General features: G+C 67.0%; 57 protein-coding genes and 1 pseudogene (1 of these 58 running past the window's edge). 36 read left to right on the top strand and 22 right to left on the bottom strand.

The annotated features are described in order from the left end of the window. Positions 1–11: the beginning of an isocitrate/isopropylmalate dehydrogenase family protein gene (locus ACWDTP_RS06080; RefSeq protein ID WP_450017589.1), read on the bottom strand. 1,093 nt of this gene lie to the left of the window's left edge; only the first 11 of its 1,104 coding nucleotides appear in the window; it begins with the start codon at positions 9–11; its stop codon lies beyond the left edge, outside the window. Positions 12–216: 205 nt separating this feature from the next. On the opposite strand from ACWDTP_RS06080, the gene ACWDTP_RS06075 reads away from it, so the two are divergent. The 6 genes from ACWDTP_RS06075 to ACWDTP_RS06050 are packed head-to-tail and all read left to right on the top strand — an operon-like array spanning position 217 to position 6,241. Next, positions 217–1,023: an IclR family transcriptional regulator gene (locus tag ACWDTP_RS06075; RefSeq protein WP_450017587.1), complete on the top strand. Its 807-nt coding sequence runs from the start codon at positions 217–219 to the stop codon at positions 1,021–1,023. Then, positions 1,020–2,732, top strand: coding sequence for an IlvD/Edd family dehydratase (locus tag ACWDTP_RS06070; protein ID WP_450017585.1), 1,713 nt, complete (start codon positions 1,020–1,022; stop codon positions 2,730–2,732). Before ACWDTP_RS06075 ends, ACWDTP_RS06070 begins: the two co-directional genes overlap by 4 nt. Next, positions 2,719–3,456 (top strand): SDR family oxidoreductase, encoded by a 738-nt coding sequence (locus ACWDTP_RS06065; RefSeq protein ID WP_450017584.1) that lies wholly within the window; start codon positions 2,719–2,721, stop codon positions 3,454–3,456. The genes ACWDTP_RS06070 and ACWDTP_RS06065 overlap by 14 nt, the downstream gene beginning before the upstream one ends. 24 nt (positions 3,457–3,480) lie before the next feature. Beyond that, positions 3,481–4,422, top strand: coding sequence for an acetaldehyde dehydrogenase (acetylating) (locus tag ACWDTP_RS06060; protein WP_450017582.1), 942 nt, complete (start codon positions 3,481–3,483; stop codon positions 4,420–4,422). After that, positions 4,422–5,432, top strand: a complete 1,011-nt coding sequence (gene dmpG / locus ACWDTP_RS06055; protein ID WP_450017581.1) for a 4-hydroxy-2-oxovalerate aldolase — start codon at positions 4,422–4,424, stop codon at positions 5,430–5,432. The genes ACWDTP_RS06060 and dmpG overlap by 1 nt, the downstream gene beginning before the upstream one ends. Further along, positions 5,429–6,241 carry an SDR family NAD(P)-dependent oxidoreductase gene (locus ACWDTP_RS06050; protein ID WP_450017579.1) on the top strand — a complete coding sequence of 271 codons (813 nt, stop codon included), beginning with the start codon at positions 5,429–5,431 and terminating at the stop codon, positions 6,239–6,241. The genes dmpG and ACWDTP_RS06050 overlap by 4 nt, the downstream gene beginning before the upstream one ends. 81 nt (positions 6,242–6,322) lie before the next feature. Here ACWDTP_RS06050 and ACWDTP_RS06045 read toward each other — a convergent pair whose 3' ends face one another. Genes ACWDTP_RS06045 through ACWDTP_RS06030 form a run of 4 tightly spaced genes read right to left on the bottom strand, consistent with a single transcriptional unit; the run spans position 6,323 to position 9,543 of the window. Next, positions 6,323–6,631 carry a hypothetical protein gene (locus ACWDTP_RS06045; RefSeq protein WP_450017577.1) on the bottom strand — a complete coding sequence of 103 codons (309 nt, stop codon included), beginning with the start codon at positions 6,629–6,631 and terminating at the stop codon, positions 6,323–6,325. Between the two features lie 28 nt (positions 6,632–6,659). Next, on the bottom strand, positions 6,660–7,604 hold the full coding sequence (locus ACWDTP_RS06040) for a VWA domain-containing protein (RefSeq protein WP_450017575.1): 945 nt from the start codon (positions 7,602–7,604) through the stop codon (positions 6,660–6,662). Further along, entirely contained in the window at positions 7,601–8,530 is a 930-nt protein-coding gene (locus ACWDTP_RS06035; protein WP_450017573.1) for a DUF58 domain-containing protein, read from the bottom strand. The genes ACWDTP_RS06040 and ACWDTP_RS06035 overlap by 4 nt, the downstream gene beginning before the upstream one ends. Continuing rightward, the gene (locus ACWDTP_RS06030; protein ID WP_450017571.1) at positions 8,527–9,543 is read right to left on the bottom strand and encodes an AAA family ATPase; all 1,017 of its coding nucleotides are present in this window, start codon (positions 9,541–9,543) and stop codon (positions 8,527–8,529) included. Before ACWDTP_RS06030 ends, ACWDTP_RS06035 begins: the two co-directional genes overlap by 4 nt. Positions 9,544–9,649: 106 nt before the next feature. Here ACWDTP_RS06030 and ACWDTP_RS06025 point away from each other — a divergent pair, with 106 nt between their 5' ends. The 8 genes from ACWDTP_RS06025 to rnhA all read left to right on the top strand — a co-directional run bounded on the left by ACWDTP_RS06025 (position 9,650) and on the right by rnhA (position 16,688). Further along, a complete protein-coding gene (locus ACWDTP_RS06025) occupies positions 9,650–10,372 on the top strand; it encodes a response regulator transcription factor (RefSeq protein WP_450017569.1) in 723 nt (240 codons plus the stop codon). Then, complete coding sequence (locus tag ACWDTP_RS06020; protein WP_450017567.1) at positions 10,369–11,631, top strand: sensor histidine kinase; 1,263 nt, start codon at positions 10,369–10,371, stop codon at positions 11,629–11,631. The genes ACWDTP_RS06025 and ACWDTP_RS06020 overlap by 4 nt, the downstream gene beginning before the upstream one ends. A 20-nt stretch (positions 11,632–11,651) precedes the next feature. Then, on the top strand, positions 11,652–12,245 hold the full coding sequence (locus tag ACWDTP_RS06015; protein ID WP_450017565.1) for a (2Fe-2S)-binding protein: 594 nt from the start codon (positions 11,652–11,654) through the stop codon (positions 12,243–12,245). 4 nt (positions 12,246–12,249) lie between these two features. Continuing rightward, positions 12,250–13,224, top strand: a complete 975-nt coding sequence (locus ACWDTP_RS06010; protein ID WP_450017564.1) for an FAD binding domain-containing protein — start codon at positions 12,250–12,252, stop codon at positions 13,222–13,224. Continuing rightward, a complete protein-coding gene (locus ACWDTP_RS06005; RefSeq protein ID WP_450017563.1) occupies positions 13,221–15,392 on the top strand; it encodes a xanthine dehydrogenase family protein molybdopterin-binding subunit in 2,172 nt (723 codons plus the stop codon). Before ACWDTP_RS06010 ends, ACWDTP_RS06005 begins: the two co-directional genes overlap by 4 nt. 63 nt (positions 15,393–15,455) lie before the next feature. Further along, entirely contained in the window at positions 15,456–15,749 is a 294-nt protein-coding gene (locus ACWDTP_RS06000) for a putative quinol monooxygenase (RefSeq protein WP_450017561.1), read from the top strand. Positions 15,750–15,793: 44 nt separating this feature from the next. Continuing rightward, on the top strand, positions 15,794–16,102 hold the full coding sequence (locus ACWDTP_RS05995; RefSeq protein WP_450017560.1) for a DUF222 domain-containing protein: 309 nt from the start codon (positions 15,794–15,796) through the stop codon (positions 16,100–16,102). A 115-nt stretch (positions 16,103–16,217) separates the two neighbouring features. Further along, on the top strand, positions 16,218–16,688 hold the full coding sequence (gene rnhA / locus ACWDTP_RS05990) for a ribonuclease HI (protein WP_450017619.1): 471 nt from the start codon (positions 16,218–16,220) through the stop codon (positions 16,686–16,688). Between the two features lies 1 nt (position 16,689). Here the strand turns inward: rnhA and ACWDTP_RS05985 are convergent, their stop codons facing one another. The 3 genes from ACWDTP_RS05985 to ACWDTP_RS05975 all read right to left on the bottom strand — a co-directional run bounded on the left by ACWDTP_RS05985 (position 16,690) and on the right by ACWDTP_RS05975 (position 19,039). Further along, positions 16,690–17,091: a hypothetical protein gene (locus ACWDTP_RS05985; RefSeq protein WP_450017558.1), complete on the bottom strand. Its 402-nt coding sequence runs from the start codon at positions 17,089–17,091 to the stop codon at positions 16,690–16,692. 60 nt (positions 17,092–17,151) lie between these two features. After that, the gene (locus tag ACWDTP_RS05980) at positions 17,152–17,700 is read right to left on the bottom strand and encodes a winged helix-turn-helix transcriptional regulator (RefSeq protein ID WP_450017556.1); all 549 of its coding nucleotides are present in this window, start codon (positions 17,698–17,700) and stop codon (positions 17,152–17,154) included. Positions 17,701–17,767: 67 nt separating this feature from the next. Continuing rightward, positions 17,768–19,039, bottom strand: coding sequence for an ATP-binding protein (locus tag ACWDTP_RS05975; RefSeq protein WP_450017554.1), 1,272 nt, complete (start codon positions 19,037–19,039; stop codon positions 17,768–17,770). 256 nt (positions 19,040–19,295) lie between these two features. On the opposite strand from ACWDTP_RS05975, the gene ACWDTP_RS05970 reads away from it, so the two are divergent. From ACWDTP_RS05970 to ACWDTP_RS05960, 3 genes are read left to right on the top strand one after another with little or no spacing between them, the layout of a single operon-like run. Continuing rightward, positions 19,296–20,288 carry a zinc-dependent alcohol dehydrogenase gene (locus ACWDTP_RS05970; RefSeq protein ID WP_450017552.1) on the top strand — a complete coding sequence of 331 codons (993 nt, stop codon included), beginning with the start codon at positions 19,296–19,298 and terminating at the stop codon, positions 20,286–20,288. Positions 20,289–20,328: 40 nt separating this feature from the next. Next, positions 20,329–21,660 (top strand): MFS transporter, encoded by a 1,332-nt coding sequence (locus ACWDTP_RS05965; protein ID WP_450017550.1) that lies wholly within the window; start codon positions 20,329–20,331, stop codon positions 21,658–21,660. Further along, a complete protein-coding gene (locus ACWDTP_RS05960; protein WP_450017548.1) occupies positions 21,657–22,922 on the top strand; it encodes an MFS transporter in 1,266 nt (421 codons plus the stop codon). Before ACWDTP_RS05965 ends, ACWDTP_RS05960 begins: the two co-directional genes overlap by 4 nt. Here the strand turns inward: ACWDTP_RS05960 and ACWDTP_RS05955 are convergent. Continuing rightward, the gene (locus tag ACWDTP_RS05955) at positions 22,916–23,698 is read right to left on the bottom strand and encodes a GntR family transcriptional regulator (protein WP_450017546.1); all 783 of its coding nucleotides are present in this window, start codon (positions 23,696–23,698) and stop codon (positions 22,916–22,918) included. The genes ACWDTP_RS05960 and ACWDTP_RS05955 overlap by 7 nt on opposite strands. A gap of 284 nt (positions 23,699–23,982) precedes the next feature. Between ACWDTP_RS05955 and ACWDTP_RS05950 the strand changes: the two genes are divergently transcribed. Both ACWDTP_RS05950 and ACWDTP_RS05945 read left to right on the top strand, forming a co-directional pair. After that, on the top strand, positions 23,983–24,765 hold the full coding sequence (locus ACWDTP_RS05950; RefSeq protein WP_450017544.1) for a class I fructose-bisphosphate aldolase: 783 nt from the start codon (positions 23,983–23,985) through the stop codon (positions 24,763–24,765). Positions 24,766–24,790: 25 nt separating this feature from the next. Beyond that, positions 24,791–26,152, top strand: coding sequence for an FGGY family carbohydrate kinase (locus tag ACWDTP_RS05945; RefSeq protein ID WP_450017542.1), 1,362 nt, complete (start codon positions 24,791–24,793; stop codon positions 26,150–26,152). 5 nt (positions 26,153–26,157) lie between these two features. On the opposite strand, the gene ACWDTP_RS05940 is transcribed toward ACWDTP_RS05945, so the two are convergent. From ACWDTP_RS05940 to ACWDTP_RS05895, 10 genes are all read right to left on the bottom strand, one after another. Then, the gene (locus tag ACWDTP_RS05940; RefSeq protein ID WP_450017540.1) at positions 26,158–27,759 is read right to left on the bottom strand and encodes a DUF222 domain-containing protein; all 1,602 of its coding nucleotides are present in this window, start codon (positions 27,757–27,759) and stop codon (positions 26,158–26,160) included. Between the two features lie 124 nt (positions 27,760–27,883). Further along, the gene (locus tag ACWDTP_RS05935) at positions 27,884–28,681 is read right to left on the bottom strand and encodes an ABC transporter permease (RefSeq protein WP_450017538.1); all 798 of its coding nucleotides are present in this window, start codon (positions 28,679–28,681) and stop codon (positions 27,884–27,886) included. Beyond that, entirely contained in the window at positions 28,678–29,541 is an 864-nt protein-coding gene (locus tag ACWDTP_RS05930) for an ABC transporter permease (RefSeq protein WP_450017536.1), read from the bottom strand. The genes ACWDTP_RS05935 and ACWDTP_RS05930 overlap by 4 nt, the downstream gene beginning before the upstream one ends. Further along, complete coding sequence (locus ACWDTP_RS05925) at positions 29,538–30,329, bottom strand: ABC transporter ATP-binding protein (RefSeq protein WP_450017534.1); 792 nt, start codon at positions 30,327–30,329, stop codon at positions 29,538–29,540. The genes ACWDTP_RS05930 and ACWDTP_RS05925 overlap by 4 nt, the downstream gene beginning before the upstream one ends. 3 nt (positions 30,330–30,332) lie before the next feature. Next, the gene (locus tag ACWDTP_RS05920) at positions 30,333–31,364 is read right to left on the bottom strand and encodes an ABC transporter substrate-binding protein (protein ID WP_450017532.1); all 1,032 of its coding nucleotides are present in this window, start codon (positions 31,362–31,364) and stop codon (positions 30,333–30,335) included. 10 nt (positions 31,365–31,374) lie between these two features. Then, the gene (locus tag ACWDTP_RS05915; protein WP_450017531.1) at positions 31,375–31,905 is read right to left on the bottom strand and encodes a LeuD/DmdB family oxidoreductase small subunit; all 531 of its coding nucleotides are present in this window, start codon (positions 31,903–31,905) and stop codon (positions 31,375–31,377) included. Beyond that, the gene (locus ACWDTP_RS05910) at positions 31,905–33,146 is read right to left on the bottom strand and encodes an aconitase/3-isopropylmalate dehydratase large subunit family protein (RefSeq protein ID WP_450017529.1); all 1,242 of its coding nucleotides are present in this window, start codon (positions 33,144–33,146) and stop codon (positions 31,905–31,907) included. The genes ACWDTP_RS05915 and ACWDTP_RS05910 overlap by 1 nt, the downstream gene beginning before the upstream one ends. A 2-nt stretch (positions 33,147–33,148) precedes the next feature. After that, a complete protein-coding gene (locus tag ACWDTP_RS05905; RefSeq protein WP_450017527.1) occupies positions 33,149–34,015 on the bottom strand; it encodes an isocitrate lyase/PEP mutase family protein in 867 nt (288 codons plus the stop codon). 11 nt (positions 34,016–34,026) lie between these two features. Beyond that, on the bottom strand, positions 34,027–34,821 hold the full coding sequence (locus ACWDTP_RS05900; protein ID WP_450017525.1) for an IclR family transcriptional regulator: 795 nt from the start codon (positions 34,819–34,821) through the stop codon (positions 34,027–34,029). Between the two features lie 298 nt (positions 34,822–35,119). Further along, positions 35,120–35,926, bottom strand: a complete 807-nt coding sequence (locus ACWDTP_RS05895) for an IclR family transcriptional regulator (protein WP_450017523.1) — start codon at positions 35,924–35,926, stop codon at positions 35,120–35,122. Here ACWDTP_RS05895 and ACWDTP_RS05890 point away from each other — a divergent pair. From ACWDTP_RS05890 to ACWDTP_RS05855, 8 genes are all read left to right on the top strand, one after another. After that, complete coding sequence (locus ACWDTP_RS05890; protein ID WP_450017521.1) at positions 35,920–36,549, top strand: ABC transporter ATP-binding protein; 630 nt, start codon at positions 35,920–35,922, stop codon at positions 36,547–36,549. The two genes, ACWDTP_RS05895 and ACWDTP_RS05890, sit on opposite strands and share 7 nt — an antisense overlap. Beyond that, complete coding sequence (locus ACWDTP_RS05885; RefSeq protein WP_450017519.1) at positions 36,546–37,613, top strand: oligopeptide/dipeptide ABC transporter ATP-binding protein; 1,068 nt, start codon at positions 36,546–36,548, stop codon at positions 37,611–37,613. Before ACWDTP_RS05890 ends, ACWDTP_RS05885 begins: the two co-directional genes overlap by 4 nt. Next, positions 37,594–38,427 (top strand): RraA family protein, encoded by an 834-nt coding sequence (locus ACWDTP_RS05880; protein ID WP_450017517.1) that lies wholly within the window; start codon positions 37,594–37,596, stop codon positions 38,425–38,427. The genes ACWDTP_RS05885 and ACWDTP_RS05880 overlap by 20 nt, the downstream gene beginning before the upstream one ends. Positions 38,428–38,457: 30 nt before the next feature. Beyond that, the gene (locus ACWDTP_RS05875; protein ID WP_450017515.1) at positions 38,458–39,744 is read left to right on the top strand and encodes a mandelate racemase/muconate lactonizing enzyme family protein; all 1,287 of its coding nucleotides are present in this window, start codon (positions 38,458–38,460) and stop codon (positions 39,742–39,744) included. A gap of 83 nt (positions 39,745–39,827) precedes the next feature. Then, entirely contained in the window at positions 39,828–41,084 is a 1,257-nt protein-coding gene (locus ACWDTP_RS05870) for an HNH endonuclease signature motif containing protein (protein ID WP_450017513.1), read from the top strand. Next, positions 41,005–41,253: a LuxR C-terminal-related transcriptional regulator gene (locus ACWDTP_RS05865; protein ID WP_450017617.1), complete on the top strand. Its 249-nt coding sequence runs from the start codon at positions 41,005–41,007 to the stop codon at positions 41,251–41,253. The genes ACWDTP_RS05870 and ACWDTP_RS05865 overlap by 80 nt, the downstream gene beginning before the upstream one ends. Before the next feature lie 199 nt (positions 41,254–41,452). Next, positions 41,453–42,106 carry a DJ-1/PfpI family protein gene (locus ACWDTP_RS05860; protein WP_450017615.1) on the top strand — a complete coding sequence of 218 codons (654 nt, stop codon included), beginning with the start codon at positions 41,453–41,455 and terminating at the stop codon, positions 42,104–42,106. Between the two features lie 2 nt (positions 42,107–42,108). Beyond that, positions 42,109–42,420: a hypothetical protein gene (locus ACWDTP_RS05855; protein ID WP_450017511.1), complete on the top strand. Its 312-nt coding sequence runs from the start codon at positions 42,109–42,111 to the stop codon at positions 42,418–42,420. Between the two features lie 40 nt (positions 42,421–42,460). On the opposite strand, the gene ACWDTP_RS05850 is transcribed toward ACWDTP_RS05855, so the two are convergent. Then, the gene (locus ACWDTP_RS05850) at positions 42,461–43,483 is read right to left on the bottom strand and encodes a GlxA family transcriptional regulator (RefSeq protein ID WP_450017509.1); all 1,023 of its coding nucleotides are present in this window, start codon (positions 43,481–43,483) and stop codon (positions 42,461–42,463) included. Positions 43,484–43,771: 288 nt separating this feature from the next. On the opposite strand from ACWDTP_RS05850, the pseudogene ACWDTP_RS05845 reads away from it, so the two are divergent. Next, positions 43,772–44,301: pseudogene (locus tag ACWDTP_RS05845) on the top strand (haloalkane dehalogenase); the annotation flags it as partial. An 85-nt stretch (positions 44,302–44,386) separates the two neighbouring features. On the opposite strand, the gene ACWDTP_RS05840 reads toward ACWDTP_RS05845, so the two are convergent. Beyond that, a complete protein-coding gene (locus ACWDTP_RS05840; RefSeq protein ID WP_450017507.1) occupies positions 44,387–46,651 on the bottom strand; it encodes an ATP-dependent DNA ligase in 2,265 nt (754 codons plus the stop codon). 213 nt (positions 46,652–46,864) lie between these two features. Here ACWDTP_RS05840 and ACWDTP_RS05835 point away from each other — a divergent pair, with 213 nt between their 5' ends. The 6 genes from ACWDTP_RS05835 to ACWDTP_RS05810 all read left to right on the top strand — a co-directional run bounded on the left by ACWDTP_RS05835 (position 46,865) and on the right by ACWDTP_RS05810 (position 52,871). Beyond that, the gene (locus ACWDTP_RS05835) at positions 46,865–48,076 is read left to right on the top strand and encodes an ABC transporter substrate-binding protein (RefSeq protein WP_450017505.1); all 1,212 of its coding nucleotides are present in this window, start codon (positions 46,865–46,867) and stop codon (positions 48,074–48,076) included. Positions 48,077–48,140: 64 nt separating this feature from the next. Beyond that, positions 48,141–48,998, top strand: coding sequence for a branched-chain amino acid ABC transporter permease (locus ACWDTP_RS05830; RefSeq protein ID WP_450017503.1), 858 nt, complete (start codon positions 48,141–48,143; stop codon positions 48,996–48,998). Next, positions 48,995–50,788 carry a branched-chain amino acid ABC transporter ATP-binding protein/permease gene (locus tag ACWDTP_RS05825; protein WP_450017501.1) on the top strand — a complete coding sequence of 598 codons (1,794 nt, stop codon included), beginning with the start codon at positions 48,995–48,997 and terminating at the stop codon, positions 50,786–50,788. Before ACWDTP_RS05830 ends, ACWDTP_RS05825 begins: the two co-directional genes overlap by 4 nt. Before the next feature lie 5 nt (positions 50,789–50,793). Beyond that, positions 50,794–51,510: an ABC transporter ATP-binding protein gene (locus ACWDTP_RS05820; RefSeq protein ID WP_450017499.1), complete on the top strand. Its 717-nt coding sequence runs from the start codon at positions 50,794–50,796 to the stop codon at positions 51,508–51,510. Positions 51,511–51,546: 36 nt separating this feature from the next. Then, entirely contained in the window at positions 51,547–51,768 is a 222-nt protein-coding gene (locus tag ACWDTP_RS05815) for a tautomerase family protein (RefSeq protein WP_450017497.1), read from the top strand. After that, entirely contained in the window at positions 51,765–52,871 is a 1,107-nt protein-coding gene (locus tag ACWDTP_RS05810; RefSeq protein ID WP_450017495.1) for a mandelate racemase/muconate lactonizing enzyme family protein, read from the top strand. The genes ACWDTP_RS05815 and ACWDTP_RS05810 overlap by 4 nt, the downstream gene beginning before the upstream one ends. A gap of 13 nt (positions 52,872–52,884) precedes the next feature. Here ACWDTP_RS05810 and ACWDTP_RS05805 read toward each other — a convergent pair whose 3' ends face one another. After that, positions 52,885–53,568 carry a GntR family transcriptional regulator gene (locus ACWDTP_RS05805; protein ID WP_450017493.1) on the bottom strand — a complete coding sequence of 228 codons (684 nt, stop codon included), beginning with the start codon at positions 53,566–53,568 and terminating at the stop codon, positions 52,885–52,887. Between the two features lie 226 nt (positions 53,569–53,794). Here ACWDTP_RS05805 and ACWDTP_RS05800 point away from each other — a divergent pair, with 226 nt between their 5' ends. Together ACWDTP_RS05800 and ACWDTP_RS05795 are read left to right on the top strand one after the other, a co-directional pair. Further along, the gene (locus ACWDTP_RS05800; RefSeq protein ID WP_450017489.1) at positions 53,795–55,462 is read left to right on the top strand and encodes a thiamine pyrophosphate-binding protein; all 1,668 of its coding nucleotides are present in this window, start codon (positions 53,795–53,797) and stop codon (positions 55,460–55,462) included. After that, a complete protein-coding gene (locus ACWDTP_RS05795) occupies positions 55,462–56,370 on the top strand; it encodes a CaiB/BaiF CoA transferase family protein (protein ID WP_450017487.1) in 909 nt (302 codons plus the stop codon). Before ACWDTP_RS05800 ends, ACWDTP_RS05795 begins: the two co-directional genes overlap by 1 nt. Positions 56,371–56,390 lie beyond the last annotated feature (20 nt).

Here is a 56,390-nt window from a genome sequence, read left to right as displayed (position 1 = left end):
TCGTAGGTCACCGATACTTCCCAATCTGAGTGGCTTTGATTCGCATATCGAACCCATAGTTCGATGGGCAACACGATAAAGTGATCCGCATCTCAGCGTCAAGCGGTCCGTTTCGCGGATCCCACGCTGTGGTTGCGCCGTTGACACAGCTTCCGTCGAACACCTACCGTCTGTATTGCGAATTGTTGATTCGCATATCGACAAGAAGGGGGTCCCGTGACCGAAGGTTCCAGCCCGGAGGCGACCGGCAGCCCGGCCCGCCGGGATCGCGAGGTGGCGTCGGTGTCGAACGCCATGCGCCTGATCGAGGCCCTCGGCCGCGTCGACTCCTCCGGCATCACCGAACTGGCCCGCGAACTCGACCTGTCCAAACCGGCGGTCGACCGGCTGCTCAGCACCCTGATGAGCGCCGGCTACGTCGAGCACGTCGCCGAGAGCCGCAAGTACCGGCTGACCATGAAGCTCGTCGCGGTCGCGAACTCGATCAAGGACCGCACCGGCCTGATCGACCTCGCCCGGCCGAAACTGCTGGAGCTCGCCGAGCAGTTCCACGAGACCGTCAACCTCGGCACCCTCTACCGCGGTGCGATCGTCTACGCCGACAGCATCGCGTCGCGGCAGATGTTCCGCATCGAGCCGATGCCCGGCTCCGAACACCCCGCCTACTGCACCGCCATGGGCAAGGTGGTGCTGGCGAATTCCCCCGCCGACGAGCTCGAGCAGTATCTGCGCGAGTTCCGGGCCGTGCCGTACACCCGGTTCACCGCGACCACCGCAGGCGAGCTGCGCGACCGGGTCGAGGCCGCCCGTGCCGACGGCTACGCGGTCGACGACGGCGAGCTGGTCGAGGAGGTCTGCTGCATCGCCGCCCCGGTGCTCGGCTCCAACGGCTATGCGGTGGCGGCTATTTCGATCACCACCATTCGCAGCACCTTCACCCGGTCCCGCGATCAGATGGCCAAGGCCGTGGTCGAGGCCGCACGCCAGGTCAGCGAGGCGATCGCATTGGCCGAGTCGCGATGAGCCGGTCACAGCAATGGTTCGGCGGTGCCGACAAGACCGGGTTCTTCCATCGTTCCGGAATCAAGGCGATGGGCGTGCCGAACCGGATGTTCGACGGCAGGCCGGTGATCGGGATCTGCAACACCTGGTCACAGCTCACCCCGTGTAACGCCCACTTCCGGGAGTTGGCCGAACATGTCGCGCGCGGCGTGTACGAGGCGGGCGGGTTCCCGCTGGAGTTCCCGGTGACCTCGATGGGCGAAACCCTGATGCGCCCGTCCACCATGCTCTACCGCAACCTGGTCAGCATGGACGTCGAGGAAACGTTGCGGGCCAACCCCCTTGACGGTGTCGTCCTGCTCTGCGGGTGCGACAAGACCACACCCGCGCTGCTGATGGGCGCCGCCAGCGTCGACCTGCCGACCATGGTGCTGTCCGGTGGCCCGACCCTGCCGGGGCGCCGCCGCGGGGTGGCGCTGCCGTCGGGCACCGGCACCTACGCGATGTACGACGAGGTGCGTGCGGGCACCATGACCGCCGACGAGTTCGTCGACGCGGAGGCCTGCATGTGGCGGTCCAACGGGCACTGCAACACCATGGGCACCGCATCGACGATGGCCTCGCTGGTGGAGGCGATGGGCCTCGGCCTGCCCGGCAACGCCGCCATCCCGGCCGTCGACGCCAGGCGCAAGGTGCTGGCCCAGGACGCCGGTGTGCGCGCGGTCGACCTGGTCCGGGAGAACGTGGCCATGTCCGACATCCTGACCAGGGAGGCGTTCGAGAACGCGATCCGGGTCAACGCCGCGATCGGCGGGTCGACCAACGCCGTCGTGCACCTGCTGGCCCTGGCCGGGCGCATCGAGGTTCCGTTGTCGCTGGACGATTTCGACAGCGTCGCGGCGGGGATCCCGCTGCTCGTGGACCTGGTGCCGTCCGGCAAGTACCTGATGGACGAGTTCTTCGACGCCGGTGCACTCGCCCTGGTGATCAACGAACTCGGTGATCTGCTGCACCGCGACGCGCTGACCGTCACCGGTAAATCCCTCGGCGCCAACACCGAAGGCGTCACCTCGTGGGGGTCCCCGGCGATCCGGACCCGCGATAATCCGCTGCAGCGTGACGCCGGTATCGCGGTGCTGCACGGCAACCTGGCCCCCGACGGCGCCATCATCAAACCGTCGGCCGCCACCGCGGAACTGCTGGTCCACCGCGGTGCGGCCGTGGTCTTCGAGGATATCGACGATCTGCGGGCCCGCATCGACGATCCCGACCTGGTGGTGGACGCCGACTCGGTCCTGGTACTCAAAGGGGCTGGGCCACGCGGATATCCGGGCATGCCCGAGATGGGCAACCTGCCGATCCCGGCCAAGCTGCTGCGGCAGGGCGTCACCGATATGGTCCGGATCTCCGACGCCCGGATGAGCGGCACCGCGTTCGGCGCCGTCGTCCTGCACGTCGCGCCGGAGTCCGCGGCGGGCGGGCCGCTGGCCCTGGTCGAGGACGGCGACCTGATCGAACTCGATGTGCCCGCGCGGCGGCTGCACCTGGAGGTGCCTGCCGAGGAACTCGACCGGCGGCGCGAGATCGCGGCGCTCAGCGGCCGGGACAAACAGACCGAGGGCGGCTACCTGCAGATGTATCTCCAACACGTGACCCAGGCCGACACCGGAGCCGATTTCGACTTCCTGCGCGGCAGAAGAGGATCGGAGGTTCCGCGTGCCAGTCACTGAGGCACCGGTGGCGGTGGTCACCGGCGGCGGGAGCGGGATCGGACGGGCGGCCGGGGTGGCCCTGGCCCGGGCCGGCCACCGGGTGGTGTTCTGCGGCCGCACCGCGGCGACCCTGGCCGAGAGCGTGGAGGCCGCCGGTTCCGGTGCGGCCGTCGAACTCGACGTCACCGACGAATCGGCCGTCGACGCGTTCTTCACCGGCCTTGGCCGGCTCGACGTGCTGGTCAATTCGGCCGGGGTGTTCGGGGACCAGCGGCCGGTCACCGAAACCTCGCTGGACGAATGGTCGCAGACCATGAGCGTCAACGTGACCGGCACGTTCCTGTGTGCCCGGAGCGCGATGCGGCTGATGACCGCCCAGCGGCCGCGCGGTGGCCGGATCATCAACATCGGCTCGGTGTCGGCGCAGGTACCCCGGCCACAGGCGATTCCCTATACAGCAAGCAAATTCGCCATCTCCGGGCTGACCAGGGCGCTGGCCCTGGAGGGCCGTGACCTCGACGTGGCGGTCGGCCAGATCGATATCGGGAACGCGGCGACGGCCATGACGTCGGGGTTCGGCGCCGGATCGCTGCAGGCCGACGGCAGCGTCGCGGCCGAGGCCAGATTCGATGTCGCGCACGTCGGTTCGACGATCGCACACATCGCCGGTCTGCCCACCGACGTCAGCGTTCCGTTCCTCACCATCATGGCCACCCGGATGCCCATGCTCGGGCGTGGCTGAGTCGCTACGAAGGAGTTTCGCTCAATGACAACGAAGATCGCCATCATCGGCTCCGGAAACATCGGTACCGACCTGCTGATCAAATGCCTGCGCGGTTACCCGGGGCTGGAACCGGTGGCGATGGTCGGCATCGACCCCGAGTCCGACGGCCTGCAGCGGGCACGCCGGCTCGGGGTCGCCACCACCGACAAGGGGGTCAACGGCTTGCTCGAGATGCCCGAATTCGCCGAGGTCGGCCTCGTTCTCGACGCCACCTCGGCCAAGGCTCATATCGCCAACGCCGCCGCGCTCGATCCGTTCGGCAAGCAGATCCTCGATCTGACCCCGGCCGCGATCGGCCCCTACGTGATCCCGGTGGTCAACCTCGACCAGCATCTCGGCGTCAAGAACCTCAACCTGGTGACCTGCGGCGGGCAGGCCACCATCCCGATCGTGCACGCGATCTCCCGGATCACCCCGGTGCCGTATGCCGAGATCGTCGCCTCGATCGCGTCGCGGTCGGCGGGGCCGGGCACCAGGGCCAACGTCGACGAGTTCACCGAGACCACCTCCAAGGCGATCGAAGAGGTCGGTGGCGCGCGCCGGGGTAAGGCGGTGATCATCCTCAACCCGGCCGAACCGCCGATGCTGATGCGCGACACCGTGATCGCCATCGTCGAGGAGGACAAACGCGACGAGATCGCGGCCTCGGTGCGGGAGATGGTGGCCGAGGTGGCCGGGTACGTCCCCGGCTACCGGCTCAAACAGGATGTGCAGTTCACCCCGATCCCCGCCGACGAGCCGCTGCGCACCCTGATCGACGCCACCCCGAAAGACCGGTGGAAGGTCTCGGTGTTCCTCGAGGTGGAGGGTGCGGCCCACTACCTGCCTGCCTATGCGGGCAACCTCGACATCATGACCTCGGCCGCACTCGAAGTGGCCGAACGCCTTTCCCAGGACGCCGACACACTGAACGGAGTTGCGTGATGAGCACCAGGATCTTCGTGCAGGATGTCACCCTGCGCGACGGCATGCATGCGATCCGACACCGGATCGGGATCGAGCCGCTGGTCAAGATCGCCGCGGCGCTCGACGCGGCCGGTGTCGACGCGATCGAGGTGGCCCACGGTGACGGGCTCGCGGCCTCGACCCTCACCTACGGTCCGGCCAGCCACACCGACGACGAGTGGATCGCCGAAGTGGCGGCCGTGGTCTACAAAGCCCGGCTGACCACGCTGCTGATCCCCGGCATCGGGACCGTCGGAGATCTGCAGCGCGCCTTCGACCTCGGCGTGCGTTCGGTGCGGATCGCCACCCACTGCACCGAGGCCGACGTCGCCCCCCAGCACATCGAACGCGCCCGCGAACTCGGGATGGACGTGTCCGGGTTCCTGATGATGTCGCACTATCTGCCGCCCGAGGAGCTGGCCGGCTCCGCCAAGATCATGGAGGACGCCGGCGCGCACTGTGTCTACGTGACCGATTCGGCGGGCCGGCTCACCATGGACGGGGTCCGGGACCGGGTCCGGGCCTACCGCGCGGTGCTCAAACCGGAAACCGAGATCGGCATCCACGCCCACGAGAACCTGTCACTGTCGGTGGCCAACTCGGTGGCGGCGGTCGAGGAGGGGGTCTACCGGGTGGACGCGTCGCTGGCCGGCCACGGCGCCGGGGCGGGCAACACCCCGCTCGAGGCGTTCATCGCCGTGGCCAACCTGGTTGGCTGGCAGCATGACTGCGACCTGTTCGCCCTGGAGGACGCGGCCGACGATCTGGTCCGGCCGATCCAGGACCGGCCGATCCGGGTGGACCGCGACACGCTGACCCTCGGCTACGCCGGGGTGTACTCCAGCTTCCTGCGCCATGCCGAGAAAGCGTCCCTGGACCACCGGGTCGATATGCGCGAGCTGCTCATGGAGGTCGGCAAGCGCGGCCTGATCGGCGGGCAGGAGGACATGATCGTCGACGTCGCGCTCACCATGGCGGGATCGCGGTGACCGCAGGCCTGGCCGGCCGCAGCGTGATCGTCGCGGGCGGCGGCGCCATCGGTGCCGGGATGAGCAACGGCCGGGCCGCCGCGCTCACCTATGCCCGCAAGGGGGCCGGGGTGCTGGTCGCCGATCTGGACGAGGCGTCCGCGGCCGAGACCAGGGACCTGGTGCTGGCCGAGGGCGGGGTGTGCCACATCTTCGTCGGCGACCTGTCGGTGGCCGGCGACGTCGAGGCCATGGTGGCACACTGCCTGCAATCCCTGAACGGGCGAATCGACGTGTTGCACAACAATATCGGCATCATCAGGCCCGGCGGACCGGTGGAGCTGGATGAGGCGGACTGGGACCGGGTCGTCACCGCCAACCTCAGGACGCTCTATCTCACCGCCAAATACGTGCTGCCCGTGATGGAGCGACAGCGGTCGGGGGTGATCACCAATATCGGATCGCTGGCCGGGCTGCGTTTCACCGGACTGCCGATGATCGCGTATTCGACCACGAAGGGCGCAGTCCCGGCATTCACCCGGTCGCTGGCCGTGCAGTACGCGGACGCCGGGATCCGGGCGAACTGCATCCATCCCGGCGTCATCGACACACCGCTGCAGACCTCGACCGATCGGGCCTACGGCGGCGTGTTCGGCGGGGCCGACGCCGAGACCCTGCGGGCCCGCCGCGAGGCGACCATCCCGCTCGGCCGGTTCGGTTCCCCGTTCGACGTCGCCACCGCCGCGGCCTTCCTGGCCTCCGACGAGGCCGGGTACATCACCGGCACCGAGCTGGTCGTCGACGGCGGGTTGATCCAGAAGACCGGCTAGGGCCGTGCCGAGCACTAAGCGGAGGAATGCAGCCACATATTGACCACAATCCTCGGCATAAGCATCCGATCCGCCCAACCGTCAGCAGGAGACGTCCACATAGGCCGTCTGCGAGATGATGGTGGTGTTGAGCGAGCCGCCGCCGCGCGAGTCGGTGGTGGAGTGGGTCTGCCCCGGCCGGACCGCGACCACCGTGCAGCTGGACAGCGGCGCCGCCCCGGTCCGGTTGACGATCACCCGGTATCCGCTGGTTTCAAGGCTTTTCACGGTCTGCTCGACCGACTGTCCGGTCGGTGCTGCGACGGCCGGGCCTGCGGTGACGAGCACGGCCGACACCAGGGCCCCCGCACCGAGCGCCGCCAGAACATACTTTCCGTTGGGTGTACTCATTTTTCAACCTCTCCTCGGGTCGGTCATCTCACACCATCCTGGACAGCCAGCGCAGCGAAAGGCCGGCCGCGGCAAGTCCGAAGGCCAGGGCAAGCGCGGCGACATGCGGTGTCACCTCACGCCATTCGGTGCGCCAACCGATCGACGAACTGATATCGCGGTAGACGTCGGCCAGCTCGTCACCGCTGGTGGCCGAATACGCCGTTCCGCCGGTCGTGGCCGCCAGATCGGCCAGCGTCCTGGCGTCGACCGGCACCGGCGTCGAGTAGCCGTAGCTGTGCATCACCCCGCCGTCGGTGCCGTAGGCGATCGTCGACACCGGCACCCCGGCGGCGGCCGCGGCCCGCGCCGCCACCGCGGGGCTGCGGCCGCTGGTGTTCGTGCCGTCCGACAGCAGCACCACGTGGGCGGGCAGATCGGTTGCGGCCCTGCCCGTCACGGTGCGCACCTGGTCGAGCGCGGCGAACACGCCCTCGCCGATCGCGGTCCGCGACGATGTGCCGATGGACAGCAGGCTGGTCCTGGCGCCGGCATGGTCGGTGTCGGGCGCGTGCACCACCAACGTGGAGCCGGCGAACGCGATCACGCCCACGTTGAAGCGGCCCGGCAGCCGGTCGATGAACTCCCCCGCGGCAGCGATGGCCGCGGTCAGCCGGTCCGGTTCGACATCGCGGGCCTGCATCGATTCCGACGTATCGATCGCGACGATGATCGTCGCCCGCTCGTAGGGCACCCGGACCGCCAGCTCCGGGCGGGCCGCGGCGAGCCCCATCAGCCCGAGCGCGATCAGCAGCAGGCCGGTGGGCAGGTGCCTGCGCCAGTGCGGACGTTCCGGAATCACCTTGTCCAACAACGGCAGCGCGGCGAACCGGACCGCATAACGCTGTCTGCGGCGCAGCGTCACCAGATAGCCGACACCCAGCAGCGCCACCGGGATGAGCAGCAGCAGGGCCGCGGGAGCCAGGAATGTCATCGTGATCGGGCCCCGTGGCCGCGGCCGCGCATCGTGCGCCTGCGGGCCTGGATGAAACGGGCCAGATCGCGCACCCAGTCGCGGCCGGTGCTGACCGGCAGATGCTCGGCGCCGCAGGCGCGGATCGCCGCGGCGACCGATGCCCGGTAGGCCGCGGCCACCTCCGCGTACCGGCGCCGCACGGCGCGGTCCGACGTCCAGACGTGGCGTTGCCGCCCCGACTCGGGGTCCACCAGCAACACCGACCCCACATCGGGCAGTGTCAGCTCGCGCGGGTCGACGATCTCGACCGCGATGACGTCGTGACGGGCGGTCATCCGCCGCAGCGGCCGGTACCAGTCGAACGGCGGACCGAACGCGGCATCGGTGCCCGGATCGAGGAAGTCCGACACCACGATCCGCAACCCGTCGGGGTGCCGACGCCCACCGAACGTCTCGATGGCCGCGGCCAGCGACGGGCCGCCCGCTCCGTCGCGCACCCCGTCGGCGGCGAGTTCACGGCCGATCCGGTGCGCGGCCTGCCGGGACGGGCCTGGACGGTGCCAGCGCACCCCATCGGCACCGAAGGTCGCGACCCCGAGCCGGTTGCCCGGTGCGTCGGTCAGCAGCCCGATCGCGGCCACGATCTTGGCGGCCAGTTCCCGTTTCTCGTCGGCCACGGTGCCGAATGCCATGCTGGCGGTGACGTCGAGCAGCACCCAGGTGTCGAGCCGGTGATCGGCCCGCGGCCGCCAGACGTGCAGATCGGTGCTGCGCGCGGTGATGTTCCAATCGATCCGGCGCACATCGTCGCCCGGCTGGTAACGCACCACCTCCTCGCGTTCGCTTCCGCTGCCGAGCCGGCTGCCCTCGTGGTCACCGGGCACCAGCCCGTCGATCCGGCGGCGCACGCCGAGGTCGAGGGCCCGCAGCGGATCGGTGGTCACGACGCCACCTCGTCGATCTCGGGATGCCTGGGGGCGATCTGCGGGGCAGGCACCCGGTCGAGCACCTCGCCGATCAGCTGCCGCGGATCGACCCCGTCGGCGACGGCGTCGAACGTCAGCACCAGGCGGTGCGCCAGGACATCGGGGGCGATCTCGGCGACGTCGGCGGGAAGTACATAGTCGCGGCCACGGAGCAGCGCCAGCGCCCGGCCCGCGGCCAGCAGCCCCAGTGAGCCGCGCGGGCTGACGCCGTACTCCAGCAGCCCGGCGATGGCGCCCGCCCCGTAGCCGGCCGGGTCACGGGTGGCCATCACCAACCGCACGATGTAGTGCGAGATGGCGTGGTGCACGAACACCTCCTCGGTCACCCGCTGCATGGCCTGCACCTGCTCCGGGGTGACCAGGGTGCGCGGCATCGGCGGCCGCGACCCCATCCGGTGCAGGATCGCGATCTCGTCGAGTTCGCCGGGGTGGGACAGTTCGACCTTGAGCAGGAAACGGTCCCGCTGCGCCTCGGGCAGCTGATAGACCCCGTCGGTCTCGATCGGATTCTGCGTCGCGAGCACCAGGAACGGGCTGGGCAGGGCGAAGGTCCGGCCGCCGATGCTGACCTGCCGCTCGGCCATCGCCTCGAGCAGCGCCGACTGCACCTTGGCCGGTGCCCGGTTGATCTCGTCGGCCAGGATGAGGTTGCCGAAGATGGGTCCGAGTTCGATCTCGAAGGTCTCGCTGGAGGGCCGCCACACCCTGGTGCCCAGGATGTCGGCGGGCATCAGGTCGGGGGTGAACTGCAGGCGGTGGAACCTCCCACCGACGACGGTGGCGACGGTGCGCACGGCCAGGGTCTTGGCGATGCCCGGCACCCCCTCCAGCAGGATGTGACCGTTGGCGAGCAGGCCGACCAGAAGCCGCTCGAGCATCTGATCCTGCCCGACCACAACATGTTTCATCTCGAACAGGGCACGTTCGGCGATGGCGCTCACATCCGTGGGTGAGTCGGTTTCTGCGGTCATGGCGCCCAGTTCACCAAGCCGGTGCGAAAACCTGCGAAAGGCGAAGCGAAAGCCGACCGAAAGCGCTGTGGGCACCGGCCCGGTCTCGTGGCTATCCTCGGCCAATATGCGGGTGTTGATCGTGGAGGATGAGGAGGGCCTGGTCAGCGCGCTGCGAATCGGCCTGCAGCGCGAGGGCTATGCCGTGGACGCGGCGCTGTCCTGCGCCGAGGCCCAGGAGCGTCTCGCGGTCAACGAGTACGACATCGCGCTCGTCGACGTCACCCTGCCGGACGGGAACGGGCTGCGGCTCGCGGCCCGGATCCGTAGCGGCGAGCTGGACTCCCGCTCGGGCCGCGATCTGCGCATCGTGATGCTGACCGCCCACGGCACCCTGCCCGACCGGGTCCGGGGTCTCGATGCGGGGGCCGACGACTACATCGTGAAACCCTTCGCGCTGGCCGAACTGGCCGCCCGGCTGCGCGCCGTGCTGCGCCGCGAGGTCCGCGGCGGGTCCGCCGCGCTGCGGGTCGGCGACATCGTCCTCGACTGCGCCCGCCAGGTGGTCTACCGCAAGGCCCGCGAGGTCGAACTCACCCTCAAGGAGTTCGCCGTGCTGCGCTTCCTGATGACCCGACCGGGTCACGTGGTGTCGGCCGAGCAGATCCTCGAACACGTGTGGGACGAGAACGCCGACCCGTTCACCCAGACCGTCCGGGTCACGGTGGGAACGCTTCGCCGCAAGCTGACCGTCGCCGGTGAGGACCAGGTGCTGCACACCCTGGTCGGCCGCGGATACCGGCTGAAAGATACTGCCGCGGCGCCGCTGTCACCGATGAGCGGGGCATGAGGCTCGGGGGCCCCCGCCCGCTGTGGCCCGCCTGGGCCCGAACCATCCGGGCCAGGATGGCGATCACCACATCGGCGTGGCTGTTCGGAGTGTCGGCCCTGATCCTGGTCGGCGTGTACGCGGCCCTTTCGCACACCATCGACGCGACGCCGCTGGACGCCGTGACGGTCAAGAAGTTCGAGCGCAAAACCGACGGCACCATGGTGTACCGGCCGGGCGAGAACTTCCAGGCCGCCGATCTGCGCAGCGTGCAGCAGGCCGTCAATCAGTCCACCCTGGACATGTTGCGCAACTATTCGCTGATCGCGCTGGCGGCGATCTTCGTGATCTGCCTGCTGGTCGGCTGGGTGGTGGCCGGGCGGTTGCTGCGGCCGATCGGCCAGATCACCGCGACCGCCAACCGGTTACGCGCCACCGACCTCTCGCAGCGGATCGGGGCCACCGGACCGCACGACGAACTGCGCGCCCTCGCCGACACCTTGGACGGCATGCTGGAACGCCTGGACTCCGCGTTCCGGGCCGAACGCGCACTGGTCGAGGACGTATCGCACGAGCTGCGCAACCCGGTCGCCGTGGTGCAGGCCAATGTCGAAGCGGTACTGGCCAATCCGGACGCCACCGAGGCCGAACGCGCGCATGCGCTCACGGTCGTCTCGCGGGCCACGGCCCGGATGGCGCGGCTGCTTGAGGATCTGCTGGCAACGGCGCGGCGGCGCTCGGGAAGCTTCGCCGACCGCAACGTCGACCTGCACGGTTTCGTCACCGATGTGGTCGACGAGCACCGGCTGCTGGCCGCCGAGCGACCGCTGGGGATCGAGCCGCGCAGTGCGCCCGGTCCGGTGGTGTACGCCGATCCCGAATCCCTCGGCCGCGCGGTGGCGAACCTGCTGTCCAACGCCATCCGGTTGGCGCCGACCGGTTCGACCCTGACGGTGGCGGGCGGCAGCCTCAGGGGCTGGGCGTGGATCGCGGTCCAGGACGACGGCCCGGGCATCGCCGACGACGAACAGCCGCATGTCTTCGACCGGTTCAAGCGGGCCTCCAACGGCGACAACGGATCTCGCCGCGGTTCCGGGCTGGGCCTGTCCATCGCGCGCCAGATCGTGGAGAGCCACGAGGGCCGGATCACCCTGTTCAGCCGGCTCGGCGAGGGCAGCACCTTCGTCATCTGGCTACCCGACCGGGCCGTCGCCGACGGCCCGGAACGTGCCGTCGCACCACCCGTCGAGTGTCCGCTGCCGCGGCGCCACCCGGCCTGACCGCCCCCGAGGAGGCTGTAATGGAGGACCAACATTTCGAGCTGAGACGCCGGACATTCGTCGGCGCCTCGATCGTGGTGGGTGGGACGGCGGTCGCGATGCCGTTGCTCGCCGGCTGCGAAACGTCCGCCGACGAGGTCGCCGAGGACCAGACCTCGACGGTCCGGATGACGATCAACGGCCAGGAACGGGAGGTGACCGTCGACAACCGCACCTCGCTGCTGGACATGCTCAGGGAGCGGGCCGGCCTGCCGGGCACCAAGAAAGGCTGCGATCAGGGCGCCTGCGGCGCCTGCACGATCCTGGTGGAAGGTCAGCGGGTGGTCTCCTGCCTGACGCTGGCGGTCATGCACGACGGCGCCGACATCACCACGATCGAGGGGCTGGAACGCAACGGGCGGCTGCACCCGCTGCAGCAGGCGTTCATCGACGAGGACGCGTTCCAGTGCGGCTACTGCACACCGGGGCAGATCATGTCCGGCGTCGGCTGCATCCGCGAAGGCCATACCGGCTCGCCCGCCGAGATCCGGGAATGGATGAGCGGCAACATCTGTCGGTGCGGTGCGTACACCAATATCGTCACCGCGGTCGCCACCGCGGCCAAGGCCCGGTGACACCATGTTCCCGTTCAACTTCGCCACCGCCGTCGACGAGCCCGACGCGCTGGCCCGCGGCGCCGCCGGGGCACGCTACATCGCGGGCGGCACCACGCTCGTCGACCTGATGCGCGAGACCGTCGAGCGGCCCGACGCCGTCGTCGACATCAACCGGTTGCCGTACCGCGACATCGATCTCGGACCGTCGCGGCTGCGGGTCGGTGCGTTGGTGCGGATGACCGAACTGGCCGCGCACCCCGGGGTCCGCGAGCAGTTCCCGATGATCGCGCAGGCCCTGGAGCTCAGCGCGTCGGCGCAGCTGCGCAATATGGCCTCGATCGGCGGAAACCTCATGCAGCGGCCGCGCTGTCTGTACTTCCGGGACGTGACCGCGGCGTGCAACCGCCGCAGCCCTGGGGCCGGATGCGCGGCGATCGGCGGGCGCAACCGCACTCATGCCATCCTCGGCACCAGCGAGAAGTGCGTCGCCACCCACCCCTCCGATCTGGCGGTCGCCCTGACCGCGCTGGACGCCCTGGTGCTGACCAGGGACGACAGCGGCGAACACCCGGTGCGCATCGCCGACTTCTTCCGCAGGCCCGGCGACACCCCGAACCAGGAGCACAACCTGCGTCCGGGTGCCCTGATCACCGGTTTCGAGGTACCGGTGGCCCAGGGGCTCCGGCGCTCGGGCTATCTGAAGGTGCGCGACCGGCAGTCTTACGAGTTCGCGCTCAGCTCGGCCGCGGTCGCCCTGGACATCCGGGGCGTGGTGCGGGCCGCCCGGGTCGCGGTGGGCGGGGTCGGCACGGTGCCGTGGCGGTTGCCCGCCGTCGAAGCCGCACTGGTGGGCCGGACGCCCGGCGCCGAACTCTGGCGGGCGGCCGCAGCACACGCCGCCGACGGAGCGAAACCGCTGTCCGAGAACGGGTTCAAGGTCGAGCTGGTCAAGCGAACGGTGGAGCGTCAGCTGGCCACCGTGGCGGCGATCGCATGACCCGCCCGGTTCCCACCGCGACGCCGGTGGCGGGGCAACGAGTCACCCGGGTCGACGGCAGGCTCAAGGTCACCGGCGGCGCGACCTACGCCGCCGATCATCCGGTGCCCGATCTGGTGTATGCGGCCATCGTCGGCAGCACCGTGGCCCGCGGCGGTATCGATCGCATCGACACCGCCGCCGCACAACGGCATCCGGGTGTCCTGCGGGTCGTCACCGACTTCGGCGGCGTCACCCTGCCCTACGACCCGAGCCAGGTCGGCTACTTCGGGCAGCCCGTCGCGGTCGTCGTGGCAACCGGTGTGGAGGCCGCCACCCACGGTGCGGCCCTGGTCGACGTCGGCTATTCGGCGGGCCGGGAGCCGCTGGTCGACATGGACTCACCGCAGGCGGTTCCGCAGCCCGGCGACCGCTTCCGCGATTACTCCCGCGGCGATGCGGACGCCGCGTTGCGCACCGCCGATGTGGTCACCGACCTGGACTACGCGCTGGCCCGCAACAGCCACAATCCGATGGAGATCCCGTCCACCATCGCCAGCTGGGACGGTGACAACCTGACCGTATGGGATAAGACCCAGGGCATCTCGCCGGCCCGCAGCGCCTACACCGAGGCGTTCGGGATCGGCAGCGAGCAGGTCCGGATCATCTCGCCGTTCGTCGGCGGTGCATTCGGATCGGCAGGCCGGGTCTGGCCGAATCAGCTGCTGACCGCGTTCGTCGCCCGCCAGCTGCGCAGGCCGGTGAAGCTCATGCTCACCCGCAAGCAGTATTACCACCTGGTGGGGTACCGTCCGACCAGCAGGCAACGGCTGGCCATCGGCTCCGACCGGTCCGGCCGGATCAGCGCGATCGTCCACGAGGCAGGTACCGAGAACTCCCGCACGAACGGCTACGAGGACGGCGTCGTGGGGCCGGCCCGGCTCATGTACACCGCGCCGAATATGCGCTCGACGTACCGCACCGTCCCGTTGGACGTCAATCCGCCCACCTATATGCGTGGGCCGGGTGCGGTGAGCGGGGCGTTCGCCCTGGAATCGGCGATGGACGACCTCGCGCACCGCCTGCACATCGATCCCATCGAGCTGCGCCTGCGCAACGAACCATCGCGCGACCAGGAGGAGGGCCTGCCGTTCTCCACTCGCAGGCTCACCGAATGCTTCCGCCGAGGAGCCGCGGAATTCGGTTGGACACAACGCAATCCGGTGCCGCGCTCCACCCGCGACGGCACCCAGTTGATCGGGTCGGGCACCGCGGCCGCGCTGTATCACACCAACCGCAATGCGTGCACGGTCTGGGCCAGGATCAACGCCGACGGCACCGCCGATGTGCACTCCGCGAGCAGCGATATGGGGCCGGGCACCTACACCTCGATGACCCAGGTGGCCGCCGATGCGCTGGGGCTGCCGGTGCCGCGGATCCGATTCGCGCTCGGCGACTCCCGGATGCCCCCGGCCCCGGTCCACGCCGGGTCGATGACCATGGCAAGCGTCGGATCGGCGGTGTCGCTGGCCGGAATGGCGCTGCGCGACAGGTTCATCCGCACCGCGGTGGTCGATCCGGGTTCGCCGCTGAACGGGCGGCGTCCCGATGAGGTCACCGTGGTCGACGGACGGATGTTCGTCACCGCCGACCCGTCCCGCGCGGAGTCCTATCGGGATCTGCTGCGCCGGCGGGGCCGGCCTCATCTCGACATCGAGCGGACGTTCACCCCGGACGACGCCAACGACCGGTATTCGATGCAGGCCTACGGGGCGGTGTTCGCCGAGGTCGCCGTCGACGAGCTGCTGGGCACCGTTCGGATCCGGCGCGTCTACGGCTGCTACGACGCCGGGCGCATCATCAATCCCCTACTGGCGCACAGCCAGGCGATCGGCGGGATGGTCGGCGGTATCGGCATGGCGCTGCTGGAGGCCACCGAACTCGACCACCGCGACGGGCGGATCGTCAACGCCAATATGAGCGATTACCTGGTGCCGGTCAACGCCGATGTCCCGGCCCTGGACGCCGCCTTCCTGCCCGGCGAGGACAGCATCGCCGATCCGCTTGGTGTGAAGGGCCTCGGCGAGCTGGTGATCGTGGGAGTACCGGCCGCGATCGCCAATGCGGTGTTCCACGCCACCGGCAAACGCGTCACCGACCTGCCGCTCACCGTCGACAAGCTGCTGTGAAGGCGGCGTGGACGCTCGTACATACTGGTCTGGAAACCCGTCACTGAGATCCGAGGAGTGGACATGGCCGTCACGGTGTTGCTGGAACTCAAGTTCAAACCCGATTCGGTGGCCGCCGCCCGCGAACTGTTCGGACGGGCTCTCAAGGACACCCGCAGCTTCGACGGCAATCTGGTCACCGATGTGATCGTCGACGAAGCCGACGAAGCGCACTGGGTCATCTACGAACGGTGGGAGTCCGTCGAGCACGACGAGGCGTACCGGGCATTCCGGGCCGGCGAGGGAAAACTCGTCGATCTGCCCCCACTGCTGGCCCAGCCTTCGGTCAAGACCCGCTACCTCGACAGCGACGTCTGACCGCATGGGCCGGCATGTCGTAGCGCCGGCGTATCGTATCGAACATGAGTTCGATACTGTTATCCGAGCGGTCGGCCGTGGGTGATGCCCTCGACCACTTGAACGCCGCCTGCAAAGAGATCGACGCGCTGTCCGTGCACGCATTGACCCGGACGGAGCTCCAAGAGGTGTTGAGCCGGCTCAACGCCGGCGAGAAGCGGTTGGCGACGGTCCAGCAACGGCTGCTGGGACGGATGGTCGCGACCGACAACGCCGCACCGCCCCAGTTCGACCCGGCCGCGGTACTGGCCAGGAGGCTGCGGATTTCGCCGGCTGAAGCACGGCGACGGATCGCCGACGCCGGCCCACCCTGAGACCAGCATGACGTGTGTCGGGGCACCGATGATCGATGCCGTTGCATATCCTCAGCGGATGGCTGCCCCCGAGGATCGCGGACCCGTATTCGCTGCGTCAGGCTCGCGAGAACCCATGGGCACCGAGGTCGTGGTCATCCACACCGACGGCGGATGCCGCCCCAATCCGGGCCCCGGCGGCTGGGGTGCGGTGCTGCGCCAGCGTGAGCACGTCCGCGAGATGTGCGGTGGCGAGCCCGGCGAAACCAGCAACAACCGGATGGAGCTGACCGCGCCGATCATGGCGCTGGAGGCGCTCACCAGACCGGTGGTGGTGCACCTCTACACCGACAGCACCTATGTCCGTAACGGCATCACCAAATGGGTCCTCGACTGGGAACGCAACGGCTGGTTGACCGCTGCCAAGCAGCCGGTGAAGAACGTCGACCTGTGGCAGCGGCTGCGGGCGGCCTGCGCGCGGCACCAGGTCGAGTGGTTCTGGGTGAAGGGGCACTCAGGGGTCGGCGATAACGAATTGGCCGACGAGCTGGCGACCCGCGGTATGCACGAAGCGGTCGGCACCTCTTATTCCGACACCGCCCGGTAGTTCACGACGGGTAGCTGAAGTACTCCGGCCCCAACCAGTCCTTGACGGTCGGGTACATCGCCGAACGGAACACCTCCGCGGCGGGCAGCGGCCGATACGCCGCGATCCGCTTACGGATCAACCCGTTTTCGTCGTCCTCGATCAGCTCGAAGATCTCCAGGTCCCGACCCTCGATCTGGCCCTGCCACCGCAGAAACGTGGTGCGGTCATCGAGCCGGTGCTCGGACACATAGTGACCGGAACGCACGTGCGATGACAGCACCCAGATCTTGCTGATGACCTCGCGTCCCGTCACGACCTTGGTCAGGATCGGCGTATGAAACTCGACATCCTCGGCGAGCAGCGCCGCCACCTCTTCGGGTGTGTTGTTTCCGCGTTCACGGAGTGCGTGCAATGGGTGCATGGCGAGTCCTGAGTTGTCCGACCGGAGCATCGTGCTCGATGCTTCACGGTACAAGTTCATTCAATGAACTTCAACCCCCGGACCGGCCGAATCCGCGAAAGGCACCAGCATGCGGTGCGGTTTCAGCAGCAGGCGGCTGATCCGGTCGTCCCGGCCGACGTCCAGGGACTTCGATCGCCTCGGGCGAACTTCGAGATCGCGAGGCTGCGGGACCACGCCGCACCTACCGCAGTTGCCCAGCGGCGTCAGTTGCCCACCGCAGCCGAAGTGCACTATCGGACGGCGCAGGCTCGCCTCCACATAGTGCTCATTGCCCCAATTCATCATCGACCACACGACCGGCCACAGCAGCTCACCCTTTCGAGTCAGCGCATACTCGCTCCGGCCGCTGGCACCAACGGATGTCGTCATGATCCGGTGTTCCACCAGCAGCCTGAGGCGCTCGGTGAGGACTGCGGGCGGAATCTCCAGGTGCTCCCGGAAGTCGGTGAAGCGCACCACGCCGTAGAACGCGTCGCGAATAATCAGGAGCGTCCACCGCTCACCGATCACCTCGAGCGAGCGCGCAACCGGGCACACTTCCTTGTCATATTCTCGCCGCGGAGCCACTTCTGCATGGTACGTCGGTCATGGTTCATTCAACGAACTTAGATGCGCGGTGCGCGCACCTCTGACATCAGGGGCCGAGCAGGGCGAGCGGAACAATCGCGACACCGTCCGGCCTGCGATAGGCGAACTCACCGGTCGTCACGACGACGCTGTCGGCGAGACGATCCCCCACCTGGTTGCGGAGCCAGTGGAGGTGCCGCACGTCGCGGTCGGTGACGGTGGCAGCCAGTTTGATCTCGATCGCCACGATCCGGCGATCTTCACGCTCCACTATCAGATCGATCTCGTGCTCGGTGTTCTTGGTTCGCAGGTGCCCGGTCTGGGCGTTGGAAGCGGCCGCGTAAATACGAACACTCTGGGTGGCAAGTGATTCGAACAGGGCACCGAGCCAGGACCCCGCCGCCTGAGTGACTCTGACACCGTCCCCTTGCAGCAATCCGGTGTTGGCGACGCCGACGAGCCGTGCGGCGATGGCGGGATCCACGAGATGATGCTTGGGGGTTTGCGTGAGCCGCTTGAGAGGACTGAACGTTGGCACCCAAGCCGGCACCGGGTCCAGCACGAACAGACGTTGCAGATGGTTACGGTAGCCGTCAACGGTCTGTCGGGCAGGCTTGTCGGATTCACCGGCCGTCGCGGCGTCGAGCAGGTTTGCGAAAGACGCATCTGTGCCGGTCGCCGCGGCATACGCGGTAAGCCAGGACAGGAGGGTGGCCGGCCTCCGCACCACGTAACCGTTCTCGGGCAGCTCGCGATCGACAATCCGGCTCACATAGCTGTCGAGCTGGATCTGGCGTGCTCGTTCAGGCAGGTCCCGAATACCAGGGAAGCCTGAACGCAGAATCTCGTCGACGTACGTCGGCAGTGCGACCGCCGACCGGCCGACGATGTCAGGCAGCTCGCCCGATAAGAGCTCCCGCAGCGAAACCGTTGGATCGGCCGTACCACGCTCAGCGAGCGCCATCGGCCGCATCTGCAGGCTGACGATGCGACCCGCGCCGGAATGGATTCGGACACCGGGAGCGACGGCCGCTGATCCGGTAAACAGGAATCGTCCACCCGACGGGTCATCGTCGACCGCCCGCCGCACGCGGTCCCAGATCGACGGCGCCAGCTGCCACTCGTCGATCAACACCGGGTGGGGCGCACGTACGACATAGTCGGGATCGGCAGTCACCACTTCGCGCTGGCGGGGATCGTCGAGGGAGACGACGGTCTTGGCACGCAGGCTCGCGGTGGCGGTCTTCCCGACAGCCTTGGCACCTTCGAGTGCGATGGCGGGGAGGTGCGGAAACACGTCGTCGAGCAGCTCATCCAGGATGCGCCGACGATAGGCCACCAGATGAACCTAACAGATGGACGAAGTTCTATCTAACATTTGGACGATTTTCTATCATGCAAATCGACGGCGCGCATTCAGGCTATGGAGACAACTCACCGCCGGCGGTAGCCCAATAAACAACTCTTTGTGCATGTCGATGCATTGTCCGTACAGTCCGTATGATCTAGACGATACGGTCGATCATGTGTAAGGTGCATCACAGCACAGCACCCGATAGACCCATGGACACGCCGCAGAAGACGAGGTGGACACCATGCACGCAGTCGTACTCGACGGCCGGGGCAACCACGAAACCGTCCGCCGACCCCGCCCCGTCGCCGCGCCTGGCGAAGTCGTCATAGCCCCGGCCGCGGTCGGAGTGTGCGGCACCGACCTGCACCTCGTGATCGGCGACTACCCGACGGCCAGGTTCCCCGTCGTGCCGGGACACGAATTCGCCGGCCGGATCGTGGAGGTCGGTCCCGGTGTCGAGAACTTCGCCGTCGGTCAACATGTCGCCGTAGATCCCAACGTGGCCTGCGGATCCTGCGCCGACTGCCTCGTCGGCCAACCCAACCTGTGCGACTTCCTGGTGCCGATCGGCGTCACATCCGACGGCGCGTGCGCCGAACTGGTGGCGGTTCCGGAAAAGGTCACCTACCGCCTGCCGGACGGCTTGAGCATGGCCGCAGGTGCGCTGATCGAACCGCTGTCATGCGTGCTGCACGCACTTGACCGCACACCGGCATTGACCGATCGACGCGTTGCCGTGTACGGCGCGGGCTCCATCGGACTGCTCGCCGTCATCGTGGCGCGCGCCGCGGGAGCCCGCTCCATCCACGTCGTCGAGCCGAGCCCGGCCCGTCGCAAGGCCGCCCTCGACCTGGGCGCCGACAACGCGGTGAATCCCGACGAGACGACCACGTCGCGCGGTGCCGATATCGCCATCGAGGCCAGCGGTCACCCGAGCGCGGTCGCCGCCGCGATCGACGCGCTCGACAAGCGGGGGACACTGCTGCAGATGGGCGTGGTCGGCTCCGAACAGACAATTCCGCTGCGCCCTTACGACCTGTTTGACCGCGAGCTGACGTTCGTCGGATCCCAGTCGGTCGCAAACTCTTTCGCCGCGGCGCTGGCCATGATGCCCAGCCTCGGCGACATCGTCGACAGCCTGGTCACCCACACCTTCCCGCTTTCGCGCTACGGCGAGGCCATTGCCGCCGCGCACAGCGACTCCGCACTCAAAGTCCACATCCTCCCCGACTGATCCTTCCCACCCCAATCCTGCCCACCCGAACGGAAAACTGATGTCGAACGCCATCGCGAACAGCCGGTTCGCCCCGCTCATCGAGAGAATCGGCCTTCCCCCGGCGCTGTTCCTCGGCTTTGTCGGCCTGCTGTTCTTCATGATCGGCGATGGCGTCGAGTCCGGATACATCTCGCCCTACCTCGCCGAGAACGGCGCAGGAAGCGCTCACAACGCCGCCGTCATCATCAGCGTCTACGGCCTGATGGTGACACTGGGATCGTGGCTGTCCGGTGCATTGTCGGAGACCTGGGGTCCGCGTCGGGTGATGTGGATCGGCCTCGGCATCTGGGCGGTGTTCGAAGTCCTGTTCCTGGCCGTGGCGCTCTCGACCGAGAGCTACGTACTGATGTTGATCTGCTACGGCATTCGCGGCCTCGGATACCCGCTGTTCGCCTACGGCTTCCTGGTCTGGGTGTTGGCCGCAAGCCCGGCGCGGCGGCTCGGTTCGGCGGTGGGCTGGTTCTACTTCGCGTTCACCGGCGGCCTGCCGACCCTCGGCTCGCTACTGGCCAGTGGCACCGAGCCGATGATCGGTGAGTACGCGACCTTATGGCTGTCCTTGGGCATCGTCATCGCCGGGGGCCTGCTCGTCCTTCTCGGCCTGCGCGGCGTCGCCGGTGGCGATCGGCTGGCCGCAGCATCCACCACCACCCGTCAAAGCCTGATCGACAGCATCGCCATCGCTTTCCGAAACCCCCGGGTCGGCATCGGTTGCATCATCCGAATCATCAACACCGCACCACAATTCGGATTTCTCGTCTTCTTGCCGACGATTTTCTCCGACACCCTCGGATTCGGCACCGCGGGATGGTTGCAACTGGTATTCATCATCGGCGCCGCCAACATCTTCGCCAACCTGTTCTTCGGCGTCATCAGCGACAAGATCGGATGGCACCGCACACTGCGCATCTTCGGCTGCCTGGGCTCGGCGGTCAGCAGCCTGGCGCTGTACTTCCTGCCGCATGCGGTCCCCGAGTACTGGGTGGCCGGCCTGTGCGCCGCGTTCTTCGGCATCACCCTGGCCGGGTTCACCCCCATCTCGGTACTCATGTCACTCATCGCGCCGGCGAAGAAAGGCAACGCCATCGCCGTCCTCAACCTGGGAGCGGGCGCCGCAACATTCGTCGGGCCCCTGATCGTGGCGATTTTCCTGGACACGATCGGCGCCGGCGGAGTGACGATCATCTTCGCCGCGCTCTACGTGCTGGCCGCGGTGCTGGTGCGCTGGCTACAACTGCCTCCAGAGTCGCAAGAGATCGTCGAGAAGGGGCTGAGCCTCAACGACATCGACGCCGACACCCACGAGATCGTCGCGAAGAGCGCGAAATGACCGCCGCCGTGACGCCGTCGAAAACCGCGCAGTTCATCGACCGCTTGGGTATGCCGCCGGCCCTGGCCTTGGGCTTTGTCGGACTACTGCTGTTCATGATCGGCGACGGCGTCGAATCCAACTACCTGTCACCGTTTCTCATTCACGGTCAGGGTTACGCCGAGTCGTCGACCGCACTGACCATCAGCCTGTACGGGATCTTCGTCACCGTCGGCTCATGGCTTGCGGGGACGCTTTCCTCGATACTTGGGCCGCGACGGGTCATGGCGATCGGAGCGGCGTCGTGGGTGCTCCTCGAGATCCTCTTTCTGGTCCCCGGGATCGCCCTGGATACGCCGTGGATCGCGGTGAGTGCGTATGCAGTTCGCGGAATCAGCTACCCATTCTTCGCGTATGCCTTCCTGGTGTGGATCAACCTCGCGACCCCGGCCCGGCAGCGGGGTAGCTCGGTGGGCTGGTTCTGGTTCGCTTTCGGAGCAGGGCTGCCCACGCTCGGTTCGCTGCTGGCCAGTGCCACCATCCCCGTGCTCGGTGAGTACGGAACATTCTGGTTGGCAACGGTTCTCGTCATCGCGGGTGCGGCGCTGGCGTTGTTCGGGGTACGCGACCTGACGTATGCCGGCCCCACCGGGCATGACGGCGCGGTCCGGGAACTGGTCAAGGGCGTCACCATTCTGTGGCGCGATCCGCGCGTCGCCGCAGGCGCGTTCGTCCGGCTGGTCAACACCGCGCCGAACTTCGCCCTGTTCGTGGTGGCACCACTGTTCTTCGTCGACCGGATCGGCTTCTCGCAGGGCACGTACCTCATGATCGTCACCGTCGTCTACACCGCGAACATCTTTGCGAACCTGTTCTTCGGCGTGCTCGGCGACCGGTTCGGGTGGCGGCGCACCGTCACCTGGTTCGGCTGCGTCATGTGCGCCGTCGGCGTGCTGCTGCTCTACTACGTGCCGCTGCTGGTGGGGCCCAATGTCGTCCTCACCATGGTGTGCTGGGCGGTGTTCGGCATCGGCTTGGCCGGATTCGTCCCACTCACCGCTCTCGTGCCGTCCATGGTGCCCGCGGACGATCGGGGCAGCGCATTGGCGGTCTACACCCTGGCTGCGGGCCTGTCCTCGTTCGTCGGTCCGGCGCTGGTCGGACTGCTCGGCGGGGTGACCCACATGGGTGTGCTGATCTGGACGTTCGCGGCGCTGTACGTCGTCGCCGCCGCGGTGACCTACGTCCTGCGCACCGATGCGGATCCCGGGCGGGCTCAGTGAACGAAGTTGAGGTCGACGGAGTTGACGCTGACCTCAAGCGGGATGACGTCGCTACGGACCCACGTTTCGTACAGGTCATACCGCAGACCCTCCGACGTCCACGAGATAGATCGGATCCGCAGCAGCGGTTCTGCCTCGCTGATCTGCAGCGCCTCGGCGATCTCGGGCGTCGGGTGGGCCGCGCGAATGATCCGGTTGGCGCCCGCCATGCTGAACCCGGCCGCCGCCAACACGGTTGTCAGGGCTTCACGCCCGGACAGAACGTCGGTCGCCCCGGCCAACGTGGCGGCAAGAATCGGCGGACTGTAGTTGGTGCTGAACAGTGCGGGCGCACCCTCCAAGGTCCGGAGCCGGACTAGCTCGAATCCGCTTGTCCCTTCGGGCAACTCCAACGCGTGGCAGGCTTCGGCCGGAAGGGTCACCGTGCCGGATCGCAGCACCTGGGTGCTCACGGACCGGTTCTGGTGCCCCATCGCGTTCTCCAGGAAGCCCTCCTTGCCCTGGATGACCCAACCGGTACCGTCGGGCGGCTCGCTGGCGAAGACTCCGCGGTTGGGGATGCGCTGGGCGGCGCCGCGGGATTCGAGATACTGCAGCGCTTGACGCACGGTGGCCCGGGACAGGCCGAACTCGGTCGACAGGTCGTTCTCACTGGGCAGCTTTTCGCCGCGGGCGATGACGCCGGTGGCGATTCTGCCCTCCAGCGTGCGGGCCAGCTGCTGGTAGTAGGGCACGGCCGAATGCCGGTTGATGGCGCCTTCGCTGGTCACGGTCACAGGTCGGCTCCTCTCGGCATCCGTCGTGGCTGCCGCGCCGGTAGGCGGCGGTGAAACTTGATGATATTCGGTCTACCGCAGCCGACTCGGACCGCGGACGCCCCGCGCGCCGACGGTTCCTTCATCAACGAACCTCCCCGATCCGGCCGGCGGGCTTGCCAGCTTGTGACGCAGCCCATATAGTACGGATTGTACATACAGACCAGACAATCATCTAGACCTGGGGTAACGCCGAATCGCCCGGCCGCTTCAGGCCACCACGGAGCAAGAAGAGGGAAGGCACCATGTCCATCGAATACCGGATGCGCCGCACGCTGCCGAGCGATCGGGCGGCGATCATCATGCCGGTCGATCACGGCCTGATCTTCAACCGCATCGAGCGCCTCGAAACGCCGTCCACGCCGTTCGCCGAGTGGGCAGGCACCGATGTCACCGGGTTCATGATGACCCCGGGACAGGTCAAGCAGACCGAGAGGTTCTTCGCCGAGCACCCGCACCTGAGCCGCGTGCTGACCATCGACACCTACTACGACTACACCCAACTCGACGGCGGCGGCTCCCACTCGCTGATCACCACCGTCGAAGAGGCCGTCCGCATGGGCGTCGACGCGGTGAAGATGCTGTTCCCGTGGAACATGTCGCGCGCCGAGCGGGCGGCCATGTGCGCGCGGGTCGGCGGGGTCGTCACCGCGTGCGATCGGTGGGACATCCCGCTGGTGCTCGAGCCGGTCCTCATGGGGGCACCGCGCACCGAGGACGTCGTCATCGAGGAGGAGAAGGTCGCGCGGATCGCCTACGACCTGGGCGCACACATCATCAAGATCGCCTTCCCCGGCGAGGAGCGCACGGCTCGCCTGGTCAGCGAGCTGAAGGTTCCGCTGGTCATCGCGGGCGGACCACTGTCGGGTGAGCCGTCCGAAACCGTCGATGCGGTCGCACAGACGTTGCGTGCCGGTGCCCGTGGTGTGATCGTGGGTCGGAACATCTGGCAGCGTGAGCGTAGCGAAGGCGAGACCGTGCTCAAGGAGATCGCCGCCCTGACCCACGACGTCAGCTTCGAGGATTAGCGCATACGAATAGAGGACGACTGGCATGCCTCACGGTCACGGCGGGCGATCGCACGTGGTCTGCGGAGTGGACATCGGCAGCACCAACACCAAGGTGATAGCGCTCGACCCCCGTGGTGTCGTGGTCGCCCGACTCAGCCGCTCGACACCACGGGCCACGACCGGCGCACCCGTCGACGCGTTGGCGCTCCTCGCCGACATCGAACGGATGATCCTCAAAATCTGCTCGGACAGGTTCCTCGTCAGCGCGGTGTGTGCGGCCGGCGTCGGTGAGGACGGGGCGCTCGTCGACGACACGTTGACGGCCATCACCCCGGCCCTCGCGTGGTTCGATCCACGCCGGGTCGACGTTCTCGCCGCGCTGATGCCCAGCCTCGACAACTATGCACACCCCTGTGTCGGCGACGATGCCGCGCGCACCATCGTGGGCTGGCGGTGGGCCGTCGATCAACCGGGCGCCGAACGGGCACACTCGTGGCTCGCCCTCACCGACTACGCCCCCAGCGTGTGGAGCGGAACCGCCTTCATGAGTGACACCCTCGCCGCACGGACCGCTGCCTGGGACGGCCGCACCCGCACGTGGATCGACGCCCGGGTAGCGGCCGGTATCGGGTCCGAACGGCTGCTTCCACCCGTACGCAAGGCCGGTGACATCGTCGGAGACTTCGTCTCCGGCCGACTCCCGATCTCCGGTGTCATTGCTCCCGACGCCGTTGTCGTCGCCGGCGGACATGACCATCCGGTGGGCGGATGGGGGGTCCACCGAATGGACCCGAACTCACTCTTGGATTCCATGGGAACCGCCGAAGTAGTTGTCGCCCAATCGCCGTCACACAACGTCGAGCATGGCCAGCACATCGATACCGCCCCGGGAATCCGATCCGCAGGCACGACCGTCCTCAGCGTCGAAGAACTCGCCCGCAACGTCGAATGGGCCTCGCGCGACCCCGAGGTCAAACGGGAGCTCGACGCCATCATCGCGGGCGACCGCCTACCCGACGAGTATCTGCGGGAGCCGGTCTTCCTGCCCGGCAGCCGCGGCGGCGGCCGACCTCACTTCACCACGGACGCACCACGTGCCGCGGTGTCACGCGCCTCGGCCGTACTCGGCGCGCTGGCCCGGATCGGCGAGCGGGCCCAACACGCCGTCGGTTCTCACCTGACCGGGCAACCGCGGGTGTACGCCGCGGGCGGCTGGTCACGGTCACCCGGTTGGATCTCCGCGAAGGCCGCCGCGACCGGTCAGGACATCACCGTGATTCCGGAGTCGCAGGTAACCGCGACCGGGGCAGCGCTGTTGGCCGCCAACGCCATCGGCTGGGATCCCGTTCCAGGGATCGCGCTCGGAATGGTGCCGGCGACGAGTCAGCCGGCCACATCCATGTGACCCCGTCAGGTGGAGTCCTCGACCTCGACGTCGACCATGTTGGCGCGTCGCTCGTTGTCGATGCGTCGGCGGCGATCCTCGGCACGGGTGACGCGGCGTCTGGGCATGGTCAACCCTGCGGTGTGCTTGGGTGGTGGTGTGCCCGACGCGGTGACTTCGGCTGTCGGCGCGCATAATTCGCCGAACAGCAGTCGGCTGCCGGGGAAGGTGGTGTGGGTGCGACCGTCGGGGTCGGTCCACACGAGCATGCCGTCAGGGAACTGCCGGTAGGACCACCCGGGCCAGAACGTCTTGAGGAGGTGGTGTTCGCGGCACAGGCAAGCCAGGTTCGACGCCGCCGTCGGCCCCCACGGGTAGGCGATGGTGTGGTCGATATCGGTGACGGTGACCGGTCTGGTGCATCCGGGGAATCGACATGTCCGGTCCCGGCACCGGACGAATTCGGCGAGCGCCACCGAGGGCCGGTAGCACGGTTCCGGTGGCCCCTGACCGGGATGGACGATGGTGCGGATCCTGGCGTGCAGTGCGGCGTGGGCTACCACCGGGGCCGGCACGACCGGTCCCCCGAGGAGCACCCCCGGCCCGGCGGGGCACAGTTCCCCGCGGTCGGTGTTCAACGCATCGAGCAGCCCCGCCCAGCTGTAGGTGTACCAGGGTATGGGCAGCAGCCTCGGCGCCGGACCCACCAGTGCCCGGCGCTGCGCGACGAGATCGCCCGTCGCCGCTACATCAGGCCCGGTCTCGACAGGTTCGTCAACGGATTCCGTCTCGACGCCCCTGTCTGCCACCGTGGCGGGCTCGACGGCGTCCTGGCGGGCGATCATGTGGATCACGATTCCGCCGACCGGCGGTTTGGCGGTGGCCTCGCAGTCCGGCGACTCGCACAGACACGGCAACCGGTCCCAACCGAACCCCATCGCCCCCAACGCCGCAGCCCGACGCTCATCCAGATCGCGGGGATCGTGGTCGCACACGGTACCGGCCAACGCATCCACCCGCCTGTCAACGGCATGGGCGTCGGTGACCGACATGGTGGCATCCAGGTGCGCGATACCCGAGGCGTCATCGACGAACACATCGACCCGGTGACCGCGACTGCTGATCCGGGTACGGCGCACCGCCAACGGATCGTGGCGCAGGATCAACGCGTCGATATCCTTCTCGGCCTGATCCACCGACATCGCACCACCCGCCGCGACCAGATCCGCCAGCTCGGCATCCACCGCCCGCAACGCATCCGCGTCCTTGACCAACACGGTGCGACCGCAAATCTGGTGCACCAACCGATACCCGATACCGCCGGTGGCGAATACCGCAGCCACCTTCGGCAACCGCTCCCGCAGGATCACCGCATCGGTCAACAACCCGTTGGCGACCCCACTCGTGACATCATGCGCCGCCCCGATCTGCGCGCAGACCGCGCTCCAATTGTCGAACCGCCACTGCTCCCGCTCCGCCGACCCGTCGGCGGCATACGCCTGGGCGAGCAGATCGGCCATACAACCCAACCGCGCCGCACACGCCGCGTTCTCCAACACCGCACACACCCGCACCCCGTCACCGGGGGTCCGGGCCGCGGAAACCGCGGCAAGCTGAGAGTCGAACACATATTCGAGTGTAGCGAATTCCACTGACGCGCAACGCCGTAACAACCAAACTGTGGATCAAACCGGCATTGTGGACAATCCCGCCCACGAGCACCCAAAACGTCGGTGCCACATGGTATTGGAGCTAACCTCCACGCGCCTTCACCCGAACTTCGACGTACTTCAGGGCGACGGTCGGGATCAGCGCGATAACGGTGATCAGCAGTACCTCACCGAGGATGTTCGCCATTCTGACCTGGGTGACGTTGCGCAGGAGCTCGAACCCGAGGCCGGTGGTTCCGGAGAACATCTCGGCAAGGATGAGTCCCACGAACGTCAGTCCGAAGGTCACCCGCATCGCGGTGAGCAGCGTCGGTACGAGTTGCGGTACGACGATTTTCCGCAGCAGCGCCGGATAGCTCATCTGCAGGCTGGCCGCCAGCTTCAGATGGAGCCGATTCACCGACGCACTGCCTTCGAGCATGATCAGGAACATCGGGAGCAGGCCCTGGAAGAACGCGAATGAGACCTGGCTCAGCGCACCGAGGCCGAGGAACAGCAGGAAGATCGGGTACAGCACAATCTTCGGGATGCTGTTGAGCGAGAAGATGAGCGGCGACAACGTCCGGCTCCAGAATCCGCTCAATCCGATGAACAGGCCGAGGACACCACCGACGACCACCGCCAAGCCGTACGCGATCGCGAGGTTCAAGACCGTCGATCCGACGCTCGCCCGAAATCCGCTGTCGGCGAGCTCCTTACCCAGCGTCGATACGGACTCGGCCGGTGTCGGAAAGACCGCACTGTCGATGAGGTCGGCAGCGATCCACCAGGCGGCGACCAGCAACACGAGCAGGACCAGGGGCGGGAGGATCCGGGCCCGGGTTGGGTTCGGTGCCGGTTTCGTCCTGCTCGCCGGCCGGACGGTCGTGGCCTGACTCATCGACGCCTCCAATCGAGCCGGTTCAATGCGGCCGAGATTCCCAGGTTCGCGACGAGCGCCAGCAGGCCGACGATCAGAATCGCGCCGTACATGTCCGCCACAGCGAAACTGTCGTAGGCGTTCGCGATGAAGTTGCCCAGTCCGTCGGAGGCCAGGATGAACTCCATCGCCAGGGTGGCGATGATCGAGTACGCCATACCGAGCTTCACCCCGGCGGCGATGTCGGGCATGGCCGATGGCAGTAACACGAGCCGAAACGACTGCCAGCGGGTGAGTTTCAGCGACCGATCCAGCTTGCGGACCACTTCAGGCACCGAGTCGAAGCCGGCCAGGGCATTCAGGATGACGACGACGATGCTGAAGGTCGAGGCCAACAGGACGATCGGCCACACGCCGACCCCGAACAGCACCACGAGAATCGGGTAGACCGCAAACGTGGGCACCGCGTAGAAAACGCTCAGGTACGGTTCGAGCGCCGAGCGGACGATGCCGCTGCGCCACATCAGGTACGCGACGGCCACACCGAGGAGGGCCGCCGCGACGATGCTGATGGCGACGATGACGGCGCTGCGCAGCAGGTCGTTCATCAAGAACTCGGGATCGGTCAGCAGTTCACCGGCCCGCTCCACCATCTCCGTGACCGGTACGAGCGAAAGCCGTGGGACCGCACCGGATTGCGCGAGCAGCTCGATGGCGCCGAAGAAGGCGAGAACCAGGATGATCCGCCACACGACCGCAGGCATCCCGAGCGCCCGGGCCGCCGGCGGCCGGACATAGCTCGGGACCGCCGAGCGCATCGAACCGGCCGGCTCGGCGAGTGATCCTGCCGGTGCCACGACCACCTTTGCCACACCGTTCATCGCGCGGTCGCCTCCATGGCCCGGCCGGCCTCGTCTTTCAGCTGGGTCCAGATCCGTTCGGTCAGCGCGGCCATCTTCGGCGAGGCCAGCGTGTGCTCATCGCGTGGGCGCGGCAGATCGACGTGGATCTCGTCGAGGACGGTGCCGGGGCGGGCACTCATCACCAGGATGCGGTCGGATAACAGCACCGCCTCCTGAATGCTGTGCGTGATGAACAGGACCCCGCAGGACAACTTCTCGACCACCCGCATCAATTCGAACGACATCAACAACCGGGTCTGCTCATCGAGCGCGCCGAAGGGCTCATCGGCCAGGATCAGATCGGGATCCATCGACAGGCAACGCGCGATGGCGACCCGCTGACGCATCCCGCCGGACAGCTGCGACGGGTAGTTGTCCTCGAATCCCCCGAGCCCGACCGTGCGGATCAGCTCGTCGGCACGTTGCATGCGTTCGGATTTCGGCACTCCGCGCACCTCGAGTGCGAAGGCGACGTTGTCCCGCACCGTCCGCCAGGGCAGGGTTGCCGACTCCTGGAACGCGATCGCCGTGCGGTCGCGTGGGCCGCGCAGCGGTTCACCCGCCACGGCAATTCGTCCCTCGCTCGGCGCTTGAAGTCCCGCAACCAATTCCAGCAGCGTCGACTTCCCGCACCCGCTCGGCCCGACGATGGATACGAACTCACCCGGCTGGATCGTGAGGTCGATCGGGCCGAGCGCGTGCAGGACGCCGAACCGCTGAACACAGCCGGACAGGTCGACGATCGGTTTCGCGTTCTGATCGTTCATGGTTCAGCAGCTCTCCGAGGCTTTGGTGGACGCTCCGTCGGGCAGGTACTGCGAGTCGAAAAGCTCACAGAGGTCGACCGCGGAGGCATCCTTGCCGATGAGCTCGAAACCCTTCAGCGCGTTCGCGATCGCCTCGGCATTGAAGCCGACACCCCAGTAGTTGGCCTGCAGATAGGCCGGAATGATCCGCTCCGCGACGGCGGGCTCTTCCTTGGTGTACTTCGCCCAGATCGCCGCGGCCTCTTTGGGGTTGTCGACGGTCCACTGAACCGCCTCGTCGTAGCCTTCGGTGATCGCTTCGATCACTTTGGGGTGATCTTCGGCGTACTCGGGGGTCGTGGTCATCACCGTCTGCTGAAAGGCCGGGATCACTTCCTTGGCCGAGACCACCAGCTTGTACGCGTCCGGGTTCTTCAGTGCCTCCGCGATCGGCAGGACGGTCGCGTCGACGTCGCCGCCTTCGAGCAACGCCAGGCCCTCCCCAAGCCCGCCCGCCGCGGTGCGCTTGACCGTGTTGGGATCGATCCCGTCGGCGTCCGGGAGTAGATAGGTGAGCTGCTGGGTGACCGAACCCTCCCTGGTGAACGACCAGACCTTCACATCCTTGACGGCGTTGACCGCATTGTTCCCGGCGCGGGCGTAGAAGTCGTTGCCCGCCAGGGACTGTACGGCGCCACCGACGACGACGAGATCGGCACCGCTGGCCTTTGCGTCGATCACCGCCGGGAAGCTGGTATCGGCGATCGGAAGGTCACCGGAGAGCTGATTCTGGATCGTCGATGCGCCACCCTTTCCCGGCACGATCTTGCCGACCTCGACCCCGCGGGCCTTGAAGAAGCCCTGATCGATTCCGACGAGCCAGGGGACCGAGAACGGCTCGGTGTCGTGCGTGACGGTGATGTCGATCTTGACCGGCTGGTCCGGGTTGGCGTCCCCGCCGTCACTGCCCGAGCACCCGGCAAGGAGCCCCACCGCAAGGACGGAGGCGGCGAGGGCCGGCAGAAAGACCGAGGACACGCTTCGCTTGCTTGACATATCAGTGCTCCTAATCGGTGGTGCCCGGACGCAGGTACCCGTCCTCTTCGAGTCGCCGCAGCAAGCCACCACGCCGCAGGATCTCGATCAGGAACTCCGGGTACGGATTCGACCCGAGGGGGTCTGCCCCGGTCGAATCGTTCGTGACGGTCGCGTTGACGATGTCGACGGTGAGCTGATCGCCCTCGGTCACCGCCGACGAGATCCCCGGTACGGCAAGGATCGGCAACCCGTAGTTGATGCAGTTGCGCAGGAACAGCGAGTTGAAGCTCTCGGCGACCAGGCAGCTGACCCCGAGCTCGCGGAACAGTAGTGCGACCGGGCGGCTCGATCCGAGTCCGAAGTTCGCGCCACCGACCACGATATCGCCGGCCCGTACCATTCCGGGCCAATCGGTGCGCGAGGCGTTGAACATCTCGCGGGCGGCCTCGGCGACCGGCAGACGCATCGCATATCCGGGAAACATGTCGTCGGTGGTCACCGTGTCACCGAAGACCCAGCACCGGCCGGACAGCACGAGTTCGTTTGTCGTCGTTGCCATCAGAGACCTCCCGGCGTGCTGATGTGCCCGGCGATCGCGGACGCCGCGACGGTCGCGGGGGAAGCCATGTAGATCTCGGCGTCCGGACTCCCCATCCGGCCCTTGAAGTTTCGGGTGCTGGCGGTCACGCACACCTCCCCGGGGCCGAGCACTCCCATGTGATATCCGAAGCAGGCGCCGCAGGTCGGGTTGGTGACGACTCCCCCGGCGGCGACGATCGAGGTGACGTAGCCCGCCGAGACGGCATCGAGGTACACCTGCTGCGAGGCCGGTGTGACGATCAGCCGGACCCCGCTGCGCACCTGCTGCCCGTCGAGGATGTGGGCCGCGACCCGGAGATCGTCGAGCTGGCCGTTGGCGCATGACCCGATGAATGCCTGCTGGATGGGCTTGCGACCCAGCTCGCTCACCGGCAGCGAGTTGTTGATCACCGTTCCCGGCTTCGAGACCATCGGTTTCAGCGCGGACAGATCGACCGTCCGTCGTACGGCGTACTCCGCATCGCCGTCGCCGTTGCACGGATCGGCAATCCCGGCTTGGGATCCCAACGATTCCAGGCACACCTCATCGCCAGGGAACACCGAGAAGTCGGCGCCGACCTCGGCGCCCTGCGCGGCGATCGTCCGACGGTCCGACATCGGAACACTGGCCAGACCCGGCCCGCCGTACTCGATGGCGTGGTCGGCCGCATCGCCGTACTCGCCCGCGACGTGCAGGAAGATGTCTTTGCCGTTGATGTGGTCGGGCTTCTCCCCGATCAGGTCGTAACGGATGGTCGGCGGAACCTGATGCCAGGTTTTCCCTGTGCACACGATCTGCAGGACCTCCGCCGGTCCGAGGCCCCGTGCCGCGACGTTCAACGCTCCCGCGGCGCACGTGTGGGAGTCGGTGCAGGCAAGGTTCTGCCCGGGCAATGCGAGGGCCTGTTCCGCGATCACCTGGTGCGCGATGCCGTGCCGACCGATGTCGTAGAACTTGCTCACGCCATGTATCCGGGCGAAATCCCGTGCACGCTCGCCCCCTTGGGCATCCCGCACCGACGGCGCGGGAACGACATGGTCCATGATCACGGCGAGCCGGTCCGGATCGTGCACCCTGAGGACGTGGTGCAGCCGGTCATGCTGGAACTGCATGTCGATCAGCACGGTCATGTCGACGTCGACGACGACCGTGTCACCGGGCTTCGGTGCGGCGTCGTCCGATGCCCGGCCGAGCAGCTGCTCGATGACGGTGGAACCCATTCTCAGACACCGGCTCCCGCGGCGAAACGCTTGCCGAGGTCGTCCCAGTAGTCCAGGCCGACGGCGCGGAACAGCTCGCTCGGTGACCACTGATTGCCCGTATCGGTGTCTCCGGTACGCAGCGTCGCCAGGGCGGTGTCGACCGCGTCGGCCGCCGCGCCGAACGCCAGGCCGGGCGCGATCACGATCGAGTAGCCGGCACTTTGCAGCGATTCCAGCGACATCGGCGGTGTCTTGCCCCGCGGTACCAGGTTGAACAGCGTCGGCTTCGAAAACAGTCCGGGGATCTGCGTGATCTGTTCGGCGGTCTGCGGCGCCTCGATGAAGATGACGTCGGCGCCCGCCTCGACGTACTTTTCGGCGCGTGCGACGGCGTCGTCGAACCCGAGGGATGCGAGCGCGTCGGTGCGCGCGATCACCAGCATCCGATCGTCGGTACGGGCCTCTGCCACGGCTTCGATCTTTCGCTGAAAGTCCTCCGGCGCAATGACTTCCTTGGAGTCGAGGTGCCCGCACTTCTTGGGGAACAGCTGGTCCTCCAGTTGGATCGCCGACACCCCGGCACGTTCGTACAGCTGAACCGTCCGCACCGCGTTGATGATGTCCCCGAATCCGGTATCCGCGTCGGCGATGAGGGGTACGTCGCCGAGCACACCGGTCAGCAGCGCGGCCCTGGCCGCCATCTCGCTCTGGCTGGTCAGGCCGAGATCCGGCAGTCCGAGCGATGAGGCGACCGCAGCGCCGGACATGTACGCCGCGTTGAACTCCCGACGCCGCACGAGTGCCGCGGTCAGTCCGTCGTACACGCCGGGGGCCACCGTGAGCGTGCCGGATTCGATCTGCTCAATGAGCTTGCGACGAGCTTCCACTTATCCGTCTCCTAATTTCTCGTGCCGTTGCTGTCGTCCGTGTCGAGCGCGCATGGATAACTGCCCAGATAACCGAGGACCAGCGACAACTCGCGGGCCGCCTCGAACACCATCGCGCCGAGCTCTTCGGCGCGCGCTTCACCCATCCGGAAAGACGGTCCGCCGATGGTCATGGAGCCGATCAGCCCGCCGGCGTCGAGCACCGGCGCGGCAACCGAGTTCAGCCCCTCCTCGCGCTCGCTCTGGGCGTACGCCCAGCCCCGGTCCCGGATCAGCTCCAGCTCTTCGGCGAGCTTCGCGCGGGTGGTGATGGTTCCGCTGGCGAGCTTCTTGAGGCGTTTGGGGTCGGGCCGCTGATCGCTGAAGGCAAGAATCACCTTGCCGCCGGATCCGGCGTGCAACGGCAGCGTCTGACCGATCTCGGTGTGGAACACGATCGACTTCTTCGACGAGCAGTTGTTGATCACGTACCGGCAGTCGTTGTCCAGCAAGGCGAGTCCCGTCGACTCGCCGGAGCGATCCCGCAACTCGGCGAGGATCGGCGTCGATGCCTCCACCAGATCGGATGCCGCCTTGGCCACCTCGGCCCAGCCGACGAACCGCAGTGACAGCCGGTACCCGCGCCGGTCCTGGCTCAGCACGCCGCGGTCGACGAGGGACCGTAGTAGCCGGTTGGTCGTGGTGGGCGGAAGTCCAGTGCCCTCGCGGATCTCGGCGGCGGTCGCCACCGGCTCATCGACTGAGAAGCAGCTCAGCACGCTGACGAACCGGTCCAGCATCTGACCAGATGTCTCTCGTTCAACCAAGGGCTCACTCCAACCACTGAGTGGTTTGTCACAACCACTGAATGGTGAGTGATTCAACGGCGCGCACAGCGATCTGTCAAGACCTGAAGGCGGTACCGAATGCCCGGTTCATCGCGGTTGTGTGGGTTCGCCGAAAACGCCACGAACGCAGCGCACGGTCACTACCATCGCGGGTCGTCAACGTGCCGTATCGTACCGTGAACCATCCGTCGCGCATCGGATTCCGTGCCGAGGCAGTGCGCGTCCACACTTGTGGCACTGGTGAATTCAGTGGTGCAAGGGGGCCGCCAGGGGCGGTTCAGGACTCGGTCGCCGCAGACGATGCGGGAGAGCCCCCGAACTCCTCGCTCGCCTGCCGAGCGGCGCGGACGACGGCTGCGGAGAAGTCCGCCGACCGCGGGTCCACGCGGAAGCTCGGCCCGGAGATACACATCGCGGCGAGGGGAACGCCGCCGCTGTCGACGATCGGCGCGGCGAAGCGAGTGACCTCGTCTCCCGCATCGTGCCCCGCCCACCCCCGATCGCGGGCTTCGTCGAGCTCGCGCTCGATCGCCGCGAGGTCGGCGGAGGAGAACTCGATGTTCGCCGCAGCCGCAGAAAGCGCGAGCGCGCGCAACCGCTCGTCCCGCCCGAGGAGGGCGAGCGCCGCGCGTCCGGCCGCGGTCTCATGGACGAGCCGTTCCGACTTCGAGAGATTGGAGCGGACGACCCGGGACGAGGGGATGTAATCGGCGAAGTGCATGTGGCCGCCGTCGAGCACGGCGAGGTAGACCTCTTCGTCGAAATCCGCATGCAGCGCTTCGAGATGGGGCCGCGTGACCAGGATGAGGTCCTCGATGTCGGAGTATCCGGCCGCGAGCTGACTGAGTTTGCTCGTCAGCCGGTACCGGCGGTAGCCGTCCTGGCGGATGTAGCCGGCATCCCTCAGGAAGGCAAGGATGCGCGATGCGGTCGATTTGTCGAGAGCCGTCTCGACCGCGATCTCGGTGACGCCGATGCCGCGTCGACTGGACGATTGTGCAACCGCCTCAAGGACGGTGAGCCCGCGCAGGAGCATGTTCGAGGTGCCCGAGGTCGCGGATTGCCGCTCCTCCGCTTTTGTCATCGCGTCGCCGCCCTTTCCGAAAATGGGGTGTTGACAGCCTGCGCTCCTACCCATTTCAGCTGTCGGGCGGTATGGCCCAGCGGGTCGCGATCGCGATCGCGCTCAGCGGCGACCCCGACCTGCTCATCGCCGACGAGCCCACCACGGCGCTCGACGTGACCGTGCAGGCCGAGATCCTCGATCTGCTGCGGAGCCTGCAGGAGCGGATCGGGATGGGCCTGCTGCTCATCACCCACGACCTCGGCGTCGTGGCCGATATCTGCACCAAGACGATCGTGATGTACGCGGGTGAGATCGTCGAGGAGGCCGACGTCGCCGCGCTGTTCGAGGACCCTCGGCATCCCTACACGGCGGCATTGATGGCATCGACGCCGGTGCTCGACGCCGTCAGCGAACTCGAAGGCATACCCGGCCGCGTGCCGCTGCCCGCCGATTGGCCGGATCACTGCCGCTTCGCGGCGCGCTGCGACTTCGCGACCGACACGTGCCGCGCGGCGCCCATCCCGCTGCATCCCACGGTGGATGCACACACCGTGCGGTGCATCCGCACCAGCGAGCTGGAACTGCATCCGCCCGTCCTCGCCGGTGCCGCCGTCGGTGCGTCGGAAGAAGTCGAACGATGAGCGAACAGTCCCGTCACGAACTGCTGGAAATCACCGACCTGAGGGTCGCGTACCGCGGACAACGCCGTCGGCTCAAGCGCGTCATCGACGGTGTCGACCTGGCGGTCGGGGAAGGCGAGACCGTCGGGCTCGTCGGCGAATCCGGATCGGGCAAGTCGACGATCGGTCGAGCGGTGCTCGGCCTCGCACACGTCGAGACCGGGTCGATCGTCCTCGACGGCCGCGATATCGCGCACCTGTCCCGGCGGCGCCGGGCGCGGCTCGCCGAGGACCTTCAGGTCGTCTTCCAGGACCCCTACAGCTCACTGAACCCCGCCATGCCGATCGGGCGGATTCTTCGAGAGCCGCTCCAGGTGACGAAGCGGATGACCGAGAAGGAGGCTTCGCAGCTGGTCCACGACCTGCTCGCCCGGGTTTCCCTGCCGCGCGATGCCGCGGGGCGCTACCCCAGCTCGTTCTCGGGCGGGCAGCGCCAGCGGATCGCGATCGCCCGCGCGTTGTCGACCGGCGCGAAACTCATCGTCTGCGACGAGTCGGTCAGCGCCCTCGACGTGTCGACACAGGCGCAGATCATCAATCTGCTCAAGCGCCTCCAACGCGAGCTCGGCGTCGCCTACCTCTTCATCTCGCACGACATCGCCGTGGTCCAGAACATCTCCGACCGCATCGTCGTGCTCTATCGCGGTCGGATCATGGAGCAGGGTCCCGCCGACCGCGTCAGCCGCACCCCGCTGCACCCCTACACGCGTGCGCTGCTGGACGCCGCGCCGATCCCCAACCCGACGCTGCAGCGGCAGAAGCGTCAGTCGCGACTGCACGCGGCACCGGCGCAGGGCACCGACAGCGGAGATGTGGAGGTCGACGCGTGTCCGTTCGCCCGCCGCTGCCCGCTCGCGGAGGCCGTGTGCTTCGACCGGCGCCCGATCGCCGTCGAGCGCAACGGCGTCACTGTCGCATGCCATCTGTACGACCCGGAGGCGGGCCACTCCCGCGCCGGTACACCCGTCGCTGCCACCGCGGCCCATCAAGGAAAAGGAAAAGAACATGCGCATCGAACCGTCTGAGGCCGAGGCCCGGGCATTGACACCGCTGTGGGACGGAGAGCGCTTCGCCAACGGGCGTCCCCGGGTCAGCGATGAGGTGCTCGAACGCCTCCGCGGTATCAGCGTCGAGCAGGCATGGAAGCCGTTGCGGCACGCGGGCTACGAGCACCAGTTCGCCGGCGGCTTCGCCGAGACCAGCCCCGGCCGGTCGTTCGTCGGCCGAGCCGTGACGGCCCAGTTCCTGCCGTTCCGTCCGGATTTCGATCAGGTCGTGCTCGACGCGGGACGGGGCGAGGAACGCTCGGGCGGCGAGGTGGTCAAACAGAACTGGTGGGTCGTCGAGGAGCTGCAACACGATGACGCGATGGTCGTCGACCTCTTCGACAAGATCGAGGGTGGCACGTTCGTCGGCGACAACCTGGCAACGGCCGTCGCGACGCGGACCGGGACGGGTGCCGTCATCCAGGGCGGCATCCGCGACGCGGCCGGAATCTCCGAGCTCGATATCAACATCCTGCACCGCGGATCCCACCCGACGGGCATCGCCGATCTCACGATCGCGGGCCTCAACATCCCCGTCCGCATCGGCGGCGTGACCGTCCTGCCGGGAGACGTCGTCCTCGCCACGGGCCACGGTGTCATGTTCATCCCGCCGCACCTCGCCGAGACGGTCGCCGCGCACAGCGAAGACACCCGACTGCGCGACATCTTCGGCAAGTCCCGGCTCACCGATCGCACGTACACCAGCGCCGAGATCGACATCCCGCGTTGGGGAGACGCTGTGCAGGCCGACTTCGAGGCGTGGAAACAGTCCGAACAGCATGCGACCCGTTGACGAAAAGCACAACGACGAAAGGAATCTGACATGATCGACGCGGAGCTGGAGAATCTCGTCAACACCGGGACGCGATCGAGCGCGCTGCGGATCACCGATGTGCGGATTGCGAAGCTCGCGGGCGTTCCGATGCGGCACACGATCATCCGCATCGACACCAACCAGGGCATCGTCGGATGGGGTGAGGCGCGCGACCAATCGAGCGCGAGCTTCGTCCTGATGCTCAAGAGCCGTCTGGTGGGCGAGAACCCGTGCAACGTCGAGAAGGTCTTCCGCCGCATCCGGCAGTTCGGTGGGCCGGGTCGTCAGGGCGGCGGCGTCTCCGGCGTCGAGATGGCCCTGCTCGATCTCGCGGGCAAGGCGTACGATATTCCCGCCTACATGCTCGCGGGCGGCAAGTACCGCGACGAGATCCTGGTCTACGCCGACACCGTCGAGCAGAAAGACCCCGAGGCGATGGGCCGCAAGCTCCTTGACCGTCAGGCGCGCGGCTTCAAGATGCTCAAGATGGACATCGGGCTTTCGCTGATCTGGGACGTCCCTGGCGCCGTCATCGCCAATCCGCGCGAGCGCTCGCGGCGCCCGAAGGACCTGCCGTTCACCATGCATCCCTTCACGGGCACGCACATCACCCCGATCGGCGTCGACTACATCGCCGACTACGTGCGGCGCGTCCGCGACGTCGTGGGTTACGAGCTGCCGATCGCGGCCGACCACTTCGGCTACATGGACGTCAACTCGTGCATCCGGCTCGGACGCGCGCTCGAACCGTATGCGCTCGAATGGCTCGAGGACATGATCCCGTGGCAGTTCACCCAGCAATGGCGCCAGCTGACGGAGTCGATCGCGACGCCGACATGCACGGGCGAGGACATCTACCTGGCCGAGGGTTTCAAACCGCTCTTCGACGCCCAGGCGATCCGCGTCGCCCACCCGGATCCGGCGTCGGCGGGCGGGATCCTGGAGACGAAGAAGATCGGCGACCTCGCTCAGGGGTACGGGATCCCGATGGCGTTGCATCTCGCGGCGACGCCGATCGCGACGATGGCGTGCGTCGCGATCGGTGCCGCGACCGAGAACTTCCTCGCGCTGGAGTTCCATGCGGCCGACGTGCCGGATTGGGGCTCACTCGTCACGGGGCTCTCCGATCCGATCATCGTCGACGGCTACATCTCCGTGCCCGAGGCGCCGGGTCTCGGCTTCGGCGATATCTCCGAGGAGGTGTTCGTGCGCTATCTCGACCCGGAAGACCCCCAGTTCTTCCCGGAGAGCGGCGCCTGGGATCGCGAGTGGAGCTACGACCGCCAATGGGGCTGATGCGATGAGGTTCGCCGAGAGCTGATTCGGCGGTAGTGGTCGCGGCGGCGTTGGTTGTCGGACCCTCCTGCTTTGATGGGGTCATGTCATCGGCTGCACCATCTTTGGGCTCACGAGTGAGCCCGACTGAGCGGCTCGAGATGCTGTTCGGGGAGCTGTCGGAGTTGGCCGGGCAGCGCAACGCGATCGACGGGCGCGTCGCTGAGATCGTGGCCGAGATCGACCACGACGAACTCTGGGGTGCCACGGGTGCGCGGTCGGTCTCGGCGCTGGTGGCCTGGAAGACCGGTACCTCACCGCACAACGCCGAAACGGTCGTGGCGGTCGCGCGCCGGCTCGAAGAGTTCCCCCGCTGCGCGGCCGCCCTCCGCGAGGGCCGCTTGTCCCTCGATCAGGTCGGTGTCATCGCCGAGCGGGCGGCCGACGGATCCGACGAGCACTACGCCGAACTCGCCGCCAGCGCGACCGTCAGCCAGCTGCGCGCCGCGGTGAAGCTCGAACCGCGACCCGAACCCGAGTCCGGACCCGAGCCGGAGCCGCCGCGGTCGATCACCAAGACCACCGACGAGCAGTCCACCACCTGGCGCATCACCCTGCCGCACCATGAGGCAGCCATGGTCGGCGCCGCCCTGCAGTCCCATCAGGACGCCCTGGTCGCCGAGTGGAAACGCGACCACACCGATGGGGACGCAGTCTCCGAGCACGCACCCCCGTTCCCCGACACCGTCGATGCGTTCATGAGTCTGGTCGAGGCGGGGTGGGACAGCGATGTCGAGCGGCGCCCGCACGGTCAGCGCACCACCGTCGTCGTCCACCTCGATCTCGAAGCACGCGTCGCAGCACTGCATCTGGGTCCCCTGTTGACCGACGACGAACGCCGCTACCTGATCTGCGACGCCACCTGTGAGGTCTGGTTCGAACGCCACGGCCAACCCATCGGGTCCGGACGCGAGACCCGACAGATCAGCCGCCGCCTACGCCGCGCCCTCGAGCACCGCGACCGGTGCTGCGTGGTACCGGGGTGTGGCGCCACCCGCGGATTGCACGCTCACCACATCCGGCACTGGGAGGACGGCGGCCTGACCGAACTCGACAATCTCGCACTGGTGTGTCCCTTTCACCACAGGGCCCATCACCGCGGTGTCATCACCATCACCGGACCCGCCGCACACCTTGCGGTCACCGACAACACCGGCAGACGATTGGATGCGGGGTCCCTGGCCCGCCCGCCAACCACACCCCTGCCGTTGGTTCCCCCGTATCGCGGCCCCACCGGGGAGCGCGCCGACTGGTGGTGGTACCAACCATTTCAACCCGAATCACCGCCAACGATCAACTAGGAGCACTTCGTTAGGTGCTACCGGCCGCGATAGGGCGGTCTGGACGAAACCCGTCCGGCGGCACCGAAGAATCCAAATCACGGGCCACCTTTTCATCAGCCCACCGACGGTGGAATGGTATCTGAGCAAGATCTTCGCCAAACTCGGCGTGCCGTCCGTCACGAGTTGAGGCGACGCGGATAGTGCCCAACCTCCGCATCGGTACGGATCGCCGTATCACAAGGGTGAATCACCCCAGCCAGAGCCGGCCACCAGATCGGTGAACTTGACTGAAGGCGCGCCATTAACACGCGCTGCTGGCGATATCCCGGCGCTGAATGGCGATGCCGCCGCTATGCCGGGCATCGAAATCGGTCAAGGATCGTCGTATGCATGCTCAGATTGTGTTGTTTGACGGTTTCGATCCTCTCGATGTGGTCGCCCCCTTCGAGGTGTTGGCCTTCGGCGGCGAGCTTCTCGGTGGTGAATTGATCGTGGAATTGGTTTCTGCTGAAGGTCCCCGTGAGGTCGTCAGTGGAACTCTCGGGCTGTCGCTGAAAGCCACCAACCGACTCGATCCCGCTAAACCGGGCTACATCGTGGTGCCCGGCGCGGTCGGTCCGATCGAGGGTGACCCCGACGAAGTGGACACGATCCCGGTGCTGTTGGCGAGATTCGTTGACACTGCCGCGGTCTCTTTGATCCGCCAGGCGTTGGCGAACCCCGATATTGCTGTAGCGACGGTCTGCGGCGGCTCATTGGCATTGGCGATGGCCGGTTTGATCGACGGCCGGCACGCCAACACCCACCACCTCGGCGTCGATGTCCTCGAAGCAACCGGGGCTATCCCGGTCGCCGCCCGGGTGGTCGACGACGGGGATCTGATCTCCGCAGGTGGGGTGACATCGGGTCTGGATCTGGCGCTCTACCTTCTGCGGCGCAGCTATGGTCCTCGAATCGCGTTGGCCGTAGAAGCGATGTTCGCTTTCGAGAGCCGCGGGACAGTGTGGGCCAACGCCGGCCGAGTGCCCCAGGCGGTGTGAGAGTGAGTGTCCTGGGTGAGTGGGATGTGAACATCAAGACGCCCGTCGGTTCATTGCAGATCGTCTACCGGTTCTATGCCCACGACGGTGTGCTCGGCGGCGAGGCGGCCGGGACCAATGAAACTGTGCCGTGCACAGACATTGTCGCCATGGAGTGCACGGAAGGCCACCGGGTGCGCTGGCGTCAGACCGTCACCAGGCCGATGAAGTTGAACCTGGAGTTTGACGTACTGGTCGAGGGCGACCAGCTTGGCGGGTCCGCTCGGGCCGGACGCCTGCCGCGCTCTACCGTCACCGGCACACGCCGCCGTTAGCGCCACCGTTCGAACGGCCGATGCTGGCGCACGTGGCGAATCAAGCCGTTGCCGACCTTTGCCGATCATGTATCGACGGCGAATCCCCTAGACCGGCGTCGTCGCCGAATGCGCGCTCTGCGAACGTATTGCGGTAGGCCTGGGGTGCGACTCCGCTGAGCCTGCGGAACTGCTCACGAAAGTTGGCTGCCGACGTGAACCCCACGTCGCGGCCGATCCGCTCAACGCCACGCGACGTGCGCTCGAGTAGTTCCTGGGCGTGGCGGATACGCACGCCAGTGACCCACTGCATGGGCGTCTGGCCGGTCTCGGCCTGAAAGCGGCGATTTAGTGTGCGCACACTCATCGCGGCATAGTCGGCGATAGCGGACAAAGTCAATTCACGGTGGGCGTTCTGCTCTATCCACGCCAACACATCGTCGAGTTGCGTTCTCCCGCCGATGGCGTTGGCCGGCAGCTGGTTCCGGATGATGAACTGCGCCTGACCACCACTACGATGAAGCGGCGCCACGGCAAGTTTGGCGGCGTTGGCGGCGGCAGCGGCTCCGTAATCGCGTTGCACCATGTACAAGCAGAGGTCCAACCCTGCCGATGCGCCCGCAGAAGTCAGGATCTGCCCTTCATCGACATAGAGGACGTCGGAATTGAGATCGATGGCGGGATAGTTGATGCGGAACATGTCCGCCGCCGCCCAGTGCGTGGTGGCGCGTTTCCCATCCAACAGGCCGGCGGCAGCGAGCGTGAACGCACCAGTGCAGATCGAGGCAACCGTTGCCCCAGCCGCGTAGGCGGCGCGTAGAGCAGTGACGATTTCGACGGGAATGTCCGTGAGGACCGGTTCACAGCCGGGAACGATGATGGTGTCCGCGTCCGCCAATGCTTCAAGGCCGTGATCGGCGGCGATACGCAACGGGCCCGCCGGCACGAGCGGTTCGGTGCCGCACACCTGAATCTGATATCCATTGGTGCCGTCAGCCAGTCGAACCCGTCCAAACACCTCGACGGGAGTGCTCAAGTCGAAGGCAACGACCTCGGGTACGGCCAAGACGGCAACTCTGCGCATAGGGACACGGTAGCGCAGTAGTGGCAAATTTAACCATCGCCGCTGGAATATTGCCATCTGCTGTGTCGGGCGAGACCTGGCCTCTTATCCCGCACTCTTGTCGATGTCGCCAATATCTCGGCGATCATTGGCCCGCACCGCGATGGTCACCAGTGTGGTGGGGCACTACCGTTTGAGTTGTCTTGGCGCAGAAAGGATGTACCGGCCGGCAAGCTCAACTCATCCGGCGGCGTCGGCGTTCAACACGCTCGTCCGCACAGGCGACTGCCAGATAATGAAGGAGCAAGTATGACTGGAGTTGAGCCGTACGGCCGGCTGCAGTACCGAGCGATCAATGGTAGGCAGATGGCATACATCGACGAGGGCCACGGTGATGCCATCGTGTTCCAGCACGGCAACCCAAGCTCGTCGTACCTCTGGCGCAACGTGATGCCACACCTGGAGGGTCTGGGCAGACTGATCGCCTGCGATCTCATCGGGATGGGCGCCTCAGACAAGATTGGGCCAACCAACACCGGAACCGGGTGGCCGGCATCGTGCACATGGAAACCGTTTCCGTACCGATGAATTGGAGCGATTTTCCGGAAGAGGTCGCGGCGATGTTCCGCAAGTTCCGCTCACCTCAGGGAGAGGCGATGGTGCTCGACAACAACGTCTTCGTCGAGAGCGTGTTGCCGTCCATCGTGATTCGCACCCTCAGCGACGAAGAGATGAATCAATACCGTCAACCCTTCCTCAATGCGGGCGAGGATCGGCGTCCCACACTGTCGTGGCCGCGCGACGTTCCGCTCGCCGGCGAGCCGGCCGAGGTTGTCGCGGCGTTCGTGCGCAGTCACCGGGGTGAGCGGATAGGCAGTCGACCTGTGACTCAACCTTAGCTCGGGTGCGCTATGTGGCATCTGTTCACTCCCACACAACATCTTCCGGCCCCTTATCAGGGCGCAACCCGCGCCAACTCGGTTGGCGCAGCCGGTCATCGGAGGTGCGTTCGCTGTAACGCACCTCCCCCACCAACTCTGGGCGGACGAAGGTGACCCCCTTCGCGTCGAGCTTGGGAAGCGGTGCGGCGAACGGTGATTCGTCGGTGTGCAGCGGTTCGAGCTTCTTTTTGAGCTTGGCTAGTTCCTTCTCGGTGAACCCGGTGCCGACCCGGCCGGCGAACTGCAGCCCCTCGGGTCCCGGCACCCCGAGCATGAGCGCACCGATACCGCTGGACCGGCCGCCCTCGCCCTGGCGCCAGCCACCGATCACCACCTCCTGGGTGTTCCAGATCTTGTCCTTGATCCAGGAGGCCGAGCGGCGGCCGGGCTGGTAGGTGGAATCCCGCTTCTTGGCGACGACCCCCTCGAAGCGCCGCTCCCGGACGTGGGCCATGGCCTGCGGACCGTCGCCAGGCAGCAGTTCGGGCACGATCAGCCCGCCGCCGTCGGCCAGTGTCTCCAGCAACCGGCGCCGGTCGGAGTATTTGGCCCGCAACAACGATCGGCCGTCCAGCCACAGGATGTCGAACGCCCAGAATTCGACGCGGGCCGATCGGGCCCGGTTCTGCATCTCGCCGAAGCTGGGCACCCCGGACTCGTCGAGCGCCACCACCTCACCGTCGAGGACCACGTGATGCTCGGCGAGGTCGGCGGCGAGCGCTTCCAATTGCGGATACTCGCCGGTGACGTCGCGCCCACTGCGCGCCCGCAGCCGCATCCGCCCGTGGTCGGCATCGACGATCAGCCGGTACCCGTCCCATTTGCCCTCGAACGCCCACTGCCCTGACTTGAGCTTGGCCACCGAACCCTCGGTTGCCAGCATCGGTGCGAAATCATTTGGCTGGTAGGTCTTCTGGTCCTTCATCCGGTGGGCGAGCCAGTTCTTGCCGTCGGTCTGGATCAACGCGTAACGCCCGTCGATGCGGCTGCCGTGCAGGGTGACGATGACCTCACCGCCCTTGGCCGGGCCGTCGGGCGGATTGTCCCGGAACTTCTCGGTCTCATACGTGCCGTGGTCCCACACGATCACCTTGCCACCGCCGTACTCGCCCTTGGGAATCGAACCCTCGAACGTCGCATACTCCAGCGGGTGGTCCTCGGTGTGCACCGCGAGACGGTTCTCCGCTGTGGTCTCGGGCAGGTTCTTGGGTACCGCCCAGCTCACCAGCACGCCGTCGCGTTCCAGCCGGAAGTCGTAGTGCAGCCTTCGGGCGTGGTGCTCCTGGATGACGAACGTGTTGTTTTCGCCTGCCTCGGGCCGCCGATACGGGACCGGTTCCGGTGTCACGGCGGCGTCGCGCATGCTGCGGTACGTGGTGAGTTTATCCGCAACGGGCGCGCCTGGATCGAGCTCGGCCAGCAGGTCGCCGGACTCGGAAACCCGTTGCAGCACTTCGCCGAAACGCAGTTGGCTCAGCTCAGGATCGGCGATCTCGTCCCAGGTGCGCGGCGCGGCCACGGTCGGTGCGTCACGCCCGCGCAGCGAGTACGGGGCGATGGTGGTCTTGGAGCCGCTGTTCTGGCTCCAGTCCAGGAACACCTTGCCGGCCCGCACGCTGCGGGTCATGGTCGCGGTCACCAGCTTCGGCATCGACTGTTCGAGCTGCTGGGCCACCCGGCGCGCCAGCACCGAGGCCCCGTGTGAGCTGATCGGCTGCGCCAGCGGGACATACAGGTGCACGCCCTTGCTCCCGCTGGTCAGCGGATACGTCGTCAACCCGATATCGGCCATCAGGTCACGTACCGCCCGCGCCACCTCACCCAGTTCGCGCATCCTCACCCCGTCGCCCGGATCGAGGTCGAAGACGATCCGGGTGGCCGGCCCCGGCTCACCCCGAGGGGTGAACCGCCACTGCGGCACATGCACTTCGAGCGAGGCCTGCTGGGCGATCCAGGCCAGTCCCTCGCGGGTGTCGACGACCGGGTAGGTCGTGGTCCCCGATTTATGCGCGATCGTGCCCGTGGCCAGCCAGTCCGGGGCCGAGGACGCGAGTTGCTTCTCGAAGAACGACGCCTCGGCCACCCCGTTGGGCCAGCGTTTGCGGGTCACCGGCCGCCCGGCGATATGCGGCAGCATGACCTCGGCGATGGCCAGGTAGTAGTCGAAAACCTCCGCTTTGGTGGTCCGGGTGGCCGGGTAGAGCACCTTGTCGGGGTTCGTCAGGCGCACCCGCTCGTAGCGCTCCATGACTAGACGGTATCGCCCGCTGGTCCCGCTCAGGTCCGACCGATGCGCCGTACCTAGTCGCGGCCTGTGATCCCCGTCATGTGTTGTAGGTCACACTTGGTTGTGTAATCGGCAATATTGGATGCAATATCGACTGCACAACCGTAAGACAACACGTCCAAATCCTCCGCGGCGCCCGTGGATTCCATGCGAGAAGTCAAGGTGAGTCGGTATATGAAGCGGTCGACGGCGATGGGTGCGGCGGTCGTCGCGATCCTGTGCTCGATCTCGGCTTGTCAGCCTCCGCCCGGTGTCACCGGTGCGGCGGCACACAACGACGGAGGGGCCGTCAAGATCGGATGGATCTCTTCCCTGACCGGGCCACTGTCGGCGGCAGCGGCCGCGGAGAACCGCGGCGTGCGGTTCGCGGTACAGCAGATCAACGAGCAGGGCGGCATTGACGGACGCAAGGTGGAGCTCACCACCCGCGACACCCAAGGTGACCCGACCAAAGCGGTGAACGCCGCCAAGGAACTCACTCTGCGCGAGGGCGTCGACTTCATCATCGGGCCGGTCAACTCCGGTGAGTCCGTGCCGGTCACCCCCGTGCTTGCGCGGTCGCATACGCCAAACATGGTGATCGCCACGGTCGACTCACTGACCGATCCAGAGAAATATCCCCTCGCGTTCCGGGTCATACCCACCAACGAGCAATGGGTGACCGCGGCCAACGACTACGCCATGAAAGACCTCGGCCTCAACAGGGTCGCGATCCTGGCCGACTCCACCGGATACGGCACCACAACAGCCGACCAGGCGAAGAAACTTTTCACCGCGTCCGGCGGAACGGTCACCTACACGGGCCTCATCGACATCGACCAGACCGACGTCACCTCTGACGTCGCCAAGGCGCGCGCGTCGGGCGCCCAGGCGATCCTGGTGTGGTCGGCGTCCAGCGGCCTCAACGCGCGGATTATCAACGCCCGCGCGGCGATCGGCTGGAAGGCTCCCATCCTGGGTCATCCGGCGCTCGCCGCAGGGGACACCGGGAAGCTGCTGACCAACAGGAGCAACTGGGGCGGTGTGTACGCCGTCGGTTACCGCTCGATGAGCCGGGACGAAGAGCAACGGCTACCCGCGTCGACGAGCAAGTTCGTCGCCGATGCCGGACGCTCGGTCCTCGGTGAAGACATCAACTACACCCTCTGGTGGGTCGCGATGGGCTACGACGCGGTGCAGGTCATCCGCCACGCTGTCGAGAAGGCCGGCGGCACCGACCGCGACGCCGTACAGGACGCATTGACCCAAACACGCGACCTCCCTGGAGTTTTCGCCACTTACTCGTGGTCCGTCAACGACCGGAACGGAATATCACAGAACCAGGTGGTGATGAACGAAGCCGATTCGTTCGACAGAGGCACCTTCCGATTGGCCCCAGGATATTGACCTACTCGACGCCGCAAGCCGACCACAGGCGAATCTCACTCGGAAAGGACGCGTTCGCCACCTCATGCTCAAATCGCTGCTGGTAGCCGGGATTGCGATGGGCAGCGTTTATGCGCTCGTCGGGATCAGCTACAACCTGATGTACAACACATCCAAGGTGGTCAGCCTCACCTCGGGCCAGTTCGCGATGGTGGGCGCCGTCGCCGGTGCCTACCTCGTGAGTGACCTTGACCTGAACCCGGCGGCGTCCCTGGTTCTCGTCCTGGTCATCGGAATGCTCGCGGGATGCCTCACCGAAGTGATCGCTGTCCGCCCGGTACTCAAGCGTATCGACACCCATCTGTATGTGCTGAGCACTCTGGCACTGGCCCTCATCGTCGAGGAGGCGGTGGCGTTGTGGTGGGGGACCGAGCCGCGTCCGTTCCCACGGTTGCTGGAGAACGTCGATCTCGGCGTTGGCTCGGCTTACTGGCTTCCGGTCCTGGCCCTGATCGTCGTCGTTGCGGCGCTGACGCTGCTCAATCGACGCACGCTGGTCGGCCGCGCCTTCCTTGCGATAGCCGAGGACTCAACGGCCGCACGCGCTCTCGGGCTGCCCGACCGGGCGGTCCGGATGGGCGGGTACATGCTCGCGGGTGTCGTCGGCGCCCTCGCCGGTTTCGTCGGCGGACAACTCACCTACGCCTATTTCTCCATCGGCGTTCTGCTTGTCGTCAACGGGTTCGTCGCGATCGCGATCGGCGGTCTCGGCGACAATCGCGGCGCGGTAATCGGGGGGCTCGTTCTCGGGGTGGCCGAACAGGTCGCCAATTACCTCTTCGGTGGCGGGTACAAGGGCGTGACGGTGTTCCTCATCCTGATGGCGGCACTGCTGGTGCTGCCCAACGGAATCTTCGGCAAAGCGGAGGCACGTCGGGTATGAGTACGAAAGCGATCCCACCGGGCCTGGCCCGCCTGTTTGCGACACGGCGGCAGGGCGGCGCCTGGGCTGGTGCCCTCCTGGCGGTGCTGGTCATCCTGCCGTTGGTGGTGCCGAACGCTTACTGGACGGTCATCGCGACCCAGGTCGTGATCTTCTGGATTCTGGTGACGGGGCTCAACCTCGTCGTCGGCTATGCGGGACAACTCTCGGTCGGACATGTCGGGCTGCTTGCCGTCGGGGCATACGCGGCGTGCACCGTCTCCGAGAACTTCGGGGTCGGCGCGTTCGCCGCGGTAGCCGTCGCCGCCGTCGTCGGACTGCTGGCCGGCTTGCTCATCGGACTCCCCGCCCTGCGGTTGCGCCGCTTCTACTTCGCCATGCTGACACTTGCTTTCGCCACGATCGTCGCCCAGCTGGCGGTCGTATGGCGTCCGATCACGGGCGGCGGGACCGGTATCGAGGCGCCTGTGTTCCCGGCGCCGTTCGACATTCCCGGCGGCTTTTACTGGATGTGCCTGGCCTTCGCGGCACTCGCGACGTACCTCACCTGGTGCTACGCCGGGACCAACAACGGCCGGGCGCTGGTGGCGATCCGCGACGCCGAAGTCGCCGCCGAAAGCCTTGGTGTGCGCGTGTTCCGGCTCAAGCTGGTGACGTTCGGGTTCAGCGGGCTTCTGGCGGGAGTGAGCGGCGCACTGTATGCCTCCGTGCAGACCTATGTGACGCCAGAGGCATTCAACTTCGATCTGTCGATGCTGTTCTTCACCTGCGTACTGCTCGGCGGCAGGGGGCGGGTGTTCGCGCCCTTCGCCGCGACGGTCGTCCTCGTCATGCTGCCCGAACTGGTCGACTCCCTGGAGGAGTACGCAGCCTTCTTCTATGCGGCGCTTCTGCTCCTGGTCGTTCTGCTGCTGCCAAACGGAGTCGGTGGCCTGCTCGACCGCTTCAGGGAACGGTTCATGGAGGCGGCACCCGCCGATCCGATAGCCCAGCCCCGCGGGGTCGGCGGTCTCTGGGACGAGGGGCGCGATCACGCGGAGACCCTGTCGGTGACCGCCGCGGTCAAGGAGTTCGGTGGCGTACGCGCTCTTGGCGGTGTGGACCTCACGTTGCGCCCCGGTACCGTCCACGGCCTCATCGGCCCGAACGGCAGCGGTAAGACGACGCTGCTCAACACACTGTCCGGTTTCCACGTCTTGGACTCCGGCAGCGTCCGGATCGGCGACCGGGAGATCACCCGCTGGTCGCCGCAACAGCGGGCACGCGAAGGGATCGCCCGGTGCTTCCAGACCCCGCGACTGCCTGGGGCGCTCACCGCGCTGGACAACGTGAAGCTGGGCGGTTACCGCACAGCCGAGACGACGAGCGTCGAATCGTTCACCGGGCTCGGCCGGGTCCGCGCGCGGGAAGCCAAGCTGGACAAGGCCGCCCGCGCGGCACTGCACGCTGTCGGGCTGGAGCACGTCGCAGACATCACCACCGAGCAGGTCCAGCACAGCAGGCAACGTTTCCTCGAGATCGCCAGGTGCCTGGTAGAAAAGCCGCGTTTCCTGTTGCTGGACGAGCCCGCCGCGGGGCTGTCCAAGGATGAGATCGACAAGCTGCGCGACTTGATCAAGAGCATCGCGGCGGCGGGCACCGGTGTGCTGCTGGTCGAGCATCACACTGATCTGGTCTTCGCGTGCTGCGATGAGCTGACCGTGCTCAATTTCGGTGCGGTTCTCCGGCAGGGCAGCCCGGAGGACGTGCGCGCCGACACCAAAGTCGTCAACGCCTACCTCGGAGTCTGACCACGATGAGCACAAACACGTTGTTGGAAGTGAAGGACCTGTGCGCGGGCTACGGAAAGATCCGCGTGCTGCACGAGGTCTCCATGAAGGTCGACGCCGGGGAAGTCGTCGCGCTTCTCGGCCCCAACGGGGCGGGCAAGACCACCCTGCTGGCAGCCATGTCCGGCCTGCTGGACGACATCGACTCCGGGACAGTACTTCTGGACGGCAAGGATGTCACCGGGGCCGGCCCGCGCGCGATGGTCAAGTCCGGGCTGCTCCAGATCATCGAGGGCCACCGGGTGTTCGGCGATCTGACCGTGGAGGAGAACCTTCTGCTCGGAACGTTCGGTTTCAGCCGGTCGGATCGGACCGTCGCACTGGACCGGGCCTACGAGCGGTTCCCGGAACTGACCGACAAGCGGCGAGCGAAAGCGGGTCAGCTCAGCGGCGGGCAGCAGCAGATGTTGGTGATCGCCATGGGACTGGCCCGCGGCCCGCGGATCATTCTGCTGGACGAACCCTCCGCCGGGCTGGCGCCGGTGCTGGTGGACCGGATCCTGCATATCGTCCGCGACCTCAGCGAGGAGGGCCTGGCCGTCATCGTCGTCGAGCAACTGGTCGAGAAGGTCCTCACCGCCGCGGACCGCGCGTATGTGCTGGCCCAGGGTTCCATCACCTACAGCGGCCGCGCCGACGCGCTCTTCGGCGACGGTGAGCTCAAACGCGCATATCTGGGCTGACCACTCATATAACCATCGGTAGAAGGAGGACAACGAGTGCCCTTTATCAGCGTCGAAATTTTGGAAGGCCGTACCAGGGAGCAACGTAGCGAGTTCGCCGAATCGGTGACCCAGGCGGCCGTGAAGTCGCTTGGTGCGCAACGGGATCAGGTACGTATCCGGTTCATCGAACTCCATCCCGACGACCTGGCCCGCGGCGGAGTGCTGATATCCGACAACACCGCCGCCCGGACGACCACCTCAGGGGAGAACTCATGATCGACTCGATCACCACGCACCACATCTCGCTTCCGCTCGAACGCGAGCTGCGCACCGCCATCCATCGCATCAACAGCATCGAGAACGTGCTCGTCGAGATCTCTTCAGAAGGGTTGCGCGGCATCGGCTACGCGTTCACCTTCAACAAGACCCAGGCGCATGCCGTGCGGCACATGGTGCACGATCTGGCCGAGTCTCTCGTCGGTGCGGACGACCGATCGGTGCGTGCGCACTATGGTGCGATGGCGATGCAGCTCAACTTCACCGGCAACGCGGGAATCGGCATGCTCGGGCTCAGCGCCCTCGACACCGCACTGTGGGACCTGCATGCGCGCCGCGCCGACATGCCCTTGTTCCGGCTGCTGGGTGGCGACCGTACCGCCCTGCCGGTGTACGCAACCGGCGGTTGGACCTCCTACCCCGTCGATCAACTCGTCGAGGAGGGACTTGCCTACCGGGAACGCGGCTACCGCTACTACAAGATCAAAATCGGCATGCCGGACTGGCGCGACGACGTGGAGAGGGTCCATCAGTTGCGCTCGGCGCTCGGTGACGAGATGCGCCTCCAGGTCGACGCCAACCAGGCATGGAACCGGTTGGACGCACTCAACGCCGGACGCGCATTCGAGGAGGCCGGCGTGCACTGGTACGAGGAGCCGATCAGCGCCGCGGACATCGAAGGCTCGGCCGAGCTCGCCCGCACCCTCGACGTTCCGATCGCGACCGGCGAGACCGTGCACGGACTCGCCGGGTTCCGCGCGCTCGTCGAGGGAGGCGCCGCCGATGTGCTGATGCCCGACGTCATGCGGGTCGGCGGGGTAACAGGGTTTCTGGAGGTGGCCGGGTTCGCCGCCGCGCATCACCAGGTCGTCTCCTCGCACACTTTCACCGAGGTGAGCGCCCACATCATGGCCTCCCTGCCGAACGCCACGTTGGTCGAGCACATCCCCGGCTGGTGGGATCGGATGTTCGAGGACGCACCCGAAGTGACCGGCGGCGACATTCACCTCACCGAGCGTTCGGGTCTCGGCTTCACCTTCTCCGAAGCCACCGTGAAGGAATTCGCGCAGAGCGAGCCTTACACGATCCGACCCGGGACATGACCGGGCAGTCCGGTCACCGCACCAGCGTGGTGGCCCCGCCGATGGTGGCCGCGAGGTGCGCGGGGACCTCCGCCCGATGCTCGTCCAGCAGGCGCTCAAGCTCGGACAGGTCGTGACGGCGCAGCGCCTCGATGATGTCGGCGTGCTCGCGCACCACCCGTTCCCTGGCCACTTGTTCGAACAGATAGAACGAGCGATACGCCTCGCTCATCGACCAGACCCGACGCAGCTCGCGTAACACGAGGTCAAGGCCCGATGCCCCCAGGATGGCGAAGTGAAACTCGTGGTTGAGGCGGCGCAGGGCGAGCACGTCGCCCGACTGCGCGGCCTCGGCCATCAGCTTGTTCAGCTCGGTCAGCTCGGCGATGTGCTCGTCGGTCGGTTCGGGTATCCGCCGCACCACCTCCGACTCCAGGGCCCGCCGCATCAGGTACGCCTGGTCGAGCTCGGCGGCGGTGAGGCGTTTGACCGTGTAGCCAACGTTGCGTTCGTGGTGCAGAACGCCCTCGCTCTGCAAGATGCCGAGGGCCTCACGGACCGGGGCACGGCTGACGCCGAGGCGTTCGGCGAGAGCCTCCTGACGCAGTGGCTGGCCGGGGAGCAGCTCCATCGAGGTGAGCATGTCGTGGATCTGTGAGACCACGCGCATGGTGGCCCCGAGACCGGGGCGGGAGGTCCGCTCGGAATCAATAGCCATGGTGCACCTTCCCAGCCTCAGGGACGGCCCGGTGCCGCACCCGAGTCGTCATCGTATTGAGCGAACCGCCTGACGAGGGGTTACCGGCGTCGGACGCTCCCCCGATTGTGACATAGCAGGCATCTTGACATGACAAACTTGGAGCCTTTATCGTCTAACGAAATTGGATGCAATCCGAAGCGCTGCGCTCCGGTGACGAAGTCACCCGAGGGACGGAGGAGCCGAATTGGCGAAGACGCACGGCGGTGACGTGCTTGCCCGCGCGCTGCGCGAAGAGGGGGTCGATACCGTCTTCACCCTCTGCGGTAACCACACCCTGAAGGCGTATCAGGGCTTGCACGATGCGGACATCACGCTCGTGGACACCCGGACGGAAGCGGGTGCGGTGATGGCCGCCGACGCCTACGCGCGAGCCACCCGCCGACCGGCGGTGGCCCTGGTCACCGGGGGTCCCGGCCACACCAACGCGCTCACCGGGCTGATCACCGCACACGCTTGCGACAGCCCGGTCGTGCTACTGAGCGGGCAGGTGGACCTGCACCTCAAGGGGCGCGGTGCCCAGCAGGAGATCGACCAGGTCGGCAGCGCCGCGCCGCTGTGCAAGTGGGCCCGCGAGGTGACCGACGTCAACGAGCTCGCACCACTGCTGCACGAGGCATTCACCGAGGCCATGAGCGGGATCACCGGAGCCGTGCACCTCAGCATTCCGGCCGACGTCCTGGCCGACGTACCGGACGAAGCGGCACCGGCGGCGCGGCACCGGGCCGCTGCCGACACGCAACCCGATCCAGCCATGGCGAAGCAGGTCGCTGACATCCTGGCAACGGCCCGGCGTCCGGTCGTGATCGCGGGCACCGGCGCCTACATGGCCCGATGCGAGCAGGCGCTGCAACGCCTGCTCGATATCAGCGGGATACCCCTGTTCACCGTGGACCAGGCCCGCGGCATGATCGCCGATGACGCACCCGGCGTGCTCGGCTACGCAGATCCGTCCCTCAACAGGGTGGCGCGAGAGATCGCACGCGCCGATGTCGTACTGCTGCTGGGCAAGCGGTTGGACTTCAGACTGCGCTTCGGCGAGCCATCGGTGATCGCCGCGGACGCGACCCTGATCGACGTGCATGCCGTCGGCGCGGAGACCGACGCGAACAGGGCACGGGAAATCTCGATCGGCACCGACATCGGGGCCTTCATCGCTCGTCTCGCAGATGAGGCCCGGTCCCGCAGCTGGGACCACCGCTGGCGGGCCGAACTCGCGGCGTTGCCCCGGCTGCCCGACATCGAGGAGCCACCGGCCGGCGACGTTCTCGCCGGTCCGTTCCATCCGCTGGCGGTGTCCCGGGCCATCCGCGCTGCGCTGCCCCACGACGCCGCGATCGTCCTGGACGGTGGTGACTTCGTGCAGTGGTGCCGCAGCGACCTGACGGCGCCCGGCCCGGGCCGATGGCTGCGGCTGGGACCGATGAGCACCTGTGGTGCCGGGACTCCACTCGCGATGGGGCTCAAGCGGGCCGTACCGGAGAGACCCGTCGTCCTGATCACCGGCGACGGGAGCTTCGGCTACTACCTCATCGAGTTCGAGGCCGCCGCCCGGCAGGGGCTGCCGTTCGTGGCCATAGTCGGGCACAACAATGCGTGGGGCCTGGAGAACAACCTGCAGCGTGGCCTGTACGGCGAGGATTACGCACTGGCATCGGAACTGAGCGCGACGCGGTTCGACCGCGTTATCGCGGCGCTGGGCGGCTACGGCGAACGGGTCACCGACCTCCGGGACTTCGGCGCCGCCTTGCACCGCGCCCTGGACTCGGGACTTCCTGCCTGCCTTGAGGTTCCGGTCAACCGGACGCCCAGCCCGCTGACCGAGGCCGTGATCGCTCGGGGAGGTGAGGTCTGATGACTATTGGGCAAGGCCCTCTTGCCGGCGTCGAGATCGTCGATATGAGCACGACTTTCATGGGCCCGCTGTCGACGGCGATGCTGGCGCAGTGGGGCGCGAAAGTGATCAAAGTGGAGGCGCCCGGCGGCGACATCCTCCGCTACGTCGGTGATGTCAAGGAGATCGGCCTCGGTCCGGTTTTCCTCAACGCCAACCGCGGCAAGCGCAGCATCGTGCTCGATCTCAAGAACGAAAAGGGTATGCGGGCACTGGAAGGCCTTGTCGAGCGGGCCGATGTGTTCGTGCACAACCTGCGTCCGAAGACGGCACGCAAGCTCGACATCACACCCGAACGCATGCTCGGCATCAACGAACGGCTCATCCTGTGTGCGTACCGGGGGTATGCCGCAGGCGGGCCCTATGCGGAACGCGCCGCCTACGATGACGTGATCCAGGCCGCGTCCGGCCTCGCGGCAGTGCAGGGGAACGGCGCGGACCCCGCGTATGTCAAGTCCGCACTCGCTGACAAGACCATGGGTTTGTTCGGCGCGGCGGCCATCCTCGCCGCCCTGTACGGACGGCAGGAGACGGGCCTCGGACGCGCTATCGAGGTGCCGATGTTCGAATCGATGACCGCATTCACGCTGCTCGAGCAGCAGGGCGGGTTGGTCTACGACCCGCAACACGGCCAGTCCGGTTATGCGCGCACTGCCTCCCCCCAGCGCCGGCCGTGCCGCACCAAGGACGGCCACCTCGCCGTCATGCTGTACACCGACGATCAATGGTCGTCCTTCTTCGAGGCGATCGGCCGCCCTGTAATTGCGGCCCACCCCCGCTACCCCACCAAACGGGAGCCCACCAAACACAGCGACGAGCAGAACGGAAGAGCGGCGGGTAGGGAAAGAGTGTTTTGTGGCAAGGGTTGATATAGGGGGTGGCGGGATAA

It is taken from the genome of Mycobacterium sp. NPDC003449 (assembly GCF_053588415.1).
The sequence above is the reverse complement of the archived record's forward strand: the minus strand, read 5'-3'. Positions and strand labels throughout refer to the sequence as shown.

Coding starts and splice junctions, on each gene's coding strand:
- ACWDTP_RS06015 (WP_450017565.1), top strand. CDS start 11,652: ATGGAGGACCAACATTTCGAGCTGAGACGCCGGACATTCGTCGGCGCC.
- ACWDTP_RS05835 (WP_450017505.1), top strand. CDS start 46,865: ATGAAGCGGTCGACGGCGATGGGTGCGGCGGTCGTCGCGATCCTGTGC.
- ACWDTP_RS05860 (WP_450017615.1), top strand. CDS start 41,453: ATGCATGCTCAGATTGTGTTGTTTGACGGTTTCGATCCTCTCGATGTG.
- ACWDTP_RS05825 (WP_450017501.1), top strand. CDS start 48,995: ATGAGTACGAAAGCGATCCCACCGGGCCTGGCCCGCCTGTTTGCGACA.
- ACWDTP_RS05925 (WP_450017534.1), bottom strand. CDS start 30,329: ATGAACGATCAGAACGCGAAACCGATCGTCGACCTGTCCGGCTGTGTT.
- ACWDTP_RS05945 (WP_450017542.1), top strand. CDS start 24,791: ATGCCTCACGGTCACGGCGGGCGATCGCACGTGGTCTGCGGAGTGGAC.
- ACWDTP_RS05965 (WP_450017550.1), top strand. CDS start 20,329: ATGTCGAACGCCATCGCGAACAGCCGGTTCGCCCCGCTCATCGAGAGA.
- ACWDTP_RS05920 (WP_450017532.1), bottom strand. CDS start 31,364: ATGTCAAGCAAGCGAAGCGTGTCCTCGGTCTTTCTGCCGGCCCTCGCC.
- ACWDTP_RS05805 (WP_450017493.1), bottom strand. CDS start 53,568: ATGGCTATTGATTCCGAGCGGACCTCCCGCCCCGGTCTCGGGGCCACC.
- ACWDTP_RS06040 (WP_450017575.1), bottom strand. CDS start 7,604: ATGACATTCCTGGCTCCCGCGGCCCTGCTGCTGCTCATCCCGGTGGCG.
- ACWDTP_RS05910 (WP_450017529.1), bottom strand. CDS start 33,146: ATGGGTTCCACCGTCATCGAGCAGCTGCTCGGCCGGGCATCGGACGAC.
- ACWDTP_RS05875 (WP_450017515.1), top strand. CDS start 38,458: ATGATCGACGCGGAGCTGGAGAATCTCGTCAACACCGGGACGCGATCG.
- rnhA (WP_450017619.1), top strand. CDS start 16,218: ATGGGCACCGAGGTCGTGGTCATCCACACCGACGGCGGATGCCGCCCC.
- ACWDTP_RS05970 (WP_450017552.1), top strand. CDS start 19,296: ATGCACGCAGTCGTACTCGACGGCCGGGGCAACCACGAAACCGTCCGC.
- ACWDTP_RS06045 (WP_450017577.1), bottom strand. CDS start 6,631: ATGAGTACACCCAACGGAAAGTATGTTCTGGCGGCGCTCGGTGCGGGG.
- ACWDTP_RS06070 (WP_450017585.1), top strand. CDS start 1,020: ATGAGCCGGTCACAGCAATGGTTCGGCGGTGCCGACAAGACCGGGTTC.
- ACWDTP_RS05960 (WP_450017548.1), top strand. CDS start 21,657: ATGACCGCCGCCGTGACGCCGTCGAAAACCGCGCAGTTCATCGACCGC.
- ACWDTP_RS05820 (WP_450017499.1), top strand. CDS start 50,794: ATGAGCACAAACACGTTGTTGGAAGTGAAGGACCTGTGCGCGGGCTAC.
- ACWDTP_RS06005 (WP_450017563.1), top strand. CDS start 13,221: ATGACCCGCCCGGTTCCCACCGCGACGCCGGTGGCGGGGCAACGAGTC.
- ACWDTP_RS05935 (WP_450017538.1), bottom strand. CDS start 28,681: ATGAGTCAGGCCACGACCGTCCGGCCGGCGAGCAGGACGAAACCGGCA.
- ACWDTP_RS05930 (WP_450017536.1), bottom strand. CDS start 29,541: ATGAACGGTGTGGCAAAGGTGGTCGTGGCACCGGCAGGATCACTCGCC.
- ACWDTP_RS05895 (WP_450017523.1), bottom strand. CDS start 35,926: ATGACAAAAGCGGAGGAGCGGCAATCCGCGACCTCGGGCACCTCGAAC.
- ACWDTP_RS05840 (WP_450017507.1), bottom strand. CDS start 46,651: ATGGAGCGCTACGAGCGGGTGCGCCTGACGAACCCCGACAAGGTGCTC.
- ACWDTP_RS05850 (WP_450017509.1), bottom strand. CDS start 43,483: ATGCGCAGAGTTGCCGTCTTGGCCGTACCCGAGGTCGTTGCCTTCGAC.
- ACWDTP_RS06030 (WP_450017571.1), bottom strand. CDS start 9,543: ATGACCGCAGAAACCGACTCACCCACGGATGTGAGCGCCATCGCCGAA.
- ACWDTP_RS05885 (WP_450017519.1), top strand. CDS start 36,546: ATGAGCGAACAGTCCCGTCACGAACTGCTGGAAATCACCGACCTGAGG.
- ACWDTP_RS05915 (WP_450017531.1), bottom strand. CDS start 31,905: ATGGCAACGACGACAAACGAACTCGTGCTGTCCGGCCGGTGCTGGGTC.
- ACWDTP_RS05880 (WP_450017517.1), top strand. CDS start 37,594: ATGCGCATCGAACCGTCTGAGGCCGAGGCCCGGGCATTGACACCGCTG.
- ACWDTP_RS05810 (WP_450017495.1), top strand. CDS start 51,765: ATGATCGACTCGATCACCACGCACCACATCTCGCTTCCGCTCGAACGC.
- ACWDTP_RS06060 (WP_450017582.1), top strand. CDS start 3,481: ATGACAACGAAGATCGCCATCATCGGCTCCGGAAACATCGGTACCGAC.
- ACWDTP_RS05985 (WP_450017558.1), bottom strand. CDS start 17,091: ATGCACCCATTGCACGCACTCCGTGAACGCGGAAACAACACACCCGAA.
- ACWDTP_RS05995 (WP_450017560.1), top strand. CDS start 15,794: ATGAGTTCGATACTGTTATCCGAGCGGTCGGCCGTGGGTGATGCCCTC.
- ACWDTP_RS05870 (WP_450017513.1), top strand. CDS start 39,828: ATGTCATCGGCTGCACCATCTTTGGGCTCACGAGTGAGCCCGACTGAG.
- dmpG (WP_450017581.1), top strand. CDS start 4,422: ATGAGCACCAGGATCTTCGTGCAGGATGTCACCCTGCGCGACGGCATG.
- ACWDTP_RS05830 (WP_450017503.1), top strand. CDS start 48,141: ATGCTCAAATCGCTGCTGGTAGCCGGGATTGCGATGGGCAGCGTTTAT.
- ACWDTP_RS06025 (WP_450017569.1), top strand. CDS start 9,650: ATGCGGGTGTTGATCGTGGAGGATGAGGAGGGCCTGGTCAGCGCGCTG.
- ACWDTP_RS05950 (WP_450017544.1), top strand. CDS start 23,983: ATGTCCATCGAATACCGGATGCGCCGCACGCTGCCGAGCGATCGGGCG.
- ACWDTP_RS06000 (WP_450017561.1), top strand. CDS start 15,456: ATGGCCGTCACGGTGTTGCTGGAACTCAAGTTCAAACCCGATTCGGTG.
- ACWDTP_RS06020 (WP_450017567.1), top strand. CDS start 10,369: ATGAGGCTCGGGGGCCCCCGCCCGCTGTGGCCCGCCTGGGCCCGAACC.
- ACWDTP_RS06010 (WP_450017564.1), top strand. CDS start 12,250: ATGTTCCCGTTCAACTTCGCCACCGCCGTCGACGAGCCCGACGCGCTG.
- ACWDTP_RS05795 (WP_450017487.1), top strand. CDS start 55,462: ATGACTATTGGGCAAGGCCCTCTTGCCGGCGTCGAGATCGTCGATATG.